53 protein-coding genes and 2 pseudogenes (1 of these 55 only partly in view) are annotated in these 56130 nt (G+C 72.9%); 31 read left to right on the forward strand and 24 right to left on the reverse strand.

Annotated elements, in window-relative coordinates:
- Positions 1 to 253: 253 nt before the first annotated feature.
- On the forward strand, positions 254 to 1132 hold the full coding sequence (locus tag CG747_RS11540) for a trypsin-like peptidase domain-containing protein (RefSeq protein WP_100601606.1): 879 nt from the start codon (positions 254 to 256) through the stop codon (positions 1130 to 1132).
- Positions 1133 to 1214: 82 nt separating this feature from the next.
- Here CG747_RS11540 and CG747_RS11545 read toward each other — a convergent pair whose 3' ends face one another.
- A complete protein-coding gene (locus CG747_RS11545; protein ID WP_374701767.1) occupies positions 1215 to 1841 on the reverse strand; it encodes a TetR/AcrR family transcriptional regulator in 627 nt (208 codons plus the stop codon).
- Positions 1789 to 2653 (reverse strand): annotated as a pseudogene (locus CG747_RS11550) (HipA family kinase); the annotation flags it as partial. The pseudogene CG747_RS11550 and the gene CG747_RS11545, both read right to left, overlap by 53 nt.
- Before the next feature lie 114 nt (positions 2654 to 2767).
- Between CG747_RS11550 and CG747_RS11555 the strand changes: the two are divergent.
- Entirely contained in the window at positions 2768 to 2992 is a 225-nt protein-coding gene (locus CG747_RS11555) for a hypothetical protein (protein WP_100601609.1), read from the forward strand.
- Between the two features lie 33 nt (positions 2993 to 3025).
- Here the strand turns inward: CG747_RS11555 and CG747_RS11560 are convergent, their stop codons facing one another.
- On the reverse strand, positions 3026 to 3748 hold the full coding sequence (locus CG747_RS11560; protein ID WP_100601610.1) for a hypothetical protein: 723 nt from the start codon (positions 3746 to 3748) through the stop codon (positions 3026 to 3028).
- A 227-nt stretch (positions 3749 to 3975) separates the two neighbouring features.
- Here CG747_RS11560 and CG747_RS11565 point away from each other — a divergent pair, with 227 nt between their 5' ends.
- The 5 genes from CG747_RS11565 to CG747_RS11580 all read left to right on the forward strand — a co-directional run bounded on the left by CG747_RS11565 (position 3976) and on the right by CG747_RS11580 (position 7299).
- On the forward strand, positions 3976 to 4536 hold the full coding sequence (locus CG747_RS11565; protein ID WP_100601881.1) for a DinB family protein: 561 nt from the start codon (positions 3976 to 3978) through the stop codon (positions 4534 to 4536).
- A gap of 96 nt (positions 4537 to 4632) precedes the next feature.
- The gene (locus CG747_RS47135) at positions 4633 to 4839 is read left to right on the forward strand and encodes a hypothetical protein (RefSeq protein ID WP_146022063.1); all 207 of its coding nucleotides are present in this window, start codon (positions 4633 to 4635) and stop codon (positions 4837 to 4839) included.
- A 193-nt stretch (positions 4840 to 5032) separates the two neighbouring features.
- The gene (locus CG747_RS11570; protein ID WP_100601611.1) at positions 5033 to 6031 is read left to right on the forward strand and encodes a PLP-dependent cysteine synthase family protein; all 999 of its coding nucleotides are present in this window, start codon (positions 5033 to 5035) and stop codon (positions 6029 to 6031) included.
- A 115-nt stretch (positions 6032 to 6146) separates the two neighbouring features.
- The gene (locus tag CG747_RS11575; RefSeq protein WP_100601612.1) at positions 6147 to 6686 is read left to right on the forward strand and encodes a 2'-5' RNA ligase family protein; all 540 of its coding nucleotides are present in this window, start codon (positions 6147 to 6149) and stop codon (positions 6684 to 6686) included.
- Positions 6687 to 6876: 190 nt separating this feature from the next.
- A complete protein-coding gene (locus tag CG747_RS11580; RefSeq protein WP_374701762.1) occupies positions 6877 to 7299 on the forward strand; it encodes a class I SAM-dependent methyltransferase in 423 nt (140 codons plus the stop codon).
- 175 nt (positions 7300 to 7474) lie between these two features.
- Here the strand turns inward: CG747_RS11580 and CG747_RS47905 are convergent, their stop codons facing one another.
- Entirely contained in the window at positions 7475 to 7651 is a 177-nt protein-coding gene (locus CG747_RS47905; RefSeq protein ID WP_180985491.1) for a hypothetical protein, read from the reverse strand.
- A 517-nt stretch (positions 7652 to 8168) separates the two neighbouring features.
- On the opposite strand from CG747_RS47905, the gene CG747_RS11585 reads away from it, so the two are divergent.
- The 3 genes from CG747_RS11585 (at position 8169) to CG747_RS11595 (ending at position 11678) form a co-directional block, all read left to right on the forward strand.
- A complete protein-coding gene (locus CG747_RS11585; protein WP_100601613.1) occupies positions 8169 to 10751 on the forward strand; it encodes an ATP-dependent Clp protease ATP-binding subunit in 2583 nt (860 codons plus the stop codon).
- 51 nt (positions 10752 to 10802) lie between these two features.
- Complete coding sequence (locus CG747_RS11590; protein WP_100601614.1) at positions 10803 to 11318, forward strand: DUF6328 family protein; 516 nt, start codon at positions 10803 to 10805, stop codon at positions 11316 to 11318.
- Between the two features lie 123 nt (positions 11319 to 11441).
- Positions 11442 to 11678 (forward strand): hypothetical protein, encoded by a 237-nt coding sequence (locus CG747_RS11595; protein ID WP_100601615.1) that lies wholly within the window; start codon positions 11442 to 11444, stop codon positions 11676 to 11678.
- Positions 11679 to 11728: 50 nt separating this feature from the next.
- Here the strand turns inward: CG747_RS11595 and CG747_RS11600 are convergent, their stop codons facing one another.
- The 4 genes from CG747_RS11600 to CG747_RS11615 form a co-directional block, all read right to left on the reverse strand.
- Positions 11729 to 12064 (reverse strand): hypothetical protein, encoded by a 336-nt coding sequence (locus CG747_RS11600; RefSeq protein WP_257980342.1) that lies wholly within the window; start codon positions 12062 to 12064, stop codon positions 11729 to 11731.
- Between the two features lie 103 nt (positions 12065 to 12167).
- Positions 12168 to 13271 carry a hypothetical protein gene (locus CG747_RS11605; protein WP_257980343.1) on the reverse strand — a complete coding sequence of 368 codons (1104 nt, stop codon included), beginning with the start codon at positions 13269 to 13271 and terminating at the stop codon, positions 12168 to 12170.
- 194 nt (positions 13272 to 13465) lie between these two features.
- Positions 13466 to 14272, reverse strand: a complete 807-nt coding sequence (locus CG747_RS11610) for a VOC family protein (protein WP_100601617.1) — start codon at positions 14270 to 14272, stop codon at positions 13466 to 13468.
- 10 nt (positions 14273 to 14282) lie between these two features.
- On the reverse strand, positions 14283 to 14453 hold the full coding sequence (locus CG747_RS11615; RefSeq protein ID WP_100601618.1) for a hydrophobic protein: 171 nt from the start codon (positions 14451 to 14453) through the stop codon (positions 14283 to 14285).
- Positions 14454 to 14718: 265 nt separating this feature from the next.
- On the opposite strand from CG747_RS11615, the gene CG747_RS11620 reads away from it, so the two are divergent.
- From CG747_RS11620 to CG747_RS11650, 7 genes are all read left to right on the forward strand, one after another.
- Positions 14719 to 14907: a DUF6381 family protein gene (locus CG747_RS11620; protein WP_100601619.1), complete on the forward strand. Its 189-nt coding sequence runs from the start codon at positions 14719 to 14721 to the stop codon at positions 14905 to 14907.
- A gap of 178 nt (positions 14908 to 15085) precedes the next feature.
- The gene (locus CG747_RS11625; RefSeq protein ID WP_146022064.1) at positions 15086 to 16063 is read left to right on the forward strand and encodes a hypothetical protein; all 978 of its coding nucleotides are present in this window, start codon (positions 15086 to 15088) and stop codon (positions 16061 to 16063) included.
- Between the two features lie 139 nt (positions 16064 to 16202).
- The gene (locus CG747_RS11630) at positions 16203 to 17315 is read left to right on the forward strand and encodes a hypothetical protein (protein WP_146022065.1); all 1113 of its coding nucleotides are present in this window, start codon (positions 16203 to 16205) and stop codon (positions 17313 to 17315) included.
- Entirely contained in the window at positions 17296 to 20502 is a 3207-nt protein-coding gene (locus CG747_RS11635) for an AAA family ATPase (protein WP_100601622.1), read from the forward strand. Before CG747_RS11630 ends, CG747_RS11635 begins: the two co-directional genes overlap by 20 nt.
- Positions 20499 to 21647, forward strand: a complete 1149-nt coding sequence (locus CG747_RS11640) for a trypsin-like peptidase domain-containing protein (RefSeq protein ID WP_100601623.1) — start codon at positions 20499 to 20501, stop codon at positions 21645 to 21647. Before CG747_RS11635 ends, CG747_RS11640 begins: the two co-directional genes overlap by 4 nt.
- 52 nt (positions 21648 to 21699) lie before the next feature.
- Positions 21700 to 22770, forward strand: coding sequence for a serine protease (locus CG747_RS11645; RefSeq protein ID WP_100601882.1), 1071 nt, complete (start codon positions 21700 to 21702; stop codon positions 22768 to 22770).
- Positions 22767 to 23774 carry a hypothetical protein gene (locus tag CG747_RS11650; RefSeq protein WP_100601624.1) on the forward strand — a complete coding sequence of 336 codons (1008 nt, stop codon included), beginning with the start codon at positions 22767 to 22769 and terminating at the stop codon, positions 23772 to 23774. Before CG747_RS11645 ends, CG747_RS11650 begins: the two co-directional genes overlap by 4 nt.
- A gap of 41 nt (positions 23775 to 23815) precedes the next feature.
- Here the strand turns inward: CG747_RS11650 and CG747_RS11655 are convergent, their stop codons facing one another.
- The 3 genes from CG747_RS11655 to CG747_RS11665 are packed head-to-tail and all read right to left on the reverse strand — an operon-like array spanning position 23816 to position 26586.
- The gene (locus CG747_RS11655; RefSeq protein WP_100601625.1) at positions 23816 to 24850 is read right to left on the reverse strand and encodes an ABC transporter substrate-binding protein; all 1035 of its coding nucleotides are present in this window, start codon (positions 24848 to 24850) and stop codon (positions 23816 to 23818) included.
- 55 nt (positions 24851 to 24905) lie between these two features.
- Positions 24906 to 25781: an ABC transporter permease gene (locus tag CG747_RS11660; protein WP_100601626.1), complete on the reverse strand. Its 876-nt coding sequence runs from the start codon at positions 25779 to 25781 to the stop codon at positions 24906 to 24908.
- Complete coding sequence (locus tag CG747_RS11665; protein ID WP_100601627.1) at positions 25771 to 26586, reverse strand: ABC transporter ATP-binding protein; 816 nt, start codon at positions 26584 to 26586, stop codon at positions 25771 to 25773. The genes CG747_RS11660 and CG747_RS11665 overlap by 11 nt, the downstream gene beginning before the upstream one ends.
- Positions 26587 to 26828: 242 nt before the next feature.
- Between CG747_RS11665 and CG747_RS11670 the strand changes: the two genes are divergently transcribed.
- Positions 26829 to 28526: a sensor histidine kinase gene (locus CG747_RS11670; RefSeq protein ID WP_257980344.1), complete on the forward strand. Its 1698-nt coding sequence runs from the start codon at positions 26829 to 26831 to the stop codon at positions 28524 to 28526.
- The gene (locus tag CG747_RS11675) at positions 28523 to 29215 is read left to right on the forward strand and encodes a response regulator (protein ID WP_100601628.1); all 693 of its coding nucleotides are present in this window, start codon (positions 28523 to 28525) and stop codon (positions 29213 to 29215) included. The genes CG747_RS11670 and CG747_RS11675 overlap by 4 nt, the downstream gene beginning before the upstream one ends.
- Positions 29216 to 29266: 51 nt before the next feature.
- Here the strand turns inward: CG747_RS11675 and CG747_RS11680 are convergent, their stop codons facing one another.
- Positions 29267 to 30178 (reverse strand): LysR family transcriptional regulator, encoded by a 912-nt coding sequence (locus tag CG747_RS11680; RefSeq protein ID WP_100601629.1) that lies wholly within the window; start codon positions 30176 to 30178, stop codon positions 29267 to 29269.
- Between the two features lie 159 nt (positions 30179 to 30337).
- Between CG747_RS11680 and CG747_RS11685 the strand changes: the two genes are divergently transcribed.
- From CG747_RS11685 to CG747_RS11700, 4 genes are all read left to right on the forward strand, one after another.
- Entirely contained in the window at positions 30338 to 31129 is a 792-nt protein-coding gene (locus CG747_RS11685; protein WP_100601630.1) for an alpha/beta fold hydrolase, read from the forward strand.
- Between the two features lie 34 nt (positions 31130 to 31163).
- Positions 31164 to 32033 (forward strand): alpha/beta fold hydrolase, encoded by an 870-nt coding sequence (locus CG747_RS11690; RefSeq protein WP_100601631.1) that lies wholly within the window; start codon positions 31164 to 31166, stop codon positions 32031 to 32033.
- Positions 32034 to 32183: 150 nt separating this feature from the next.
- Positions 32184 to 33575: a pyridoxal-dependent decarboxylase gene (locus CG747_RS11695; protein WP_100601632.1), complete on the forward strand. Its 1392-nt coding sequence runs from the start codon at positions 32184 to 32186 to the stop codon at positions 33573 to 33575.
- 86 nt (positions 33576 to 33661) lie between these two features.
- Positions 33662 to 34264 (forward strand): GNAT family N-acetyltransferase, encoded by a 603-nt coding sequence (locus CG747_RS11700; RefSeq protein WP_257980345.1) that lies wholly within the window; start codon positions 33662 to 33664, stop codon positions 34262 to 34264.
- Between the two features lie 73 nt (positions 34265 to 34337).
- Here CG747_RS11700 and CG747_RS11705 read toward each other — a convergent pair whose 3' ends face one another.
- The gene (locus tag CG747_RS11705; RefSeq protein ID WP_100601633.1) at positions 34338 to 35951 is read right to left on the reverse strand and encodes an adenosine deaminase; all 1614 of its coding nucleotides are present in this window, start codon (positions 35949 to 35951) and stop codon (positions 34338 to 34340) included.
- A gap of 121 nt (positions 35952 to 36072) precedes the next feature.
- Positions 36073 to 36684 (reverse strand): ABATE domain-containing protein, encoded by a 612-nt coding sequence (locus CG747_RS11710; RefSeq protein WP_100601634.1) that lies wholly within the window; start codon positions 36682 to 36684, stop codon positions 36073 to 36075.
- 126 nt (positions 36685 to 36810) lie between these two features.
- On the opposite strand from CG747_RS11710, the gene CG747_RS11715 reads away from it, so the two are divergent.
- Positions 36811 to 37734 (forward strand): alpha/beta fold hydrolase, encoded by a 924-nt coding sequence (locus tag CG747_RS11715; protein ID WP_100601635.1) that lies wholly within the window; start codon positions 36811 to 36813, stop codon positions 37732 to 37734.
- 93 nt (positions 37735 to 37827) lie between these two features.
- On the opposite strand, the gene CG747_RS11720 is transcribed toward CG747_RS11715, so the two are convergent.
- A complete protein-coding gene (locus CG747_RS11720; protein WP_100601636.1) occupies positions 37828 to 39282 on the reverse strand; it encodes a glyceraldehyde-3-phosphate dehydrogenase in 1455 nt (484 codons plus the stop codon).
- Positions 39283 to 39573: 291 nt separating this feature from the next.
- On the opposite strand from CG747_RS11720, the gene CG747_RS11725 reads away from it, so the two are divergent.
- From CG747_RS11725 to CG747_RS11745, 5 genes are all read left to right on the forward strand, one after another.
- The gene (locus CG747_RS11725; RefSeq protein WP_100601637.1) at positions 39574 to 40335 is read left to right on the forward strand and encodes a FadR/GntR family transcriptional regulator; all 762 of its coding nucleotides are present in this window, start codon (positions 39574 to 39576) and stop codon (positions 40333 to 40335) included.
- Positions 40332 to 41807 carry an amino acid permease gene (locus CG747_RS11730; protein WP_100601638.1) on the forward strand — a complete coding sequence of 492 codons (1476 nt, stop codon included), beginning with the start codon at positions 40332 to 40334 and terminating at the stop codon, positions 41805 to 41807. The genes CG747_RS11725 and CG747_RS11730 overlap by 4 nt, the downstream gene beginning before the upstream one ends.
- Positions 41804 to 42886, forward strand: coding sequence for an asparaginase (locus CG747_RS11735; RefSeq protein ID WP_100601639.1), 1083 nt, complete (start codon positions 41804 to 41806; stop codon positions 42884 to 42886). The genes CG747_RS11730 and CG747_RS11735 overlap by 4 nt, the downstream gene beginning before the upstream one ends.
- Positions 42887 to 42938: 52 nt before the next feature.
- Complete coding sequence (aspA, locus tag CG747_RS11740) at positions 42939 to 44348, forward strand: aspartate ammonia-lyase (protein WP_100601640.1); 1410 nt, start codon at positions 42939 to 42941, stop codon at positions 44346 to 44348.
- 197 nt (positions 44349 to 44545) lie between these two features.
- Positions 44546 to 45340, forward strand: a complete 795-nt coding sequence (locus tag CG747_RS11745) for a carbon-nitrogen hydrolase family protein (RefSeq protein WP_100601641.1) — start codon at positions 44546 to 44548, stop codon at positions 45338 to 45340.
- Positions 45341 to 45390: 50 nt separating this feature from the next.
- On the opposite strand, the gene CG747_RS11750 is transcribed toward CG747_RS11745, so the two are convergent.
- The gene (locus tag CG747_RS11750) at positions 45391 to 45774 is read right to left on the reverse strand and encodes a metalloregulator ArsR/SmtB family transcription factor (protein WP_100601642.1); all 384 of its coding nucleotides are present in this window, start codon (positions 45772 to 45774) and stop codon (positions 45391 to 45393) included.
- A gap of 106 nt (positions 45775 to 45880) precedes the next feature.
- Here CG747_RS11750 and CG747_RS11755 point away from each other — a divergent pair, with 106 nt between their 5' ends.
- Positions 45881 to 47860, forward strand: coding sequence for a heavy metal translocating P-type ATPase (locus tag CG747_RS11755; RefSeq protein WP_100601643.1), 1980 nt, complete (start codon positions 45881 to 45883; stop codon positions 47858 to 47860).
- Positions 47861 to 47917: 57 nt separating this feature from the next.
- Here the strand turns inward: CG747_RS11755 and CG747_RS46890 are convergent.
- Together CG747_RS46890 and CG747_RS11760 are read right to left on the reverse strand one after the other, a co-directional pair.
- A pseudogene (locus CG747_RS46890) lies at positions 47918 to 48076 on the reverse strand (choline oxidase); the annotation flags it as partial.
- A gap of 72 nt (positions 48077 to 48148) precedes the next feature.
- The gene (locus CG747_RS11760) at positions 48149 to 48310 is read right to left on the reverse strand and encodes a hypothetical protein (RefSeq protein WP_257980346.1); all 162 of its coding nucleotides are present in this window, start codon (positions 48308 to 48310) and stop codon (positions 48149 to 48151) included.
- Between the two features lie 70 nt (positions 48311 to 48380).
- Here CG747_RS11760 and CG747_RS11765 point away from each other — a divergent pair, with 70 nt between their 5' ends.
- Positions 48381 to 48770, forward strand: a complete 390-nt coding sequence (locus CG747_RS11765; protein WP_100601644.1) for a hypothetical protein — start codon at positions 48381 to 48383, stop codon at positions 48768 to 48770.
- 194 nt (positions 48771 to 48964) lie between these two features.
- On the opposite strand, the gene CG747_RS11770 is transcribed toward CG747_RS11765, so the two are convergent.
- The 6 genes from CG747_RS11770 to CG747_RS11795 all read right to left on the reverse strand — a co-directional run.
- Positions 48965 to 50800, reverse strand: a complete 1836-nt coding sequence (locus tag CG747_RS11770) for an FAD-dependent oxidoreductase (protein ID WP_100601645.1) — start codon at positions 50798 to 50800, stop codon at positions 48965 to 48967.
- A 66-nt stretch (positions 50801 to 50866) separates the two neighbouring features.
- Entirely contained in the window at positions 50867 to 51049 is a 183-nt protein-coding gene (locus CG747_RS11775; protein ID WP_100601646.1) for a hypothetical protein, read from the reverse strand.
- The gene (locus CG747_RS11780; RefSeq protein ID WP_100601647.1) at positions 51042 to 52202 is read right to left on the reverse strand and encodes an aromatic ring-hydroxylating dioxygenase subunit alpha; all 1161 of its coding nucleotides are present in this window, start codon (positions 52200 to 52202) and stop codon (positions 51042 to 51044) included. Before CG747_RS11780 ends, CG747_RS11775 begins: the two co-directional genes overlap by 8 nt.
- An 11-nt stretch (positions 52203 to 52213) precedes the next feature.
- Positions 52214 to 53401 (reverse strand): N-methyl-L-tryptophan oxidase, encoded by a 1188-nt coding sequence (gene solA / locus CG747_RS11785; protein ID WP_100601648.1) that lies wholly within the window; start codon positions 53399 to 53401, stop codon positions 52214 to 52216.
- A gap of 168 nt (positions 53402 to 53569) precedes the next feature.
- Entirely contained in the window at positions 53570 to 56032 is a 2463-nt protein-coding gene (locus CG747_RS11790; protein WP_100601649.1) for an FAD-dependent oxidoreductase, read from the reverse strand.
- Positions 56029 to 56130, reverse strand: partial view of an S-(hydroxymethyl)mycothiol dehydrogenase gene (locus CG747_RS11795; RefSeq protein ID WP_100601650.1) — the 3' end only. It continues 984 nt past the right edge of the window; 102 of the gene's 1086 nt are visible here — the last part of the coding sequence; its start codon lies off the right edge, out of view — the gene reads right to left on this strand; it ends in the stop codon at positions 56029 to 56031. The genes CG747_RS11790 and CG747_RS11795 overlap by 4 nt, the downstream gene beginning before the upstream one ends.

Consider the following 56130-nt stretch of genomic DNA (forward strand, 5'->3'; position numbering starts at 1 on the left):
AGCCATCAGAAACGGCCTAGTTGAGCGCACCGTCGCGCCATCGCTCTGGGCGGTCGCCGGGAAGCCGCCGGGGGCCTGCGGGCGGGGCGGCACGGTGCGGCCGTGTCGCGATCTTCGCATCGATTTCTCATCGTTCTCCGAAGTTCATTGCCGTGGGGCGCACTCCAGCACAGAATGCGCATGACAAATCCGGAGCGGCGGAAGGGAACTGACGCCGCGCGACTTCCGGACACAGAGCTGAGAGGACCCCCACATGTATCGACCTCTCGTCGGCACCCTGGCCACCGCCGCACTGGGAGCCGCCGCCCTAATGACCGCCACCCCGGCGGGCGCCGCCCCGGCCGGTGCCGCCGCGCACCACAAGCCCAAGCCCCCGCAGACCAAGGCCGTCGACTTCGCCGGCACGGTGGCGCTGGACAACTGCTCCGGTTCGATCGTCAAGATGCCCACCTCGCAGCCGAACGACCCGGCGCTGGTGATGACCAACGGGCACTGCCTGGAGACCGGGATGCCGTCCGCGGGCCAGGTGATAGTCGACCAGCCCTCCAGCCGCAGCTTCACCGTCCTGGACAAGTCCGCCGGCGACCTGGGCTCGATCCGGGCCACCAAGGTCGTCTACTCGACGATGACCGACACGGACGTGACGCTGTACGAGACCGGCTCGACGTACGCGCAGATCGAGCAGAAGTACGGCATCAAGCCGCTGGAGGTATCCACCGACCACCCCGCCAAGGGTGCCGCGATCACGGTCGTCTCCGGCTACTGGAAGAAGACCTACACCTGCGGCATCGACGGGTTTGCGCCCACTCTCAAGGAGGGTGACTGGACCTGGAAGGACTCGGTCCGCTACACCCCGGAGTGCAAGGTGATCGGCGGCACCTCCGGGTCGCCGGTGGTCGACAACGCCACCGGCAAGGTCACCGCCATCAACAACACCATCAACGAGAACGGTGAGCGCTGCACCGTCAACAACCCGTGCGAGGTGGACGGGAGCGGCAACGTCACCGTTCACGACGGGATCGGGTACGCGCAGGAGACCTACACCATCCCCAAGTGCTTCGGCACCGGCAACAAGCTCGACCTGAACGCCGCGGGTTGCACCCTGCCCAAGCCGTCCGGCATCCGCCACTGACGGCAACGCGAACCTTCGCGGCCGGGCCACCCAGGGAGGCTCGGCCGCGGCCGTCCGTGCCGTCGGTGACGTACCGGCGGCGTCAGCCTCCACGGGTGGCGTAGCCGAGCGTTCGTTCGCCCAGGGTGTCCTCGACGATGTCGAGGAGTTCCAGTAGGGCCTCGGCGATCGTGGCGGGCTTCTCGCCCGCCACGATGCGCCGGCCGATCTCGCTGTAGACCAACGAGTGGAACCAGCCGATCTGGCTGGCGACCACGCGCGGTGCCTGGTCGCCGGGCCCGGCGGCGGTCTCCTCGGCCAGGACCGCGGCGAGGGCGTCGGTCATCTGACGGCCGAGGTCCTCCAGGCGGGCGGTGAGCGTGGGGGCGGCCCGCATCATCTCGAAAACGGGGCCGAAGCCCGTGGTCAGGCCCACCTTCCGGTCGCGGCGCCGCAGTTCGTCCCGCAGCCGGCCGAGCACGGCCCGGGCGGCGGACTCGCCGGGCCGGCGGGCGCGCACGATGTCGGCGAGCCGCTGCGGGGACGCCTCGTCCGGCGGCAGGACGAGGTCCTCCTTGGCCTCGAAGTAGTTGTAGAGGGTGTTGATCGAGACGTCCGCCGCCGCCGCGACCTCGGCGATGGTGACGTTGTCGAAACCCCGCGCCACGAACAGCCCGAGGGCCGCCTCGGCGATGCGCTGCCGCGTCTGCCGCTTCTTCCGTTCCCGCAGACCTTCGCTCACGGCATGTCCTTGGGGAGCCACCGGGCGGACTCCCGTGCGCGGGAGGCGAGGTGGGTCACGTAGGCGTCGCGGACGTCGTCCGGGGTGCCGAACCCCGGCTCGTCGGCCAGCCATGCGTCCGGTACGGCGGCGACGACCCGGCGCAGCAGCTGCGGGGTCACCTGGTGCGCCAGCTCGGCGTCCGCCGCCGCCAGGTCGAGGCCGGGCGAGCCGAGCGCGTGCGACCGGAAGTCGTACGCCTTGCCGACCGCGTCCGGCGCGCTCTCCCACCGGTGGTGGAACACCAGCGACGCGCCGTGGTCGATGAGCCACAGACGGGGCTCCTGGTGGCCGGAGGTCGGCCACGTCATGAGATTCGAGCTGTGCACCGTGCGGTCCACGTTCGCCGTGAACGCGTCCAGCCAGAGGATTCTGGCGGACTCCACCGGGTCGACGTCCGACGCACCCGGTACACCCGGCGCGTAGTCGGCGGCTCCCGGCAGGTAGTCCATGCCGAGGTTGAGTCCCGCGCTGGCGTGCAGCAGGTCCTGCACCTCCTCGTGCGGTTCCCCGGCGGCGACCGACGGATCGAAGTGCACCAGCACCAACTCCGGTACCCGCAGCCCGAGATGACGTGCCAGCTCGCCCACGATGATCTCGGCGACGAGTGCCTTGCGCCCCTGTGCCGAGCCGGTGAACTTGACGACGTACGTCCCCAGGTCGTCGGCCTCGACGACGCCCGGCACGGAGCCGCCGCTCCGCAGCGGGGTCACGTACCGGACGGCCGTCACCGTGCGCAGCCCGTCCGAGGGTGTCTCCATACGTTCCTGCCCGCCTCTGCCCCGGTGGCTCGCGCCCCTCGCCAAAAAGTGAAATGCATTGCAAATATACAACGCGCTATATTTTTGCGGACCGAGCTTCCACGGGAGGGGACGATGACGGTGATGACGGACGGGCACGATGCCGCGGTGGGACGCGCCAACGCGGCGCTGGAGACGTACACGCTCTCGGGCGACGGCTGGCAGCGCAGTCCCGGCGAGACCCTGCGGCACGTGCTCGCCGACCTCCTGCACTGGTGTGACGACACCCAGCGCGACTTCGACGCCGCCCTGGAGCAGGCACGCGCCCGGTATGCCGGAGAGCGCCCGCCACGCGGGTAGGCCGCGGGGCGCGCGCCGCCAAGGCGCGAGGGCTTACGGGTGGTACTTCTCCTCGACCGTGTTGGCCGTACCGGACTTGCGGTCCATGGTGACGCGGACGGTCACGCTGCTGGTCTTGGCGGCCTTCTCCAGCTGGTCCAGGGTGCACTTCGAGGAGCCGTAGCCGTCCTTGCCGACCGTCACGGTCCCGTCGTCGACGGAGCAGATCGCGGCCGCGCCGAGGATCTTCGTGTCGTCGGCGATGAAGAATGCCTGCTCCATGCCGCCGCCCTGGGGCTTGACGGTCAGCTTGCCGGGCGCGAGGTACTGCAGCTTGCCGATGAGCGTGCGGTGGTTGCCCGCGTGGGCGACGCCGCCCCCGCCGGAGGCCGAGCCACTGCCGGTGCTACCGCCGGAGGCCGAGCCACTGCCGGTGCTACCGCCGGAGGCCGAGCCACTGCCGGTGCTACCGCCGGAGGCCGACCCGCCGCCGGTGCTGCCGCCGGTCCCGGAACCCGCGCCGTTGCCGGTGGAGGGTGCCGTGGCGGACTGGCCGCCGTTCTGGCCCTGCGCGCCGGAGTTGCCCGAGGAGGAGCCGTTCGTGGGCTGGACCGAGGGCGAGGAGCCGGCGGCGCCCGCGGCCCCGGAGTCCGGCCCGCAGGCGGTGACTCCCAGGCCCAGTGCCGCGGCGGCGACGAGCGCTGCGGCGACGCGGCGACCGGCGCGGCCGCGGAGGCGGTTGGTGGTGTCGGTGTTGGTGTTGGTGGTGTTGTTCATCGGGTCTCCCGTTGCTCTGTTCTCCCGTGTCGCTCCCGGGCAGCACCCAGCTTCGAAGACCGGGTTGGCGTTCCGCTAACGGACGGCTAATGCGGCGCGTCGGCGCACGGCGCACCGCCCGCACGGCGGCGCGCTCGCCGCCGACGACATCGGCGACACGCCCCGACAGCCGTGCCCCGCAGGAAAATCGCTTGCCTGTCGGACCGCCGCTCAGAATCATGCGCATGATGAGCGACATACCCGAGCGGTGGACCCAGGCCAGCGTCTACCCCGACATGTGGGCGGACCCCGACGACGACCCCCGCGACAGTGCCGAAGCCGTCGTGGAAGGCGAGTTGGCGACGCTGCAGGACTACCTGACCAACTATCGACTGACCCTGCGGATGAAGTGCGAGGGGTTGAACCCGGAGCAACTGGCGCGCCGGTCGGTGCCGCCGTCGACCATGTCCCTGCTGGGCCTGGTCCGCCATCTCGCGGAGGTGGAACGGGACTGGCGCAACTGGATCGCGCCGGGAGATCCGGAACCGAAGCTGTACGGTGCGGGCGACGGCGACTTCGAGGGCGCCGCCGCGGAGCAGGCGCTCGTGGACGGCGCGTTCGCCGACCTCGTCCGCGAACAGGCGGCAACCGATGCGGCGTTGGCCGAGCACCCGGATCTGGGCGCGCGGGTGGGTCGCGAGGACACCGTGATCCGGGAGCTCCTGGTGCACCGGGTCGAGGAGTACGCCCGCCACTGCGGACACGCCGATCTGCTGCGCGAATGCATCGACGGCCGGGTGGGGCAGTAGCACACCCGGCTCACCGACTGAGGCCACCACCCACGGCGCGCCGCGACATACCCTGATGGGTCGTCAGATTGATCTAGCTGACGACCCATCAGATATTTGCTCAAGCTGCACTGTTGTGATTTCTTTCGCCGATTCCCCTCGCTCATCCCGGTCGCCGACCAACCACTTCTCGCGGCGGCGAACCTCTCTGCCGATATCGCTGGACGGTTTTCGCCACAGGGGTTTTCATTGTGGCTCCTCGCCGCCGTCCCGGTCGCCGCCGCCGTGCTGTACGCCATGGCCCACCGGGAGCGGAACGGCTGAGGGCACGAAGACGCGTGCCGCCGACATGCCTTCCGCGGTGCCGGCGGAGCCGGACCCGGCCCCGCCGACAGGACCGCACCCCGTCGACGGCGGGCAGCCGTGCCCACGCCGCGAGTTGGCGGCGTGGGCACGGCTCGCGGCGCGCTGGCGGGAGCCCGCTCCCGGGCTACGGCCTTTCCGGCAGACTGCTGCGATGGACGTCTACGAATCCCTTGTCGACGTGGTCGGCAACACCCCGCTGGTACGCCTCAACCGGATCACCGCGGGCCTCTCCGCGCCGATCTACGCGAAGTTGGAGTACGTCAACCCGGGCGGCAGCGTCAAGGACCGCATCGCGCTGTCCATGGTGCGGGCCGCCGAGGACGCCGGGCTGCTGCGGCCGGGCGGCACCATCGTGGAGACCACCTCGGGCAACACCGGGGTGGGCCTGGCCATGGTGGCGGCGCAGCGCGGCTACCGCTGCGTGTTCACCCTGCCGGAGAAGAGCAGCGCCGAGAAGGTGGCGGTGCTGCGCGCCTACGGGGCCGAGGTCGTGGTCTGCCCCGGCGACGTGCCCCGCGAGCACCCCGACCACCCCAGGGCGACAGCGGCGCGGATCGCCCGGACCACTCCTGGCGCGTGGCTGGCCGACCAGTACAACAATCCCGCCAACCCCCGTGCGCACCACGGCAGTACCGGCCCGGAGCTGTGGCGGCAGACCGAGGGCCGGCTCACGCACCTGGTGGCGGGCGTCGGCACCGGCGGCACCATCAGCGGCACCGGCGGCTACCTCAAGGAGGTCAGCGGCGGCCGGGTCCGCGTGATCGGCGCCGACCCGGAGGCCTCCGTCTACTCGGGCGGGCCCGGCACCGCCTACGCGGTGGAGAGCATCGGCCTGTTCCGCCATCCCGAGACGGTGGACGACTCCTGGCCGGAGTCGTTCCACACCGATGTGGTGGACCGGTTCGAGCGGATCAGCGACCGCGACTCGCTGCTGACCGCCCGCCGACTGGCCCGCGAGGAAGGGCTGTTGGTGGGCGCGTCGGCCGGCACCGCGGTGGCCGCCGGACTCCGGGTCGCCGCCGGACTCGGTCCGGACGACCTGGTCGTCGTGGTGATCCCGGACTCCGGCCGCAACTACCTGAGCAAGGTCTTCGACGACGCCTGGCTGCGCGAGCAGATCGGCGAGGAGCGCCCGGCCGGCGGGGCGTGATCGGCCGGCACATCGAGAATCCGGTGCGAGGAGAGCACCGAGGGCGGCCGCCGACGCGGCGATCGAGACGTGACGGGTGCTGTCGTCGACCTCTGAACTGGCAGCATGCCGTGTCATGGCAGACGACAGCACGAGTCGGTTTCAGGCGGGTCGGACGGGGCTCATCGTCAGGATCCCGGAGGCGGAGCCGGCCGTCCGCGCATGGCGTGAGCGGTTCGATCCGTCAGCCCGAGCAGGGGTTCCGGCGCATGTCACGGTGCTCTTCCCGTTCCTCGACGCGAGCCGGATAGACGCGCGTGTCCGGGGCGCCCTCGCCGACCTGCTCGGCAGGCACCACGCCTTCGACCTTCGGTTTGAGGGCTGCGGGCGTTTCCCGGGAGTGCTGTATCTCGCTCCTGAGCCGGACACGCAGTTGCGGCGGCTTACCGAGGTGGTCGCCGACCGGTGGCCCGAAGCTCCGCCCTACGGCGGCAGGTTCACCGACGTCGTGCCCCACCTGACCGTCGCCGACGGTCAGGACGATGCGGTTCTGGCGGAGATCGAGGCCGGCCTGCCGAGCAGCCTCCCCTTCACCTCCCGAGTCACGTCGGTCGACCTCATGGTGCATGACGGCGCGACATGGCAGGAGAGGGCATCGTTCGCACTCCTTGAATGACCGGGGCGTGAGCCCGACCGGTGGTGTGCCCGCTCGTACACCAGGCCGGGGCGAGGTCCGCAACTTTGTGGCTTCTGCCAGTACGGCGGTCCGCGGGGGTCCGGAGAGACTGCCCGCCAGAGGCCGCGGCGTGCCCCGGGCGCGGGTGCCGGGGCCGGGGACGTCGTGAAACACAGGGGAGGTCAGCACGGTGAGCGTGCAGCAGTATGACGAGATCGGTGAGGCGTTCGAGGGCTTCAAGTCCCTTCCGCTGGCGCATTACGCCGAGGTGCCCGGGTTCCTGGCCATGGTCGGGGACGTGCGCGGGAAGTCGGTCCTCGACCTGGCCTCCGGCACCGGCTTCTACAGCAGGGAGTTCAGGCGGCGCGGCGCCACGGAGGTGCTCGGAGTCGACATCGCCGGTGAAATGGTCGCCGCCGCAAGGGAGTTCGAGGAGCGCGAACCGCTGGGCGTGCGCTACGAGGTGGGCGATGTCGCCGAACTCCGGCCCCTCGGGCGGCGCCTCGACGTGGCCACGGCGGTGCAGCTGCTCAACTATGCGGATGCTGCGCTGCCGCGCCTGACGATCGACCGGCCGGCCCGGTGCCGGGGGTGCGGCCGGGCGGTGCGGTGACCATTCCGGCGGTGTTGCGTTGGTCTTGGAAGCCGGTTGGTCCCGGAGACCACTGGGTGAGGTCGGGGGCGTGCGTCGCCGTGGTTGGGCCCGGCGTGCGTCCCCGACAGACGTCGGCGGGCGGCGCGCCCCTCGTGTCCGCGGATGCGCTCGGCCTCCGCGGACACCCGGCCCTTCAGATCTCGGTGACCGCCTGCGCCCGTAGGCCGCCCGCGATCCGCTGCCACTTCGTGAAGACTTCCAGCAGTTCGTCCGCCGGCGCCCGATCCAGCTCCGCGTCGAATCGCCGGGCGAGGGACGGGCTGGCGAGCGCCTCACGAATACGCTCGATGGTCCATGGCACGGTGCTCATACCTTCCTCCCGTTCCGGGATTGTGAAGCTGTCAAAGATAGCGGGCCGGTCGGGCCCTTGAATGCCTTTCCGTCCGCGGCAACCCGAAGAGGCGAACAGGCGGACGCGTGCCGCTCGCGGGGCAGGCGAGCGGGGCTCGGGCGTTGCGACGGTTACCCGCCGGTCGGCCGCCGTGGTGGACTCCGGCGGCGGGCCCCGGTGTGCGGCAGTGCGGCGCTCGGGTGACGCCGCGGGCGAGCCTTGCCGGTCGGGGCCGGGATCGCCGTTCGGGGGAGCCGTCGGAGGTCCGGCGCGGGGTGGCGTGGCGGGGTGGCTTGTGCGGGCGGGTGCCGTGGGCGGCCGTCGGGGGTGGGCGGGGACGCGCCGGAGGTGCGAACGGTCCCGGTGGCGTTGATCCTGAAGCAGAGGAGTCGCACGTCGCGGCGACGACGCACCGGGCGACGGCACAGGGAATGAGTACTGCGTACCTGACGAGGCAGCGTGTCGCGGCACCGTCGTGACAGCGGAACGGACGCACATGAGCAACGGATTCACGGGCCCGGAGAGTGACGGCCCGGACTCGTTCGGCGACTTTCTCGCGCGGTTCTTCGGGCGTTCGGCACAGTCGCCCGGCGAGGAGGGCGGCACCTCGATGCCGCGGCAGGCCGACATCGCGCGGCTGATGAGCGGACCGGCCCGGGACCTGGTGACCTCCGCCGCCGCGTACGCCGCCGAACACGGCAGCCCCGAGCTGGGCACCGAGCACCTGCTGCGGGCGGCGCTCAGCTCCGAGCCGACCCGGAGCCTGATGCGGCAGTCGGGGGCCGATCCGGATGCGCTGGCGGCCGAGATCGACCGCAATGCCGGGACGGGGCCGCTGCAGAAGAGCGTCGCGGTGACCCCGGCGGTCAAGCGGGCACTGCTGGGGGCGCACGAGCTGGCGCGGGGCACGGGGGCGTCGTACATCGGGCCGGAGCATGTGCTCGAAGCGCTGGCCTCGAATCCGGATTCGGCGGCGGGGCGGATCCTGCACCTGGCGCATTTCGATCCGCAGGCGGCCGCGGGCGGGCACGGCGGGGCGGGCGCGCACCAGCCGTCGGGGGCGAGCGCCGAGCACGGTGCCGTACCGCACCACGAGACGCCCACGCTGGACAAGTACAGCCGGGATCTGACGGACCTGGCCCGGGCCGGCCGGATCGATCCGGTCATCGGGCGGGAGGAGCAGATCGAGCAGACCATCGAGGTGCTGTCGCGGCGCGGGAAGAACAATCCGGTGCTGGTCGGCGACGCGGGCGTGGGGAAGACCGCGATCGTGGAGGGGCTGGCGCAGCGGCTGGCGGACGGGGAGGTCCCCGAGACGCTGGCCGGGCGGCGGATCGTGGCGCTGGACCTGACCGCGGTGGTGGCCGGGACCCGCTACCGCGGTGACTTCGAGGAGCGGATGAACAACATCATCGAGGAGGTCCGGGCGCACTCCGACGCGCTGATCGTCTTCATCGACGAGCTGCACACCGTGGTGGGGGCCGGCGGCGGCACCGGGGACGGCGGCGCGCTGGAGGCCAGCAACATGCTCAAACCGGCGCTGGCGCGCGGGGAGTTGCACGTCATCGGGGCCAGCACGCTGGAGGAGTACCGGCGGTACATCGAGAAGGACGCCGCGCTGGCCCGGCGCTTCCAGCCGATCCTGGTGCCCGAGCCGACCGTGCCCGACACGGTGCAGATCCTGCGCGGGCTCCAGGACCGTTACGAGGCGCACCATCAGGTGCGGTATGCGCACGAGGCCGTGCGGGCGGCGGTGGAGCTGTCGGACCGGTACATCACCGACCGGTTCCTGCCGGACAAGGCGATCGATCTGCTCGACCAGGCGGGTGCCCGGGTCCGGTTGCGGTCGGCGACCAAGACGCCCAATGTGCGCGATCTGGAGCGCGAGGTGGAGCAGTTGGTCCGGGACAAGGACCAGGCGGTCGCCTCGGAGCAGTACGAGCGGGCGACCGAGCTGCGGGACCGGATCACCGCGCTCACCGAGCAGATCAGGACCGTCCAGGATTCGCAGGGCGAGCGGCCGGTGGGCGGCGACGGGCGGATCGTGGAGGTCACCGCCGAGGACGTCGCGGAGATCGTGTCGCGGCAGACCGGGGTGCCGGTGAGCAGTCTGACGGAGGAGGAGAAGGACCGGCTGCTGGGGCTGGAGGAACGGCTGCAGACGCGGGTGATCGGGCAGCGGGACGCGGTGACGGCGGTGTCGGAGGCGGTGCTGCGGTCGCGGGCCGGTCTGGCCGATCCGAACCGGCCGATCGGCAGCTTCCTCTTCCTCGGCCCGACCGGGGTGGGCAAGACCGAGCTCGCGCGGGCGCTGGCCCAGGCGCTGTTCGGCAGCGAGGACCGGATGGTGCGGCTGGACATGAGCGAGTACCAGGAGCGGCACACGGTGAGCCGGCTGATCGGCGCCCCGCCCGGATACGTCGGCCATGAGGACGCGGGCCAGCTCACCGAGGCGGTCCGCCACCACCCGTACTCCCTGCTGCTGCTGGACGAGGTGGAGAAGGCGCACCCGGACGTCTTCAACATGCTGCTGCAGGTGCTCGACGACGGTCATCTGACGGACTCTCAGGGGCGCACGGTGGACTTCAAGAACACCGTGATCGTGATGACCAGCAACCTCGGGTCGGAGGCGCTGAGCGGCGGCCGCGGGGTGCTCGGCTTCGGGCCGACGGAGGCGGGTGTGGACGACGGCGCCCGGGAGCGGGCGCTGGCGGCCCTGCGCGGGCACTTCCGGCCCGAGTTCCTCAACCGGCTCGACGAGATCATCGTCTTCCGCCAGCTGACCGACGAGCAGCTGCACCGGATCACCGGCCTGCTCCTGGAGGGCACCCGCCACCGGTTGCACGCCCAGGACATCTCCGTCGACTTCTCCCCCGCCGCCGTGGACTGGATCACCCGCCGCGGGCACCAGCCCGAGTACGGGGCCCGGCCGCTGCGCCGGACCATCCAGCGGGAGATCGACAACCGGTTGTCGCGGATGCTGCTCGACGGGGCGCTGTCGTCCGGGGACCGGGTGCAGGTGGACGTCGCGGACGACGAGCTGGCGTTCCGGGCGAGCCCGGCGGCACGGATGCAGTGAGCGGCACGGACGGACTGAGCGGCGCGGACGCGGGGACCCGGAGGAGTTGAACTGAACGGTCAGCGGGATGACGGCAGCGAGTCGGAGCTGATCTGGCCGCGCGGCCGCAACGAGACCGAGGAGCAGCGCGCCGACCGCCGGTGGAGCGAACTCCTCCAGGAGGTGCGGGTCATTCAGACCGGCGTGCAGATCCTGTTCGGCTTCCTGCTCACCGTCGTCTTCACCCAGCGGTTCACCACGCTGACCACGGCGGACCGCACCATCTACGTGATCACCCTGCTGTTGGGGGCGTCGACGACCGGTGCGCTGGTGGGGACGGTGACCTTCCACCGGCTGGTGGCCGGGCACCGGCTCAAACCGCAGACCGTGCTGTGGGCGTCGCGGTTGGCGCTGGTCGGGGTGGTGCTGCTGCTGGGCACGGTGGCGTCGGCACTGCTGCTCATCCTGCGGCTGGCGCTGAACGGGACCGCCGCGCCATGGGTGGTGACGGGCCTGGTGCTGTGGTTCGTGGTGTGTTGGTTCGTGCTGCCCGCGTGGGTGCTGCGCCGCTACTCGTCGTCGGAGTGAGTGCCCTGCGAGCCGGCGGGGCCGGTGCGACGATGGAGGAGGGGTGTGGGGCGCGCCGGTGGGCCGGCGGGCGGCTCCGCGGGCCCGGCGCCTCCCACGGAGCCGCGGAATGGAGGCATCACCATGACGGTCTGCGAGGTCTGCGGGAACGACTACGCGCGGGGATTCGAAGTGCACATCGACAGCGAGGTACATGCCTTCGACTGTGTGGAGTGCGCCGCGCACCTGCTCGCGCCGACCTGCGAGAACTGCCAGTGCCGGATCCTCGGGCACGGGTTGGAGGCGGGCGGCCGCTCCTTCTGCTGTGCGCACTGCGCGCGGATCCGGGGTGTCAGCGAGCTGGCCGACAGCGTGGCATGAGGGTGCGAGGGGCCGGGCGACTGCCGCCCGGCCCCGTCCTTCCCGGCCGGTTACCCGGACTTGACCGGGGTGTCCGAGACCGGGACGAGTTTCCGGTGGAGCGGTTCGAAGGTGCCCGCATTCCAGCGGGGCGGTTCGAAGGTGTCCGCCGGACCGTCGGCGCCTTCGTACGCCGGCCGGAGCGCGCCTTCGCCTTCGGGGCGGTCGGTGACGGTCATGAGGAGTCCTTCGCAGCGGTAGCCGCCGGTGAACGGCCGTGGGTCTACGGCCGGTTGCTCCCGCGGCGGCGCGAACTCCGGCATGGTGACCCGGGCGAGTTCGGCGGTGCTCGGCGAGGTGGGCAGGGCCCGCCACGCTCGCCCGCAGCGGGCAGCGCGAGCGGACACGGTCGGGAACCGGGCCGGACAGCCGGGCGCCCCCGGTGGGCCACCGGGGGCGGGTACGCGATGCGGCGGCCGCCCCCGAGGGACGGCCGCCGCATCCGCGCGCTCACGCACCGGCCGTCGCGGGGCTCACCCGGCGCGGCCGCAGCAGCAGCGCGGCACCGGCCAGGCCGGCGCTCATGATCGCGAGCCCGACCGCCAGCAGCTCCGGCCACATCGAGGCGGTGCCGAGGCTGCTGCGCAGCTGGACCAGGACACCGGCCCGGGACAGCGCGTGCAGGACGATCACGGTGACCGCGGCCGCGGCGCTCGCCGTCCAGACGGCGGCCGTGTCGCGCATCGCCAGGCAGCCGGCCAGCACCAGGTAGACCACGGCGATGGCCATCGACAGGACGTCCGACGCGCCACCGGGGGTCTCCGCGGCCCCCACCGGCAGGTGGCTCAGCCCGCACAGGGCGAGCGTCGCCGCGGCGGGCCAGCGCAGTACGGACCGCAGGACACCGCCGACCGCGTACGCCGGCTGTGCGGGCGACCCGGCCGTGTGCCAGCCGCCCTCCTGCGGCGCGTTGGCGCCCGGCCAGGGGGCGCGCTGGGGCCGCGGCGGGGCGTCCCAGTGGGTGGCGTCCCGCATCGCCGGGTCGCCGGCAGCGGCGGCCGGCCCGTGGGTGGCGTAGCCGTGGTCGGGCCCCGGGTAGCCGTAGGGGTCGGGGTAGGGGTCGGCGTAGGGGTCGCTGAGCGAGGGCAGGGCCGTGGTGGCCAGGTTCGCGGTGTCGGCGTGGCCGTCGGGGAAGTCGCCGCCGTCCGACGGTTCCACGGTCGGGACGCGGCCTTCGTGGGCCCGGTCGAACAGCTTGATCAGCTGGGCGACCTCGTCGACGGATCTGCCGACGGCCGCGGCACGCAGCGCCTCGTAGCTCGCCTCCGCGGTGTGCGGGGCCTGGCCTAGCAGGGCGAGCAGCGGCCCGACCTCGCTCACCGGGCGGGTCATCGCCGCCACCCGCAGCGCTTCGTCCCCGGGGTTGGGGTCGTCGCCACTGCGCTTGAGCAGTTCCACGAGAGCGGCGACTTCCTCTACGGGGCGCGTGGTGGCCGCCGTCCACACGAGGGTGCGGAACGAGACGTTCTCCTGGCTGGTGGGCGGAGTGTGTTCGCCGTGTTCCGTCAGGGACGGATCGGCTTGGCCCCCACGAGGAGCTGGTTCAGGTGACATGTAGCTACTCCACTGAACTAGGTGGGAGCGTCCGCACCGGAGGTGCCGGCGCTCATCGGGCGTTGTACGTGCTGGTTGTGCCTGCTGTGGTTCAGCCAACGTCCCTCTTGGCCGCGGGCGCCAACGCAGGCGGGCCATCCGGTGGAGACACGCCGCGGGGCCGGGGAACGACCGGGCGTGTCGGCGGGGCGGAATCAGCCCTGGAGGGGGCCCCGCGCGGTGGCGACGGTGAAGAGACCGCCCTGGGGATCGCGGATCACGGCCTCGCAGCCGCCGCCGTCCACCAGCGGGGTCACCGGTAGCGTGAATCCGCCCGCGGCCACGGCGGCCGCGGTGACCTGCTCGATGTCGCGCACGGGGAAGTACACGTGCCAGCGGGGGCGGACGTGCGGGTCCGGGGCGGCCTCGACGGCGCCGCCGCGCAGCGCGGCCACGGTGTGCCCGCGGTCGTCGCGCACCACCACCTCGTCGTGCTCGTAGGTGATGTCGCAGCCGGGCCGGTCGGGGGCCCAGCCGAAGACCTCGCCGTAGAAGATCGCCGACTCGAAGGCGTCCCGGGTGCGCAGCTCCAGGCACATGGGTGCGCCGCCCTGTCCGACGGCCCAGGAGAGCGTCTGCCCCTCCCAGAGGCCGAACACCGCACCGTCCCGGTCGGCGGCCAGCGCCGCGCGCCCCTTGCCCACTTCGAGCGGGCCGACGGCGACCGTGGCGCCGCGCTCGCGGATCCGGGCGGCGGTCTCGTTCACACTCTCCACGGCGAAGTACGGGGTCCAGGCAATGGGGACGTGCCACTGGGGGGTCAGCGCGCCGATCCCGGCGACCGGCCGGCCCTCGGCCAGTGCGATGGAGAACCCGGCCCCCACGGTGCCGGGGCGGAACTGCCAGCCGAGGACCCTCCCGTAGAAGTCCTGCGCGACCTTCGGATCGTGCGTCATCAGGCTCACCCAGCACGGGGCGCCGCCGATGGCCGCGGTGATGTTGCGGGCTTTGGTGGCAGGCATCGGACTGCGCCTACCGGGGGTGGCGGCGGCTCCGGGTGCCGCGCGGGCCAGACGGGTGGCGGAGGAAGCCGATCAGCGCGACGGCGACCAGGGCGAGGACGACGAGCCAGAGCAGTTTCATGGCGACAGCGGCACCCGCGAAAAGCAGCACGAGGAGCAGGACGAGGAGCAGAGGGGCCATCGGGATCCACCTCCGGGCGGGCCGGTTCCCTATCTGGCCACCATTATGCGCTTCCGTCGTCGGCCCCTCTCAGGGGCGGATCCGGCCCGCTCCGGCCTCCGTGACCGGGGTGACGGCACAGCGTGACGCTTCGAGGTGCCGACGGCCCCGGGCCCTGTTTGGCTGGTAGCAGCGGCTTCCCGGACGGGCGCCGGCCACGGCGCGGCACCGGGAACACCGGGATACGGCACGCCGGGCACCGGCACGGGACGAGTAAGGAACGGTCATGGGATCCGAAGAGACACGCGAACGCCTTCAGCACATGCGGGAGAAGGCCCGGGAGCTGGCCGAGGCCGCGGAGCACACCAGCGATCCCAAGGAACGGCAGCGGCTCCAGGAGAAGTCCCGCCGGCTGCAGAGCCGGAGCGAGCAGGAGAGCGCCATGCGGAGCGGGGACATCTACCCCTCGGAGTGATCCCCCGCCCGGTGCGGGCCTTCAGTCGGCCGGGCACCGGCCGGGCCCGGCCGGTGCCCGGACGGCTGATCGCGCAGCCGGGCGCCCGGCTGTTCGAGTGGCTTACGGACGGGTGCCGGTGCGCCGCCCGCACCACCGGGAAGGTGGTGCGGCGGAGGAACGGCGGCAGGAGGCGGAGATGCACCGCAGGCGGCCCACCGTGGTCTATGTGCACGGCAACGGGAACAAGGTCCGTTCGGGACTGCTCAAGTCGCAATGGGACCAGGCGCTTTTCGGCAGGGATATGGCGGACGTGTCCAGGATGGCGTACTGGGCCGCCGTGCAGTACGAGCACCCGCTGCCGGACTTCCACCTGGACGCGCTGGACGGCGGGCCGGTGATCGAGGCGGAGTCGGTGGGCTCGGGGGCGTCCGGGATGTTCGACGCACCGGAGGACTTCGTGGCGCGGACCGTCGGGGAAGCCTGGCGGGAATCCGGTGACGCGGGGCTGGAGGGCCGAACCCCCGAGGGCCCGGGCGAAGTGGCGGTCGAGGGCGCGCTGGTCGGCTGGCTGCGGGAGATGACGTATCTCGCGGAGACGCTGGGCGAGGCGGAGACCGGCGGTGCCGACCCGGGGGCCGGGGACGGCGGGGCGCTGCCGCTGGAGGTGCTGCCGCTGCCCCGGCCGCTGCGGACGGCGGCGTTCCGGGAGCTGGTCCGGCGTACTTTCAAGGATGTCCACGCGTACTTCTTCGGTGGCCGGGGACCGGCGATCCGGCAGGTGGTCGAGGAGGCGCTGCCGCCGACGGCGGACGGGCCGCTGGTGGTCGTCGGGCACAGTCTGGGGTCGGTGGCCGCCTACGAGGTGCTGCGGGAGCAGGAGCGGGACGTGGAGCTGCTGGTCACGGTGGGGTCGCCGTTGGCGATCACCGAGGTGCAGGACCAGCTGGCGCGGCCGCCCGCGGTGCCGGACGGGGTGCGGGCCTGGCGCAACGTGTCGGACCTGCGGGACCTGGTGGCGCTCGGGCACACCCTGCGGCCGGAGTACGCCCCGTCGGAGTTGATCACCGATGCGCTGGTCACCAACAGCAGCGAGAACCACCACGGGATCAGCCAGTACCTGGCGCAGCCGGCGGTCCGGGAGCCGGTGGACCGCACCTTCGGCCAGCTTGCCTGAGTGGGGACTTCCGGCTCCGTGCCACGCCTTGCACCGGGGTAGACCGGGTGTAAGCATGACAAACAGGAGGCAGGACAGGGAGCCAGGGAGCGGCCCTGCGTACTCTCCCGCGGGCCGGCCGGATAGGTGCGGCATGCCGTTGAGCGAGACGGAATGGGAACTCGTCACGATGTGGCTGGAGAGGTATCTCCTCGACACCGTCGACCCGCACACCCGACTCGTCCAGTACGGGTTCTCCGAGGAGTTCATCGGCGCGCTCCCCCTCACCCACGTCAGCGGGGACAACGCCCGGTCGCTGGTGTACGCCTCGCGCCGGACCATCCAGCGGCAGGTGGAGCTCGTCGAGGTGGTCACCGCGATCGACGAGTTGGTGGTCCGCCCGGAGATCCGGCGGGCCAGGGAGTTCCTGGGCCGCCTGCGCGAGGACGCCCGGGTCCACACCACTCAGGACACCTTCCGCACCTGCGTCCTGAAGGGCGGTACGGAGGCGTTCATCGACCGCGAGGACCTGCGGGAGACGCTGCGCCGCTTCCTCGCCGACCCGGAGAAGTCGGTGCTGCTGGTGGACGGCGAACCGGACAGCGGACGGTCGTACACGTACCACTTCCTGCGCCACGTCGGGCAGCACCACGGGTTCCGCCCGGCCCGGGTCACGCTGTCGCGCACCTCCACCGCCCGGCAGGTGCTCGCGCGGTTGGCCGAGTTCGTCACCGATGCGCGCACCGGGGCGCAGCCGTTCGACCCCACCGCGCTCAACGATCCGTTACCGTCGCTCGGCGACGCGGTGCACTGGGTGGTCGGCCGGGCCACCGCCGCCGACGAGCGCTACTGGCTGGTCCTCGACGAGTGCGACAAGCTCGATCCGCACTCCGATGTCTGGGACTTCATCGGCCAGTTGGCCCTGGCGATCTACGAACACGCCGCCATCCGCGGCGACCAGGCACCCCGCCTGGTGCTCCTCGGCTACGGCCGGGCGATGCGCCAACTCCCCTACGACCTGCGGGGCAGCCTGTGCTGGGACACCGCACGGATCGTCGAACCCCGAGACCTGCGCAGCTTCTTCGACCAGCTCTTCCGCGAGGCGCCGCCCGCCCGCCTCGACGACGCCGACCCCGCGGAGATCTCCGGACTCGTCGAGGAGGCGGTGACGGAGGTGCTGCACGCCGCGCGGGCCCGGGACGACGACGAGAGCTATATGCGCAGGGTCTGCACGGCGACGGAGAAGGCGATCCATGTCTTCCGCTCCCTCTGACCCCGGCCGCCTCGCCCACTCCCGCCTGCGGGAGGAGTTCGGCGCCCGGCTGCGGCGGGAACTGCGGACGGCGGAGCCGGCCCCTGAGGCCGTCCCGGACGCCCGCCGGGCCTACCGGGAGGCGGCCTGCCTGCTCGCGTCGTTCGATCCGCGGCGGCTGCGGCTGCCCGGTGAGGACCGCCCGACCGGCGGCGCGGTGCTGGCGCTGCTCGACGACTGCACCACGCTGGGCGTCCGGGACCACGCCAGGTGGGCGCTGAAACCCGAGGTCAGGGAGGCCGCGTTGCGCGGCATGGCCGGGCCGGAGGCGGCCCGGCGCGCCCTGGAGGCCAACCGCGAGCAGTTCCCCGCCGAACCCGGCGGCCCGGAGGCCCTCTGCCTGGCCTACCTCCAGGGCAACCTGCCGCCGACGGCCGACCGCCCGGCCCGCTGGTCCGCCGACGAACTGGCCGACACCCTCCAGGCGGTGCTCTGGCTCTCCCGGCTCCCCGGCGTCAGCGGCCTGCCCGACCCCGCCGAGCTCCAGGCGGCACTGGAGCGGGCCAGGCTGCTGGCACCGCTCCGGCGGCTGGTGGCGTCGCCGTTCCAGGGGCGTTCCGAGGAGCTCCGCCGGCTGCGCGCCTATGTCGACGTGTCCGGGACCGACGCGGGGACGGCACCGGCCGACCGGCCGCGCGGCGCGGACTCCGGTGCGGCCTTCGTGCCGCCGCTGGTCGTCCACGGACCGGGCGGCATGGGCAAGAGCACGCTGCTGGCCAAGTTCCTGCTGGAGCACGTGGCCGGGCCGGCCGGCGGGCCCCCGGGCGGCGGGCCGGGCGCGTTCCCGTTCCCGTTCGCGTACATCGACTTCGAGCGGCCCACCCTCTCCATCCAGGAGCCGGTCACCATGATCGCCGAGGCGGCGCGCCAACTCGGCGTGCAGTACCCGGCGTTCCGTGCCGAACTGGACGCGCTGGCGGACGAGTGCCAGCAGGCGGCCGCCACCCAGCGCGAGGAGCAGGAGCGGTGCGCCCAGCTGCACCGGCTGGCCACCACCCGGGTGCTGGGCCGCAGTTCGTCGCAGGAGTTCCAGCTGCTGGCCACCGAGCGGGAGACCGGGCTGGTGCGGCGGGTGGCCGACGTCCTGCTCCGCGCGGTGGCCGCGTCCGGTCAGCACGATCCGCCGTTCGTCCTGGCCGTCGACTCCTTCGAGGCGGCGCAGTACCGCGGCTCCCCGGTGCTGGGCCGGATGTGGGCGATCTGCACCTCGCTCCAGGGCGGCTATCCGCGGTTCCGGATGCTCGTCTCCGGGCGGGCGCCGGTCGACCACCCGGCCCGTAGCGTGGCGTTGGGCGAGATCGAGCTGCGGGAGCTGGAACGGCCGGCCGCCATCGCCCTGCTGCGCTCCCTGGGGGTCGACGACCCCGATGTGGCGACGGCGTTGGCCGAGCGGGTCGGCGGGCATCCGCTCAGCCTGCGGCTGGCCGCTCGGGCCGCCACGCTCGCCGGCGGCGAGTCCGAGCGGACCGGCGACCTGATCCGCAGCCTGCCCGAGCGCCACCAGGAGGTCTTCCACCGGGTCGACCAGATGCTGGTCCAGGGCATCCTCTACGACCGGATCCTGAGCCATATCGCCAACGAGGACGTGCGGCGGCTGGCGTATCCGGGGCTGGCGCTGCGGGTGATCACCCCCGAGATCATCCGGGAGGTGCTGGCCGGGCCGTGCGGACTGCCGGTGGCGACCGAGGAGGCGGCGCACCGGCTGTTCGCCGAGCTGAGCCGGCTGGACATGGTCGAGCCGGCCGGGCCGGCGGCGGTGCGCTACCGCGGCGATGTGCGCGCGATCATGCTGCGGCTGCCCGGCGGGGACCGCACCGAGGTGATGCGCGAGGTCGAGCGGCGGGCGGTGGCGCACTATGCGGCGCGGGACGGGGTGGAGGCGCGCGCCGAGGAGATCTACCACCGGCTGCGGTTGGACGAGGATCCGCGGTCGGTGGAGGAGCGCTGGCTGCCCGGCGTGGAACGGTTCCTGGCGGGCGCGCAGCAGGACATGTCGGCGCGGGCCGCGGGGCTGCTGACCGCCCGGCTCGGCGGTGGGGCGCCCGAGCGGGTGGCGGCGGGCGCCGACCAGGAGGACTGGGAGCGGATCGCGGCCCGCGAGGCGGAGGACCTGTTGGCGCAGGGGTTCGCGGACGCGGCGCTGGCCCGGCTGGGGCAGCGGCGGCCGTGGACGCCGTGCAGCCCGCTGCACTCCCTGATGGCGGACGCCCTCAACCGGCTCGGGCGGCGCGACGAGGCCCGGCGGGCGGTGGCGGACGCCGTCGGGCAGGCGGAGCGGGCGGGGTGCGCCGAGCGGCGGCTGGAGCTGCTGCTGCTCGCCGCGCGGCTGGCCGAGGAGGCCGGCGATCTGGCGGACGCGGACCGTCGGTTGCGGGTGGCGGAGGACGTCGCGGTCGGCCTCGGGCAGGACCTCGAAGCGATGGGCGCCCGGCTGGCGCGGGCCCGGCTGCCGGCCGGCACCGGCGACACCGCCCGCTCCGGTGTCCAAGCCGGCCATCAACTCGCCACCCAGTTGCGGGAGTTGCCCGACCGGGTGCTGGCCGATCAGCCGGCGCTGGTCCGTGCGGTCGCCTCGCAGATCTACGGCCAGGACCCCGGGGCGCTCACCCACGCCCTGGACGTCGTGGGACTGCCGACGGACGACGGGACGCTGGACACGCTGGGCGCCGCGATGTGCCGGGCGACCCGCCGGCAGCCGGCGCTGCTGGGGTCGGTGATGGAGATCCTGGACGATGCCGCGGGGCCGTCGGGGCCACCCCCGTGGGCCGGACCGGCGGCGCACCCCGCGCCGGCCCCGACGCCTCCGTGCCCGCCCCCGCCCCGGCCGGACCCCGGGACGGCGGCAGGGGCCGGCGCAGGCACGGAGGCAGGCGCCGCGGCCCCCGCCCGCCCCGCCCCGGAACCGGCCTCCCACCCCACCGGCATCGCGGGCATCCTGCGCCTGGCACGCGACCGCGGCACCCTCGACGCGCTCGCCCGCCGGCTGCTGTCCGTCCCCGACCGCAGCGGCGAGCTGGTGTCCGGGGTGGCCGCGGCGATGGGCGTGGGCACCCGCGGCCGGACGACGCCGCAGGAGGTCGCGGCACCACGGGCCGGGCGCCACCGGCCGGACGAAGGGAGCGGCCCGGCCGGGCCTGACCACCGATGACCTGCTACCTCTCCCAGGACGAGATCCTCCGCCTGCGGGACGCCGCACTGGAGAGCGGGCTGACCGACCCCACCGTGCGCCCGCTGCTGCTCGACGGCATCATGCCCAAGTACCGCGGCACCCTGCCGATGCTGGCCGCGCCGATGCGCCAACTCCACTCCGACCTGGCCCAGATGAACCAGGTGGAACGCCTGGTGGACGGTTCGGTCCCGCTGGAGATCTGGCTGCGCAACGCGGTGGCGCAGACCACCGAGGCCGAGCCGCTGAAGGTCTTCCAGCGCGCCCTGGACGAGGTGGCCCGGCACGCCGGCGGCGAACCCGACGTCCTGGCCGACCGCCCGGCCCCCGAGCTCAAGGAGCAGATCGTCCACCGCGACGACACCGTGCCCATCGGCTTCCTGCGCGGCGGCGACCTGGCCGGCACCGCGGTCGCCCGGCTCAAGGTGCCGCCGTACGAGGACGGCGCCCCGCTCCAGCCGAACGGCTTCCCGCACGCCGGCACCGGCTGGCTGATCGCCCCCACCCTCCTGATGACCAACCACCACGTGGTCAACGCCCGCACCGGGACCGGCGCCGAACGGCCCCTGGCGGCCCCCGAGGACCTGCGACTGCAGGCCCGGCACACCCGCGCCCGGTTCGGTTACGACAACGACTCCGGCGACCCCGACGACACCGGCGTGGAGGAGGCCGAGGTCACCGAACTCGCCGCTGCCGACGAGGAGTTGGACTACGCGGTGCTGCGGCTGTCCGCGCCGCCCGACCGTCCGGTGCTGAAGCTGGCCCGGCGGCCGCTGAGGGTCGCCGACGGCGACTACGTGGCGGTCAACATCATCCAGCACCCCGGCGGCCAGCCCAAGCGGGTGGCGTTGCGCAACAACCTGGTCTACGAGGCGGACGAGAACGACGTCCGCTATTTCACCGACACCCGCGGCGGCTCCTCCGGCTCCCCGGTCCTCACCGACGACTGGCGGGTGGTGGCCCTGCACCGGGGGACCCGGCGGGTGGAGGACGTGATGTTCCAGGGGCGGACGACCGCGTTCGTCAACGTCGGCACCCAGATGACCAGCGTGCTGCATCACCTGGAGACCCATGCCCCGGACGTCCACGCCGAGATCACCGCGGCGCAAGGCGGCGGAGGGGGCTGAGCCGGCCGACGGGCCGCCGCACGGCCCCGCCGACCCGACCGAGGAGGACGAGATGGACAAGCGGAGCCGATCACCGGTGGCGACCGGGCCCGAGCGGGTCTTCTCCGATCTGCGCGCGGTGGCGGCGCGGGTGCGGGACCAACTGTCCTGGGAGGAGCCGGAGTCCGCCGTGGCACTGCCCGCGGCGGAGCTGCCGGCCGGGCAGATCTCGCAGTACGCCCGGCAGGAGCGCACCCGGGTGCTGTCGGCCGGCGCCGGCGGCCTGGAGAAGCTCGCCGAGGGACGGGCCGACGAGATCAGCGACGACGAGTCGTTCGGGATGGAGGCGATCGTCCTGCTGGAAGGGCGCCCGGCCATCCTCGTCCGGCACCAGGACTTCGCGCCGCAGCAGGGCGACTGGGCGGTGCTGGACGCCCACCGTGAGGCGATCCGGGAGTCCCTGGCCCGGGTCGGCCGGGTGGAGGTCTCCGGTCACCTCAGCCTGGACTGGCTGGGGACGGGGTTCCTGGTCGGGCCGGAGACGGTGATGACCAATCGCCATGTGGCGGTGGAGTTCGCCCGGAGCGCGGGCGAGGACTGGGCCTTCCAGCAGGGGCTGGGCGCCGCCCTCGACCTGGGCGAGGAGTACGGATCCGGTCCGGAGCCCGCCGACGGCGGACCGTCGTACGAGGTCACCGAGGTCCTGGGGATCCACCAGGACGTCGATCTGGCGCTGCTGCGGATCGCCCCGTACCTCGGCGGCAGTGCGCTGCCCGCTCCCCTGGCGATCGCGGCGGACGCGCCCCCGGACGTGCCGGGGCACCCGGTGTACTGCGTCGGCTATCCGGCCTGGGACGGGCGCCGCAACGAACCGGAGTCCATGCGCCGGATCTTCATGGACGTCTACAACGTCAAGCGGCTCCAGCCGGGGACGACCACCGGCCTGGAGCCGGAGGGGAACGTACTGCGCCACGACTGCTCCACCCTGGGCGGCAACAGCGGCTCACCGGTCATCGACCTCACCGACCACCGCGTCCTCGGCCTGCACTTCGGCGGCCGGTACGGCCTGGGCAACTACGCCGTCCCGCTGTGGCAGTTGGTGGCGGACCCGCTGCTGGTCCGCGGGGAGGTCAACTTCGTATGAGCGTTCTCGGGGAAGGTGCGGACGGGGTGCGGGGCGGGGCGCGGCCCGGCCGGCGGGCCCTGCTCAAGGCGGCGCCGGCCGTCCTGTTGGGGGTCGCGGGGTGTGCGGGCGGGGGCTCCGCGGGGGCGCCGCCGACGGCCCGGCCGGGGTCGACGGCGACGGGGCCGGTGTCCCGGTTGCCGGATGTCGGGGTGTGGCGGCCGAGCCCCGGGGACGTGCGGCCGGAGGTGAAGGAGCGGGCCGTGGAGCTGGTCCGGGCGATCGGGGCGTGGCCGGCCGGGGAGCGGGGCGCGGCGCGGGCGCGGGTCGGGGCGCTGAGGCTGGCACCGTCGCTGGTCGACCAGGCGGGGCCGCTGCGGCCCGCGGGCGCGGAGGCGGTCCTGGAGGTGGTGGTCGCCCAGTACGGGGGGATCCTGGCGGACACGGCGAGTGTGCTGGTGGTGTGCCGGCAGTGGGTGCGGCGGGACGACGGGGCGGTGGTGGCGGGCGGGACGACGGTCGACGTCCGGCTGCGCCGGGCGCGGCCGCGGTGGGAGGTGACGGCGCTGCATCCGGCGGCACTCGGGGCGCCGTCGGCGGCGCCGGGCGAGGCGGCGCGGCGGGTGCTGGCGGCGGGGCCGGCGATCGAGCTGCCGCCGGCGGCCGCGGCGGACGTGCGCAGCGGTGCGGTGCACACCAGCGTGCTGGAAGCGCTGCTGGAGCTGGCGCGGAAGCACCGGTTGGGGGTGAGCGTGGTGCGGTCCGGGCATCCGCTGAAGGTGTTCGGGACCGACCGGCCCAGCGACCATCCGCGGGGGCGGGCGGTCGACGTGTGGCGGATCGACGGGCGGGCGGTGGTCGATCCGGCGACGCCGCGGCGGCTGGTCGAGTCGTTGATGCGCGCGGCGGCGGCAGCCGGGTCGTACAACGTCGGCGGGCCGTACCTGCTGTCGGGCGGGACGGCCGGCCAGTTCTTCTCGGACGACACCCACCGGGACCACGTGCACATGGGTTTCGGCACCTGATCCCGGCGGAGTTCACGTCTGCGACATCTGCTGACGTGCCGTCACTTCTTGACGAACTCGGTGGTGTAGGTCTTCTTCAGGTCGATGGTGGCGTTCTTGAGGGTGGGGTTGAACGCCTTGAGGACGCGTTCGACGGTGGCGGGGCCGTCGGCCGGCATCACCCCGTCCTTGGTGAACATCGGCAGGGTGTCCTTGATGGCCTGGACGTAGAGCTCCTTGCCGCCCTGCGCGTAGTCCGCGGGCATCTTCGCCGCGATCTGCTCGGGGGTGTGGGTGGACATCCACTTCAGGGTCTTGACGAAGGCGTTGGCGAGCTTCTGGACGGTGTCCTTGTGGCTGTTCACCCAGTCGGTGTTCATGTAGAGGCTGGAGGACGGGTAGAGGCCGCCCAGCGCCTCCTTGGAGCCCTCGGGGGTGCGCATGTCGACGAGCACCTTGCCGATCTTCTTGTTGACGACCTGGGCGACGGTCGGGTCGGTCGTCATTCCGCCCTGGATGGAGCCCTGCTGCAGCGCGGAGAGGAAGGTCTGGCCGGCGCCGACCGCGACCGGGGTGAACTCGTTGACCTGGACGCCGTTCTTGACCGCCAGGTACTTGGTGAGGAAGTCGGTGGACGAGCCCAGCCCGGTGACGCCCAGCTTCTTGCCCTTGAAGTCCTTCGCCGAGGTCAGCTCGGACGCGGCCTGGTTGGAGACCACCTCCACCTCGCCGGGCGCGTGGGCGAACTGCACCACCGATTCGACCTGCTTGTTCTTGGCCTGGAGGTCGAGGGTGTGGTCGTAGAAGCCGACGACGCCCTGGACGTCGCCGGAGACCAGGGAGGTGGTGGCCTGGACTCCGGCGGGTTCGGTGAGCAGGGTGACGTCCAGGCCCTCGGCCTTGAAGTAGCCGAGCTGCTGGGTGAGTCGGGCCGGCAGGTAGATGACCTTGTCCAGGCCGCCCACCATGATCTGGATCTTGCCGTCCTTGGCGTCCGCGGACGAGCCGCCGGTGGAACCGCCGCCGCAGGCGGTGAGGCCGGTCAGGGCGAGCGCGGTGGCGGCGACCGCGGCCGAGATCTTGAGTGGGGTGCGCATGGTCACGTCCTTGTGAGGTGAGGCGGTGCGGGTGTGGTGGGGGGCGGCGGCAAGGTCAGCGGTCGGCGCCGCTGTCGGCCGGCTTCCAGCGGAAGAGCCGCCGTTCGAGGAAGGCCAGCAGTCCTTCGGCGAGCAGGGCGACGACGGCGAGGATCACCATGGCGGCGTAGACACCGGCGGCGTTGAAGGTGCCCTGGGAGGCCGAGACCAGCAGGCCCAGGCCCTTGGTCGCGCCGATGTACTCGCCGACGATGGCGCCGATCAGGGCGAAGCCGAAGCTGACGTGCAGGCTGGTGAAGATCCAGGACGTGGCGGAGGGGATGACGACCTGGAGGGTGACCTGGCGGTTGCTGGCGCCCAGGATCCGGGAGTTGGCCACCAGGTTGCGGTCGACCTCGCGGGCGCCCTGGAAGGCGTTGAAGAACACCGGGAAGAAGACCAGGACGACGGCGGAGGCGACCTTGGAGGCCGGTCCGAGGCCGAACCAGATGAGGAAGATCGGGGCCAGCACGATCCGCGGCAGCGCGTTGAGGACCTTGATGTACGGGCCGAGCACATCGGCCAGGAAGCGGATCCGGCCGAGCGCGATGCCCAGCACGACACCGCCGATGACGCCGATGACCCAGCCGAGCAGCGCCTCGTAGAGCGTGTACCAGACCTGCTCCCACAGGGTGCCCTGCGGGGTGCCGTCGACCGCCCACTGGGAGATCTGGTCCCAGATCTTCGAGGGCATGGAGAAGTTGAAGGGGTCGATGACGGCGGCGCGGGCCAGCCACTCCCACAGGGCGAGCAGGCCGACCAGGAGCGCGGCCCGGGTCCCGTAGACGAGGAGCTTGTGGTTGCGGGCGGCGCGGGCACGGGCCTGGCTGCGCTCCCCCGCGGGGCCGGCCTTCGCGGTGGCGGCCGGTGCGGTGACGGTCTCAGGCGACATGGGCGGCACCCCTTTCGCGGGTGATCCGGACCTCTTCGCCGAGCGAGGACCAGATCTCCCGGTAGATCTCGATGAACTGCGGCTCCAGCCGCACCGACTCGACCCGGCGGGGCCGCGGCAGGTCGATGGTGAAGACCTCCTTGACGGTGGCGGGGCCGGCGGTCATCACCACGACCTTGTCGGCCAGCGCGATGGACTCCTCCAGGTCGTGGGTGACGAAGACGACGGAAGCGCCGGTGCCGGACCACAGGTCGAGGAGCTCGTCGGACATCAGGGCCCGGGTCTGCACGTCGAGCGCGGAGAACGGCTCGTCCATCAGCAGGATCTCGGGGTCGTTGACGAAGGTCGCGGCGAGCGCGACGCGCTTGCGCTGACCGCCGGAGAGCTGGTGCGGGTAGCGGTCCTCGAAGGCGGCGAGGCCGACCCGGGCGAGCCATTCGCGGGCCCGCTCCCTGGCCTCGGACTTGGCGACGCCGCGGAAGCGCGGGCCGGCCATGACGTTGGAGAGCACGGTGCGCCAGGGGAAGACGGCGTCCTGCTGGAAGACGAAGCCGACCTTGTCGCCGATGCCGCGGACCGGCTCGCCGGCCACCAGCACCTCGCCCTCGGTGGGCTCTTCCAGGCCGCTGACCAGGGTCAGGGTGGTGGACTTACCGCATCCGGTGGGCCCGACCACGGCGACGAACTCGCCGCGGCCGACGGTCAGGTCCAGGTCCCGGACGGCGGTGTGCAGTCCGCCCGAGGGGGTGCGGAAGGTTTTGCTCGCCCCCCGTAGCTCGATGGCGGGGCTCGTGTGGCTGTTCATGGATCGGGAGGCTAGGAGCGAGCCGGGCCACCGCGGCAGCCTTGTGGGCGCAAGCCGTCTTTCTGCGCGCAAACCCTGTTGTGCCCATTTTGCTCACGCTGGAACAACAAAAGTTCGACGGGGTCTGGGCAGCCGGGCCTCGGGGACTTACGTTGCGTAAACACGAGATCAACAGGCAGCATCACTAACAGGAAGTGTCGGTTCCGCATCGCGCGCAGGGCCGCCGAGACAAGGGGGACCGTATGCGGATCCACTGGCCCCGTCGCGTCTTCGCGCAGGTCCTCACCGCACAGCTGGCCATCACCACCGGTGTGATGGTGCTGGCCACCGGCCTGTTCCTGGCCCCGCTCAGCCACGCCCTGGACGACCAGGCGATGCGCCGGGCCCTGGCCATCGCCGAGACCACCGCCGCCGACCCGGACCTGGCCCGCAACGTGGAGGCCACCGCGCCGGCCCCGCGCGGCCCGGTGCAGACCACCGCGGAGCGCATCCGGCGGGCGACGGGGGCGCTGTACATCGTCGTGATGGACACCCGCGGGGTCCGCTGGTCGCACACCAACGTCGCCGAGATCGGCCACCACGTCTCCACCGACCCCAGCCGGACCCTGGCCGGCCAGGAGGTCCGCCAGATCGACACCGGCACCCTGGGCCGGTCGGCCCGCGCGAAGGTGCCGCTGCGCGACGACGGCGGCGACATCGTCGGCGCCGTCTCGGTCGGCATCGCCTACGACAGCGTGCACGGGCTGCTGCTGAGCGCCATCCCGGGGCTGCTGCGGTACGCGGGCGCGGCGCTGGCGGCCGGGGTGCTGGCCGCGGTGGTGGTCGCCCGGAGCCTGCGCCGCCGTACGCACGGCGTCGCCACCGCGGACATCTCGGCGCTGCTGGACGAGCGGGAGGCGATGCTGCACGGCATCCGGGAGGGGGTGGTGGCCTTCGACCGGCGGGGCCGGATCCGGCTGGTCAACGACGAGGCAGGGCGGCTGCTGGGCCTCGACGCCGGTGCCGCGGGCCGGGACCTCGACGAGGTGCTGCCGCCGGGCCGCACCACCGACGTGCTGGCCGGCCGGGTGGCCGGCGGCGACCTGCTGGCGATCAGCGGCGGCCGGGTGCTGGTGGCCAATCGCGTCCCGACCCGGGACGGCGGCGCGGTCGTCACCCTGCGGGACCGCACCGAACTGGAGCTGCTGGGCCGGGAGCTGGACAGCACCCAGGGCCTGCTGGACGCGCTGCGCGCCCAGGACCACGAGCACGCCAACCAGCTGCACACGGTGCGCGGGCTGCTCGAACTGGGCCGGTACGACATGGCGGTGGAGTTCGTCGCCGAAGTGGCCAGCGCCCACCGGGCGTCCGCGGAGCAGATCGCCGAGCGGGTGCACGACCCGCTGCTGTCCGCGCTGCTGGTCGGCAAGGCGGCGATCGCCGCCGAGCGCGGCGTCTCCCTGCGGGTGTCGCCCGCCACGCTGCTGCCGGACGCGGTGGTGGACCCGCGCGACCTGGTCACCGTCCTGGGCAACCTCATCGACAACGCGCTGGACGCCACCGCCGAGCGCCGCGGCGTCGAACCGTTCGTCGAGGTGGAGCTGCGCGCCGAGGGCACCACCGCGGTCGTCCGGGTCAGCGACACCGGGCCCGGTGTGGCGCCCGAGATGCGCGAGCGGATCTTCGCCGAGGGCTGGTCCACCAAGCGCGCCACCGTCGCGTCCCGGGGCCGGGGCATCGGCCTGGCACTGGTGCGCCGGCTGTCCGAGCGGTACGGCGGGATGGCCCGGGTCACCGCCCGTGCGGGCGGCGGCGCGGTCTTCACCGTCGTCCTGCCCGAAGCACTGGCACCCGAGGGGCTGGCGCACGCCCTCCCCCTGTCCGCCCTCCACCCCCGGCAGACGGCGCTCCGCGCCGGCCCTCCCCCTCGTCAGCTCACGGCCACAGGAGAGTCACCGTGATCGATGTCCTTGTCGTGGACGACGACTTCCGCGTCGCGGAGATCAACGCCGCGTACGTCTCCCAGGTGCCCGGCTTCCGGGTCGTCGGCCGTGCCCACACCGCGGCCCACGCGCTGGCCACGTTGGAGCGCCACCACGTCGATCTGGTGCTGCTCGACCACTACCTGCCGGACGAGACGGGCCTGACCCTGGTGCGGCGGCTGCGCCAGATGGGCCACCACTCCGACGTGATCATGGTGACCGCGGCCCGGGACGTGACGACGGTGCAGGCGGCGATGCGGTACGGCGCCCTGCAGTACCTGGTCAAGCCGTTCGGCTTCTCCGGGCTGCGGGCGAAGCTGGAGGGCTACGCCGCGCTCCGCCGCACCGTCGAGGGCGTCGGCGGTCGGGGCGAGGCCGGTCAGGAGCAGGTGGACCGGATCTTCGCGGCGCTCCGCACCCCGGACACCCCGCACTCCGAACTCCCCAAGGGCCACTCGGCGGCGACCGTCGACCTGATCCGCCGCATCCTGGACGAGGCCGGGCTGCCGCTCTCCGCCCACGAGGTCGCCGAGCGCGCCGGGGTCAGCCGCTCCACCGCCCAGCGCTACCTCAAGCACCTGGAACGCACCGGCCACATCAGCCTCACCCTGAAGTACGGCGACACCGGGCGTCCGGAACACCGGTACGCCTGGGCGCGGGCGAGTTAGGCCCCTGTCGGTGGCGCACGGCCCGGGCGGGCCCGCGGCCGCCGGACGCCGTCACCGGCCCTCCCCGGCCGCACCGTCGCCGTCGGCGGCCGCATAGGCGGCTTCGATCAGGGCGCGCAGACCGGCCCGCGGCGGGCCGGACCGCACCGCGAGGTAGGCCCGCATGGTGGGCGTCGGCTCGCACAGCGGGCGGAACACCACACCGGGGACCGGGAGCTGGTCGGCGTGCGGGGCGTAGAAGACCGTCCAGGACGGTCTGCCGTGGCCGATGGCGGCGAGGGTGTCCTGGGCGTTGGTGAACTCCGGTCCCGGGAGCGGCTCGTAGCCGGCCTCCCGGCAGGAGCGCATGACCAGGTCGTGGAGTGCGGCGTTGCGGGAGGGCGGGGAGATTCGCAGCGGCAGCTCGGCGAGCCGGGCCAGCTCGACGGTCTCCCGCGCGGCGAGTTCGTGGCGCGCGGGCAGCGCCGCCATCAGCGTGTCCTGCCACAGCGGGAGGAACTCCAGGTCGGGGTCGGTCCGTTCGCCGCGCAGCAGGGTGGCGTCCAGATCGCCGGTGCGCACCTTCGCGAGGCGTTCCTCGGTGCTGCCGGTGACGAGTTCCAGTTGGGCCTGGTCGTCGAGCCGGGCGAACGCGGCGAGCAGGGCGTCCAGCCGGGCGCCCAGTCCGGAGCTGGTGCCGAGCCGCACCGTCGCGGCCTGCTCGGCGCGCAGTTCGTCGATGGCCTCCCGGGCGCGTGCCTGGAGGGCGAGCATCTCCCTGGCGTAGGGCAGGAGCCGGTCGCCGGCCTCGGTGAGGCGGACGACGCGGGTCGAGCGGGCGAAGAGCTCCGTGCCCAGTTCGCGTTCGAGCCGGCGCAGCTGCTGGCTGACCGCGGACTGCACGATGTGCAGGCGCTCGGCGGCCCGGCCGAAGTGCAATTCCTCCGCCACGGTGAGGAAGTAGCGCAGCTGTCGGATCTCCATGGCCCGTGGTCCCCCCTGTTCGCCGTGACCGGCAATTGATCACCGTTCGCGATCAGTGTAGGCGCGGATCGCTCATTGGTCGGCGGGCGTGATCGCGCTTGGCTTGGCACATCACGAACCGCGGGCCCGCCGGGACCCACGAGGCGAGGGGAGACCGCCATGCCCAACCTGGACGTCAACGACACCACCCTCTACTACGAGGACGAGGGCAGCGGCCCCGCGCTGCTGTTCCTGCACGGCTGGGGCACCAGCGCCCGGACCTGGGGTGCGCAGCTGCCCGACTTCACCCGGGACCACCGGGTGGTCACGGTCGACTGGCGGGGCTGCGGGCGGTCGGCCCGCCCCGTCCGCGGCAACACCACCGCCGGCGTCGTCAACGACCTGGTGGCCCTGATCGGCGCGCTGCGACTGGACCGCCCGGTGGTCGTCGGCTCGTCGGTCGGCGCGACCTTCGCCACCGAACTGGGCGTCCGCCGACCCGAGTTGATCAGCGGCGTGATCGCCGTGGACGGACCGGCGTACTGGCCGTCCACCGGAATGCCGATGGCGGAGCTGAGGGAGGGTCTCCGCCTGGACCGGGCCGGCACGCTCGCCGGCTGGGTGCCCGGCTGGTACGCACCCGGCACCTCGCCCGCCCTCGTCGACTGGACGATCCGGCAGATCCTCGACTCCGGCGTCCACATCGACCAGCACTTCACCGCCGCCACCACCTACGACCCGCGGCCGATCCTGCCCGCGCTCCAGGTGCCGATCCACTACATCCACGGCGAACTCGACACCTCCATCCCCCTTCACGTGGCCGGGACCTGCGCCGCCCTCACCCCCGGCGCCGAACTCGACGTCGTCCCCGGCGCCGGCCACATGCCGCACCAGGAACGCCCCGACCGGTTCAACACCCTCCTGCGCGCCGCACTCGCCCGGACGGCGGCCGCCGCCCGCGCCACCGCCTGAACATCCGCACCACCCACCCATGAAGGAGACCGCCATGCCCCTCACACGCGTACCCCTCGGCAGCGGCGCGGCCGACGTCGCGTACGACCGCACCGGGACCGGCCCGGGACTGGTGCTGGTACACGGCACCGGCGCCACCCGCGAGCAGTGGCTCCCGCTGACCGAAGCCGTCGCCGACCGCTTCACGGTGGTCGCGCCGGACTACTCGGGCTCCGGCGGTACCACCGACCACGGCGGCCCGCTCACCCTGGCGGACCTCGCCGACGAGGTACTGGCCGCCGCCGACCACGCCGGGCTGGACCGCTTCCACCTGGTCGGCCACTCGCTCGGCGCCGCGATCGCCACCCACCTCGCCGCGCATCACCCCGAACGGGTCCGCTCGCTGGTCCTGCACGCCGGATGGGCGCACACGGACAGCCGGCTGCGAGCCCAATTCACCTACTGGCTCGACCTGTTGCACGCCGACGCCGCACACGGCACCGCGCACTTCGCCCGGATGCTGCCGCTGGCGGCGTTCGGCCCCCGCTACTGGGAGCGCACCAGCACCGCGGCCAACGAGGAACTGGTGCGGGGGCTGGCCGCGGCCCTGGCGCCCGGCATCGCCCGGCAGGTCGAGGTGGACCTGTCGGTGGACCTGCGTCCGCTGCTCGGCCGGGTCACGGCACCGACGCTGGTACTGGCCGGCGCCCACGACCAGATCATCGGCGCCGATCAGCAGCGGGCGCTGCTGGCCGGGATCCCCGACAGCCGCTATCAGGAGATCGACGCCGGGCACGGGGCGCCGGGCGAGGATCCGGCCGGATTCGCGGCCCTGATCGCCGGGTTCCTGGACGAGCGCCGCGCCGCGGAGGAGGTCCCTGCGGCGGGCGCCCCGGCCGAGCCGGCGGTCGCGGCGCGGGCGTAGGACCCCGTGCCGCGGTGCGGGGCGCCCGCGCCCGGTCCGCTCCCCGCCCCCGATTCCAGTCCACTTTCCCCGCATTGGCCCAGGAGGCGGGGCCCGCCCCCGGCTAGCGTCGTCCGCGAACCGGTCCCGAACCGACGAACGGAGAGCACCGTGCACCCCCCTCTCGCCGCCGACCTCGCCACTCTGCCCGACCTGTTGGAGACCACCCGGCAGCAGGCCGCGGCCCTCCTCGACGGGCTCGCCGAGGCGCCGGTCGTACCCGCCCGGCCGACCCCGGAGCCGCAGCCGCTGCCCGAGCGCGGCACCGGACTGCGGGACGCCCTGGCGGACTTCGGGGAGCGCTGGCAACCCGGGCTTTCGGCGAGCGCCGGCCCGCGCTACCTCGGCTTCGTCACCGGCGGTGTGACCCCGGCGGCCCTCACGGGCGACTGGCTGACCGCCATCGCGGACCAGAACTCCATGTCGTCCCTGGACGCCACCGGAGCGCATCTGGAACGGGAGACGGTGGGCTGGCTGCGCACGCTCTTCGGACTGTCCGGCGCCCACGAGGGCACGCTGGTCAGCGGCGCCACCATGTCCAACACGGTCGGCCTGGCGATCGCCCGCGAATGGCTCGGGGAGCGGCGCGGCGTCTCCCCTGCCGAGGACGGGGTGGCCGCCCTCGGCCCGGTGCGGGTGCTCTCCGGCGCCCCGCACTCCAGTGTGGCCAAGGGGTTGTCGATGCTCGGCCTCGGTCGGTCCGCGCTGGTCACCGTCCCCACCCTCCCGGGCCGGGAGGCGGTGGACCCGGCAGCGCTGGAACGCGCTCTCCAGGAGGCCGACGGCCCCTGCGTCCTCGTCGCCAACGCCGGCACCGTCAACACCGCCGACTTCGACGACCTGCCCGCCCTCGCCGCGCTCCGCGACCGCTACGGCTGCTGGCTGCACATCGACGCCGCGTTCGGCGCCTTCGCCGCGCTCTCCCCGCACCACGCCCACCTGGCCGACGGCCTCGACCTGGCCGACTCGCTCTGCATCGATCTGCACAAGTGGCTGAACGTCCCGTACGACAGCGCGGTCCAGTTCACCCGGCGCCGCGACCTCCAGGCCCGGGTCTTCCAGAACGCCGCCGCCTACCTGGGTCCGCTGGGCGACACCCCCGACCTGGTGCACCTCACCCCGGAGAACTCCCGCCGGCTGCGCGCCCTCCCCGCCTGGTTCACGCTGCGCGCCTACGGGCGGGAGGGCCACCGCGACATCGTGGAACGCTGCGCGGACGGCGCCCGCACCCTGGGCGAGGCGGTCGCCTCCCTGGACGGCCTGCGGCTGCTCGCCCCGGTCCGCCTGAACGTCGTCTGCTTCACCCTCGCCGACTCCCCCACCGCCGCACGCCTCGCCACGCTGGCCGACGCCGTGGCCCACGAGGTCTTCCTGACCCCCACCGTGTACGCCGGACTGCCCGCCCTCCGCGCCGCGTTCAGCAACTGGCGGACCACCGCCGAGGACGTCCGGCGGATCGTCGCGGCCCTGGAGACCGCGGTCCGCAAGCTGCCCGCGCCGTGACGGAAACCCAGGGCGGGCGGCGGGCGCCGCTCGGTGCGGTCCGCCACCTCGGCACCATCCAGCGGGCACGCCTTAGGCTGCCGCCCATGCGACCCCTCATGATCAGCGACCCCGACAACGCCCCCGAGCCCGTCGTCCTGGACGCCCGCGCGGTGCTGGCCGACCCCGAACTCGCCGCCGGGCTCGCCGAGTCGGCGCACCGGATACTCGCCGATCTGGTCGCCGCGGGCGCGCCGCTCGGCTGGGTGGACCCGCCCGGTCGGGAAGAGGTGGCCGAGCTGGTCGAGCGCGTACTGGCCGCGGCCACGTCCGGCGAAGGGGCACTGCGGGCCGCCTACGCCGGGCGGACCCTGATCGGCCTGGGCTACTGGCTGCGCTACAGCCGCCCGACCCACCGCCCGCACGCCGATCTGGAGAAGCTCGCGGTGGCCGGTACCGCCCACGGCCGCGGCACCGGCCGGGCGTTGACCGCCGCGCTGGTCGACGACGCCCGGCAGGCCGGCGTCGAGGTGCTCACCCTGGACGCCCGTGCCGACAACGCGCACGCCCTGCGCCTGTACCGGTCGTTGGGGTTCCGGGAGTACGGACGGCTGCCCTCCTTCGTCGCGGTCGGCGAGCGCCGCTGGGACAAGGTCTTCTACCTGCTCGACTTCCGCGCGGAGCCGACCGGCCCGGAGGCGTCCCGCTGAGCGGACGGCACGGAGCCCCGGCGCCCCGTCGTACACGGTGCGCCGGGCCCCGGGGCCCGGGGCCGGAAGGCGGTCAGCGGCGGGCGGTGACGTTCCGCTCGAAGGAGGCGAAGGCCGCCTCCTGCCGCCACTCGACGGCCGCCTTGGGGCTGGACGCGAGCAGGTGCCGGCAGGCGAGGCCGGGGGTTCCGCTGCCCGGGAGCTGTCCGCGGCAGGCGGCGACCGGATGGTAGCCGGACGCTGTCGGATTGCCCTGCCACAGGCTGCGGCCGGAGAGGAAGGAGTACTGGAGGGAGGCGCGGGCCAGGTCCTTCAGCTCGCCGTAGCCGAGGTGGTACGTGGTGGCGGCGTACTGGTACTCGTGGCTGATGTCGATGCGGGAGATGCCCGGGTCGTCGGTGGCCAGCACGATCGGCACCCCGTACGCACGGTAGGTCGAGAAGGGGTGCTCGGCACCCTTCACGCCGAGGATCTGGGCGTTGCTGGTGAACGGGACCTCGACGGCCACCTGGCGGGCGGCCATGGTCCGCGCCAACGACCGCCAGTCGTCCTCGTGGACGAGGTCCACGCCGTGCCCGATGCGTTCGGCGTGGCCGACGTCGACGGCCTCGTTGATGTGGAACTTCAGGTCCGCCGGCTTGGCCAGGCCCGGCCACAGCTCACCGGCGTGCAGGGTGATGTGGGCGCGCGGGTAGGTGCGGTGCAGGTAGTCGAGCATCCGCATCTGGAGGCTGTAGTCGCGCAGGGCGGTGGCGCCGTCCTCGGGCTGGACCAGGTTGACGGCGGTGAACCGCGGGTCCCGCTCGGCCAGCCGCAGTCCGACCTCCATCTGCGTGAAGACCCGCTCGGGGGTGCTGCCGCGGGAGACCTGGGAGTTCCACCGCACCGTCAGCCGGCAGCCGGGCGCGGCGTGGGACGTGCCGCAGCGGGAGGTCTTGCGGAACTCGGTGTCCGCGTCGTCCGCTTCCTTGCGGGCGGTGGCGACCAGGCGGTCCAGCTTGCCGTCGGCGACCAGCGCGCGGTGCATGCGGTCGAAGTCGCCGTTCCAACCGAGCGCGTCGGCAACCTTCTTGGCTTCCTCGGAGGCGGGGGTGACCAGCGTCTCCAGGTAGAACTGGTTCTGCCCGACGATGTCGTCGGCGACCCGTGACAGCAGCTTGCCGCGGTGGCGCCAGGTCACCTCGCCGAACTTGCCGAAGGTGTCGAAGAAGTGGTCGTGCCCCGACTCGCCCGCCGGGAAGTCCTCCATGGACCAGGCGCGCACCAGGGCGTCGTGGAAGGCCCGGTCGGTCCGGGCGTCCGCCGCCGGTCGCTTGCCCGGTCCGCACGGCGGCGGAACCGCCGTCATCGTCTTCTCCTCGATGCACAGCCCGTCCTCGGCGGCGAGGGTGATCAGGTACTCGGTCGGTACCGCGCCGGAGAGGTGGTTGTGGAGGTCGCCGCCCTTCGGCAGCTTCCGGAAGAAGCCTTGCAGTCGCGCCGGATCCTGGCGGACGGAGTCCAGGTAGGCGGCGGTGCGCGCCTCGGCCGAGGTCAGCGGCCGGTCGGCGGGCGACGGAGGAAGAGGGGCGTTGGGCGACTGGGCGGCCGCGGGCAGTGCGGATATCAACGGCAGGATACTGAGGGCGGCCAGACCGGTCCGGAGAACCCGGCGACGGCGGGTGGCACGACGATGATCACGATTCACGTTCGCATCGTCACTGTCTGACAAGGTTCTGGCCAGGCACTTTTCGGCAATTCCGGCGGACGGCTGCGCCCGGCGCCGCACGAGGGTGCCGCCGAGGTCCGCCGCCGGACCGCGGCGACGCTCAGCCGGTGCCGGTCCGGGCCGCCTTGAGATTGGCCTTCTTCACCTTGTTCCCGCAGGTCGCCATGGAGCACCAGCGGCGCCGCCGACCGCGGCTGGTGTCCACGAACAGCCCGTCGCAGGTGGACTGTTCACAGCGTTTGACGACGCCGTCGCCGCTGCCGAGGGTGGCGACGGCGTCCACGGCGACGACCGCGAGCGCGGCGCGCGCCGGGTCGGTCTCCGGCAGCCGCCACCGCGCCCGCCCGCCGGTGAGCACGAGCCGGGCCCGGTGCCGTGCGGTCCAACGATTGAGCAGGGCCTCGTCCGCCGGGTCGGGCGCCTCGTCGGCGGCGACCGCCGTACCGGCCCGGTGGACGGCCTCGCGCAGCACCCGGGCGTCGCGCAGCAGGGCCTCGGACACCGGCAGGTCGGGGCCGCCGAGTCCGTTGAGGGTGAGCCAGGCGCGGAGGTGTTCCGGGGTGGGGATCCGTTCCACCGGGTTGCCGCGCCGCTCGCTGAGGGTGGCGACGAAGCGGAACGCGAGGATCTCGTTGCCGAGCCGGAAGTCCTCCGGGCCGGGCGGCGCGTCGGCCCGGGACGAGGGGCCTCGGAGAGCAGGTGAACCGGTCATGGTGGTTCATGCTACGCGCCCGGACGGCCCGGCGGCCAGCGCTTGACACTTTCCACAGGAACCGTTTTAAGTGGTTCATGCGAACCGATTTAAACGGTTCGCACGGAGAGCGTGGGAAGGACAGGCATGAGCGCGACGACCCTCCGGCCACTGGCCGGTTTCGGCACCGTCACCGGCGTCCCCTGGCTGCCGGACGGCTTCACGGACGTCTTCGAGAGCAGCCTCGTCCAGGTCGGCAGGGTCGGACTGCACACCGTGCAGGGCGGCACCGGAGCACCCCTCCTGCTCGTCGGCGGCTGGCCGCAGAACTGGTACGTGTGGCGCTTCGTGATGCCGCGCCTGGCGGAACGCTTCCGCGTGATCGCGGTCGACCCGCGCGGCGTGGGACGCTCCGACAAACCCCACGGCGGCTACGACAGCGGCACCGTGGCCGCCGAACTCCGTTTGCTGATGCGGCAGTTGGGCCACGAACGGTTCGCCATGGCCGGCCACGACGTCGGCATGTGGCTCGGTTACGCCCTCGCCGCGGACCACGGCGACGCCGTCACCCGCCTCGCCCTGCTCGACGCCACCCTCCCCGGCCTCGCGCCCGACCTCCCCCTCTTCGGCTCCGAGGCGCAGAACGACCTGCTGTGGCACTTCGCCTTCAACCGCAAGCGGTCGATCAACGAACTGCTCGTCCGCGGCCGCGAACACCTCTACTACGGCGACCAGTTCCGCCTCAAGGCCGCGCGTCCACTGCCGGAGTCCGCCGTCGACTTCTACGTCGAAACGCTCGCCCGCGACCCCGAGGCGCTGCGCGCCAGCTTCGACTACTACCGGGCCACCGACGAGAACATCGCCCAGAACGGCCGGCGCGGGCGGCGTCCGCTCCCCATGCCGGTCCTCGGCGTCGCCGGCGCCCGCGGGCAGGGCGACCGCCTCGCCGCCCTCCTCGGCCCCGTCGCCGAACGGTTCACCGGCGCCGTGCTGCCCGACTGCGGGCACTACGTTCCCGAGGAGTGCCCCGACGCCCTCCTCGACCACCTCCTGCCGTTCCTCGGCCACTGAACGGCGAAGGGGCGGCAACCGGTCCGGATCGGATCGGTTGCCGCCCCTCGGGCGCTCGGTCTGCCGGGCCGCGGCCCGGGCAGACTGCCGGGATCAGGCCACCGGCGCCGGGTAGGTCGGGTACTCCACCCCGGAGACGTACTGGACGACCCGGATGACCTGGCAGGAGTAGCCGAACTCGTTGTCGTACCAGAGGTAGAGGATCGCGTTGTCGCCCTCGACCTTGGTGGCGCCGGCGTCGACGATCGACGCGTGGCGGGAGCCGATGAAGTCGTTGGAGACCGCGTCGGGGGCGCTGGTGAAGTCGATCTGGCGCTTGAGCGGCGAGGTCAGCGACACGTCGCGGAGGTAGTCGAGGACCTCCTCGCGGGTGGTCTCGCGCGCCAGCTGGAGGTTGAGGATGGCGATCGAGACGTCCGGCACCGGGACGCGGATCGAGCTGCCGGTGATCTTCGCCTTGAGGTCGGGCAGCGCCTTGGCGACGGCGGACGCGGCACCGGTCTCGGTGATGACCATGTTGAGCGGCGCCGAGCGGCCACGGCGGTCCGACTTGTGGTAGTTGTCCAGCAGGTTCTGGTCGTTGGTGAACGAGTGGACGGTCTCCACGTGGCCGCGCAGGACGCCGTACTCGTCCTCCATCGCCTTCAGCGGCGGGACGATCGCGTTGGTGGTGCAGGAGGCGCAGGACAGGATCTGCTCGTCGGGCTTGATCATGTCGTGGTTGACGCCGTGCACGATGTTGGGCACGTCGCCCTTGCCCGGGGCGGTCAGGACGACCTTGTCGACGCCGGGGCGCAGGTGCTTCGAGAGGCCCTCGCGGTCGCGCCACTTGCCGGTGTTGTCGACCAGGATGGCGTTCTTGATGCCGTACGCCGTGTAGTCGACCTCGCTCGGGTCGTTGGCGTAGATCACCTTGATCGCGTTGCCGTTGGCGATGATCGTGCTGTTCGCCTCGTCGACGGTGATTGTGCCCTGGAACTGGCCGTGGATGGAGTCCCGGCGCAGCAGCGAGGCCCGCTTGACGAGGTCCTCGTCGGCCCGACCGCCACCGCCACGGACGACGATGGCACGCAGGCGCAGGCCGTTCCCGGAGCCGGCCTTCTCGATCAGGAGGCGGGCCACGAGGCGGCCGATGCGGCCGAAGCCGTAGAGGACGACGTCGCGCCCCTCGCGGCACTCGATCTTGTTGGCGCCGGTGGCGCCGGCGACGGCCTCGGCGGTGAAGTCCGCCACCGACAGGCCGCGGTCGTCGGACCGGTAGGTCGCGGCCAGCATGCCGAGGTCGATCTGGGAGGGGCCGAGGTCGAGGGCGGTGAGCGCCTGGAGGAACGGCAGCGTCTCGGTGACCGAGAGCTCCTCACCTGCGATCTGCCGGGCGAATCGGTGCGTCTTGAGGATGCTGACCACCGACTTGTTCACCAAGGAGCGGCTGTGGAGGAGGACGGTGACGTCCCGCTCCCGGTGCAGCTTCCCGATGATCGGGATCATCGACTCCGCGATCTCCTCGCGGTTCTTCCAGTTGGTGAACGAGTCGTCGTTGACAGTCACAGGCTTATCTCTCGATCGAGCTAGGCGGTGCTCATATGCTAACCCGACCCCGCTTTTACGGTTCGGGGGGTGCCCTCCGAGGGACCCGGGCCACACCCGCCCACACCCCAACTGGCCAGGCGATACACGGGAGTTCACGCCCCTTCGGGCCGTCCGTCCGGCCGTCGGCCGGGCAGCGGGGACCGGTACGGGGTCGCTGAGCGCCACCGCTCGAACGCGCCGCGCACTCGGGGCGAACCCGTCGCGTCCGCTCCCTTGACAGCTCCCCCGCCCGCGGCCGACGATCCCCGGGTGAACCTGTCAGACAGCCAGACAGCTGGCGACATACCCACCACCCCCGTCCCCCGCCGCGTGACCGCGATGGAGGCCGTGCTGAGCCATCTGCGCGGGGCCATCGAGCGGGGCGACTACGCCGTGGGCGACAAGCTCCCCTCCGAAGCCGAGCTCTGCCGCCGCCTCGAAGTCAGCCGGCCGGTGCTCCGCGAGGCGCTCCGCGCGCTCCAGACGATGGGGCTCACCGTCTCCCGCACCGGCAAGGGCACCTTCGTCGTCTCGGACGGCGCGGTGGCCGATCCGACCTTCGGCGACTACGCGGCCAGCGACCTGCTGGAGGTCCGCCGCCACGTCGAGATCCCGGTCGCCGGGTACGCGGCGGTGCGCCGGACGCCGGAGGACCTCGACCACCTGACCCACCTGCTGGAGCGGATGGAGCGGGAGACCGACACCACCGCCTGGGTCGCCATGGACACGCTCTTCCACCTGGCGGTCGCCCAGGCCGCCCGGAACCCGGTCTTCCGGCGGGTGATCGAGGAGATCCGGGACGCCCTGGCCCGCCAGTCGGCGTTCCTCAACGACGTCGGCGGGCGGCGCGAGCAGGCGAACCGGGAGCACCGGGCCATCGTCGAGGCCCTCGCCGACAGCTCCGAGCACGACGCGGTCGAGGCGATGAAGCACCACCTCGCACGGGTCGAGTCGACGCTGTCCACCATCGTCGGGCCGGCGCACCGGACGGCCCCCGCCACGGACGGCGCCGAGGGCGGGGAGCGCGGATGAACGAGCCCTCGGTACGCGAGACGGACCCACCGGGCTCGGAGCGGCGGGCGCATACGGGCGGCGGGCACGTGGACGCCGGCGACGCCGGCTACCGCAAGTCGCTGACCTCCCGGCACATCAACATGATCGCCATCGGCGGCGCCATCGGGACCGGCCTGTTCCTGGGGGCCGGCGGCCGGCTCGCCACCGCGGGACCGTCGCTGGCCCTGGCGTACGCGCTGTGCGGCGTCGTCGCCTTCCTCGTCGTCCGGGCCCTGGGCGAACTGGTGCTGCACCGGCCGTCGTCCGGCGCGTTCGTCTCCTACGCCCGGGAGTTCCTCGGCGAGAAGGGGGCGTTCGTCGCGGGCTGGATGTACTTCCTGAACTGGGCGACCACCGGGATCGCCGACATCACCGCGGTCGCCACCTACACGCACTACTGGGGCATGTTCGCCGACGTCCCGCAGTGGGTGATCGCGCTGGTCGCACTGGCGGTGGTGCTCACGGTGAACCTGATCTCGGTGAGGATCTTCGGTGAGCTGGAGTTCTGGTTCGCGATCGTCAAGGTCGGTGCGCTCACCCTGTTCATGCTGATCGGCATCTATCTGCTCGCCACCCACCACCCGGTGGGCGGCCACTCCCCCGGGCCCGCGCTGATCACCGACAACGGCGGCGTCTTCCCGACCGGTTCGCTGGCGATGCTGCTGGTCATCCAGGGGGTGGTCTTCGCCTACGCCTCGGTGGAACTGGTCGGGGTCACGGCCGGCGAGACCGCCGAGCCGGCGAAGGTGGTGCCCCGGGCGATCAACTCGATCATGTGGCGGGTGGCGCTGTTCTACGTGGGCACGGTGGTGCTGCTGACCATGCTGCTGCCCTGGAACGCGTACTCGTCGGGCGAGAGCCCCTTCGTCACCGTGCTCTCCCGGCTCGGGGTCCCGGCCGCGGGCGGGGTGATGAACCTCGTCGTGCTCACCGCCGCGCTGTCCAGCCTCAACTCCGGCCTCTACTCCACCGGGCGCATCCTGCGCTCGATGGCGCTGTCCGGGTCCGCGCCGCGGTTCACCGGCGTGATGAGCCGCAGCCAGGTGCCGTACGGCGGGATCCTGCTCACCTCGGGCTTCTGCGTGCTGGGCGTGGGGCTCAACTACCTCGTGCCGAGCGAGGCGTTCGAGATCGTGCTGAACTTCGCGGCGATCGGCATCCTCAGCACCTGGGCCATGATCATGCTCTGCCACCTGCTGTTCTGGCGGAAGGCGCGGGCCGGGCAGCTGAACCGCCCTGACTACCGGCTGCCCGGCTCCCCGTGGACCGAGCTGGTGACGCTGGCCTTCCTCGCCCTGGTGCTGGTGCTGATGTGGGCCGACGGCGGCGCCGGCCGCACCACGGTGCTGTCGTTGCCGGTGATCGCGGCCGCGCTGGTCGGCAGCTGGTTCCTGGTCCGCCGCCGGGTCGCCGCGCTCCAGGACGGAGCCGGGCCCGGGAGCGGCGGATGAGCACCCGCCACGGCACGGGCGGCACGCTTCCCGGCGCCGCCGCGGGGCGGGTCGCGGGCGATCCACCGCCGGTCCGCACCCCGCTCCACGTCCCGGTCGCCCATGTCGTCCGCGACGGTCTCGTCGAGGGCGTCCACCACGGTTCGGTGGTGGTGCTGGCGGCGGACGGCACCGTGGCGTACCGGCGGGGCGACCCCGAGGCCGCGTTCTACCCCCGTTCGGCGCTCAAACCGCTCCAGGCGGTCGGCCTGCTGCGGGCCGGGCTGCCACCGCTGGACGACGCGGCGCTGGCCCTGGTCGCGGCCAGTCACTCCGGCGAGGAGCGTCACCTGGCGACCGCCCGGCGCATCCTGCACGACGCCGGTCTGACCGAGGACGACCTGGGCAACGTGCCCGACCTGCCCTACGGGACCGCCGAACGGAACGCCTGGCTGGCCCGCGGTCTGGGCCCCGGCCGGCTCGCGCAGAACTGCTCCGGGAAGCACGCCGCCATGCTGGCCACGGCGCACAGCCGCGGCTGGCGGCTGGACACCTACCTCGATCCCGGGCACCCGCTCCAGTGGGAGCTGGCCGCGACCGTGGAGGAGCTCACCGGGCAGGGCATCGCGCGGGTCACCGTCGACGGCTGCGGCGCACCGCTGTTCGCGGTGTCGCTGCTCGGTCTGACCCGGGCCGCGGCCAAGCTGGCGACGGCCGCCCCGGACACCGACGAGGGCCGGGTCGCGCACGCCGTGCGCAGCCACCCGGAGATGGTCTCCGGCCGCGACCGCGATGTCGCCCGGCTGGTCCGGGCGCTGCCCGGGCTGCTGGCCAAGGACGGTTTCGAGGGCGTGCAGATCGCGGCGCTGCCGGACGGCCGGGCGGTCGGCGTGAAGATCGCCGACGGCGCGGACCGCGCCCGGATGCCGGTGACGGCCGCGGCGCTGGCCCGCTGCGGCGTGCCCGCCACCGTGCTCGCCCCGTTCGCCACCGCCCCCGTTCTGGGCGGCGGTCGGGAGGTCGGCCTCCTCCGGGCGCTCGATCCGCCGCCCGTCGGCCCGTCCGACGCCCCTCCCCGTCCACGGCAACCGGCCGCGTGACCCGCCCCTCCCCTCACACCCCTCATCCCACCGCACGAAGGAACCTCCCGTCATGACGTCCGGCCACCGCCTCGAACACGACCTGCTCGGCGACCGCGAGATACCCGCCGACGCCTACTGGGGCGTGCACACCCTGCGCGCCTCGGAGAACTTCCCCATCACCGGCACCTCGATCTCCGGCTACCCGCACCTGATCGACGCGCTCGCCGCCGTCAAGGAGGCCGCCGCCCGCGCCAACGCCGACCTCGGACTGCTCGCCCCGGAGCTGGCCGACGCGATCGCCGCCGCCTGCCGGGAGATCCGCGCCGGGCGGCTGCACGACCAGTTCATCGTCGACGTGATCCAGGGCGGCGCCGGAACGTCGACCAACATGAACGCCAACGAGGTGATCGCCAACCGGGCGCTGGAGCTGCTGGGCCACGCCAAGGGCGACTACGCCCACCTGCACCCCAACGAGCACGTCAACCTCGGCCAGTCCACCAACGACGTCTATCCGACGGCCGTCAAGGTCGCCACGGTGAGCGCGGTGCGGGAGCTGCTGGCCGCGATGACCGTGCTGCGCGAGGCGTTCGCCGCCAAGGCCGAGGAGTTCCGGGACGTCCTCAAGATGGGCCGCACCCAGCTCCAGGACGCGGTGCCGATGACGCTGGGCCAGGAGTTCTCGGCGTACGCGGTGATGCTGGAGGAGGACCAGAGCCGGCTGGCCGAGGCGGTCGCCCTGGTCCACGAGATCAACCTCGGGGCCACCGCCATCGGGACCGGCCTCAACGCGCCCAAGGGCTACGCCGAGGCGGCCCGCCGGCATCTCGCGGAGATCACCGGGCTGCCGCTGGTGACCGCGGCCAACCTCGTGGAGGCCACCCAGGACTGCGGGGCGTTCGTCCACCTGTCCGGCGTCCTCAAGCGGATCGCGGTCAAGCTCTCCAAGGGCTGCAACGACCTTCGACTGCTCTCCTCCGGCCCGCGGGCCGGGCTCGCGGAGATCAACCTGCCGCCGGTGCAGGCCGGTTCGAGCATCATGCCGGGGAAGGTCAACCCGGTGATCCCGGAGGTGGTCAACCAGGTCGCCTTCGAGGTGATCGGCAACGACGTCACCATCACCATGGCCGCGGAGGCCGGGCAGCTCCAGCTCAACGCCTTCGAACCGATCATCCTGCACTCCCTGTCGGAGAGCATCACCCACCTGGGAGCGGCCTGCCGCACCCTCGCGGAACGCTGTGTCACCGGCATCACCGCCAACACCGAGGCCCTGCGGGCGAGCGTGCAGAACTCCATCGGCCTGGTCACCGCCCTCAATCCGCACATCGGCTACACCGCGGCGACCGCGATCGCCCAGGAAGCCCTCGCCACCGGGCGCGGGGTCGCCGAACTGGTGCTGGAGCGGGGGCTGTTGCCCGAGGAGCGGCTCACCGCGCTGCTCCGCCCGGAGGAGCTCGCCGGGGCGGGCGGCAGCCCGTCCTGATCCAGCCCGGCCGGGGCGGCCGCCGGTCGCCCCGGCGCTCCACCGGAAGCCCGGCCCGCGTCCGTCGCGGGCCGGGCTTCCGCGTCCTGGCGGGGGGTGCTGTGGCGCGGCGGCCGCACGGCGTACCGTCCTGGTCAGGGCGGCCCGCACGATCACCGCGCGGGCCGCGGGACCGGACACGACGGGAGAAGGCTCCGATGCGTATCGCGCTGTGCCAGATGACCTCTTCGACCGAACCGAAGGAGAACCTCGCGCAGGTCGCGGACCTGGTGCGGCAGGCCGCCGCCGAGGGCGCGCGGCTGGCGGTGCTGCCGGAGGCGGCGATGGCGCGCTTCGGGGGGCCGCTCGGCGCGGTCGCCGAGCCGTTGGACGGGCCGTGGGCCGAGGGGGTGCGGGCGGTGGCCCGGGAGACCGGGGTGACCGTGGTGGCGGGGATGTTCACCCCCGCGCCGGACGGCCGGGTGGCCAACACCCTGCTGGCCACCGGCCCCGGAGTGGAGGAGTCCTACGACAAGATCCACCTCTATGACGCCTTCGGCTTCCGCGAGTCGGACACCGTCGCGTCCGGCGAGCGGGTGGTGACGATCGACGTGGACGGCGTCCGGGTGGGCCTGGCGACCTGCTACGACCTGCGGTTCCCGGAGTTGTTCCGGGCACATGCGGACGCCGGGGCGACGGTGTCGGTGCTGCCCGCTTCGTGGGGTGCCGGACCGGGCAAGCGGGAGCAGTGGGACCTGCTGGTGCGGGCCCGGGCGCTGGACGCGACGGTGTGGATGGCGGCGGTGGACCAGGCGGCGCCGGACCGGGACGCCGATCCGGAGGCGCCCACCAAGGCGCCGACCGGGGTGGGGCGCAGTGCGCTGGTCGGCCCCGACGGGACGGTGCGGGCCCGGCTGGGCGATGTGCCGGGGCTGCTGCTGGGCGAGGTGGACCCGGCGGAGGCCGAGCGGGTCAGGCAGGCGGTGGCCGTGCTGGACAACCGGCGACTCTAGACGGGCCGCGCGGGCCCCGGTCGGAAGGTTCCGGCCGGGGCCCGCGGCGTTCAGCCGGCCAGTGGCTCCGCGGTGGTCGACGGGGCGTCGCGCAGGCCGAGGCGGAGGTGCTCGACGTGGTAGAGGGCCTGGTCGAGGAGTTCCGCGACGTGGTGGTCGTAGAGGGCGTAGACGATCGAGCGGCCGTTGCGTTCGCCGGTGACCAGGCCGAGGTTGCGCAGCAGGCGGAGTTGGTGGGAGCAGGCGGACTGCTCCATGCCGACGGCGGCGGCGAGGTCCCCCACCGAGCAGGGTCCCTCCTGGAGGCGGGCGAGGATGCGCAGCCGGGAAGGGGTGGAGAGGGCCTGGAGGGTGGCGGCGACGTCGGCGGCCCCTACGGCGTCCAGGCGTTCGCGGGTGGTGGCGCTGCTCTTGTCATCAATTCCGTGGCCCATGGGAGCCATCCTAGGGATCCCAGTCACCAGAATGAATGAAGAGTTGTTCATCTGTTCCTGTACGGTGGTGGCGTCGCCTTCCCTGCCCGCGAAGGGTTGTTCCGTCATGCCTGCAGCCACCGCCCTGCAACCACCGCCACCGGTCACCACCGCACCCCGGACCGCCCCACGGCGCACCCGCGTATGGGCACTGGCCGAGGCCCGCTGGGCGGCCCTGGCCACCCTCGCGTTCCTGCTCGCGCTGCCGCTCCAGCTCACCGGCGCCCCCGCCTGGACCTGGGGCCCGCTGTACGCCGTCGCCTACGCCGCGGGCGGCTGGGAGCCGGCCTGGGCCGGGCTCCGGGCGCTCCAGGAGCGGACCCTCGACGTCGACCTGCTGATGATCGTCGCGGCGCTCGGGGCGGCGGCGATCGGCCAGGTGATGGACGGCGCGCTGCTGATCGTCATCTTCGCCACCTCCGGCGCCCTGGAGGCGCTGGCCACCGCCCGGACCCAGGACTCGGTGCGCGGGCTGCTCGACCTCGCGCCCGCCACCGCGACCCGGCTGACCGCCGACGACGGCGAGGAGACGGTGGCCACCGCGGAGCTGGTGGTGGGCGACACGATCCTGGTGCGGCCCGGTGAGCGGGTCGGCGCGGACGGCCGGGTGCTGACGGGGGCCGGCGAGGTCGATCAGGCCACCATCACCGGTGAGCCGCTGCCGGTGGTCAAGGAGCCCGGCGACGAGGTGTTCGCGGGCACCCTCAACGGCCTGGGCGCGCTGCGCGTCCGGGTCGAGCGGGACGCCGGGGACTCGGTCCTCGCGCGGATCGTGGCGATGGTCGCGGAGGCGTCGGAGACCAAGGCGCCGACCCAGCTGTTCATCGAGAAGGTCGAGCAGCGGTACTCGGTGGGCATGGTGGCCGTGACGTTGACGGTGTTCGCCGTTCCGCTGCTGCTGGGGGCGGAGTTGACCGGTGCGCTGCTGCGGGCGATGACGTTCATGATCGTCGCCTCGCCGTGCGCGGTGGTGCTGGCGACCATGCCGCCGCTGCTGTCGGCCATCGCCAACGCCGGACGGCACGGGGTCCTGGTCAAGTCGGCCGTGGTGATGGAGCGGCTCGGGCAGGTGGACGCGGTCGCGCTGGACAAGACCGGAACGCTGACCGAGGGCACACCCCGGGTGACCGCGATCCGGCCGCTGCCCGGCGCCGGACTGTCGCCGGACGCGCTGCTGACCTGCGCGGCGGCCGCCGAGCATCCGAGCGAGCACCCGCTGGCGCGGGCGATCGTGCGGGCCGCCCGCGACCGCGACGGCGCGCTGCCCGGCGCCGAGGACTTCACCGCCGCGCCGGGCACCGGCGTCCGGGCCCGGGTCGGCGGCGTCCTGGTCGAGGTCGGCGCACCGGCCCGGCTGCTGGCGGGCGACGGACCGCTGGACGGCGAAGTCCGGTCGCTGGTGGGCGAGTTGGAGGAGTCCGGGTACACCACGGCGCTGGTGGTGCGGGACGGCGTCCCGGCCGGGGTGCTGGGGATCGAGGACCGGCTGCGGCCGGACGCGGTGGCGACCGTGGGCGCGCTGCGGACCTTGACCGGGCGGGCGCCGATGCTGGTCACCGGCGACAATCCGCGGGCCGCCGCCCGGCTCGCCGAGGAGGCCGGGATCGACGACGTCCGGGCCGGACTGCTGCCGCAGGACAAGGTCGCCGCCGTCCGGGAGCAGGAACGGGCCGGGCGGAAGGTGCTGGTGGTGGGCGACGGCGTGAACGACGCCCCTGCGCTGGCCGCCGCGCACACCGGCGTCGCGATGGGGCGGGCCGGGTCGGATCTGGCGCTGGAGACCGCGGACGCGGTGATCGTGCGGGACGAGCTGGCCACCGTGCCGGCGGTGGTGACGCTCTCCCGGACGGCGCGGAAGCTGGTCGTACAGAACCTGGTGATCGCCTCGGTGTTCATCTCGGGGCTGGTGGTCTGGGACCTGGTCGGTGAACTGCCGCTGCCGCTGGGCGTGTTGGGGCATGAGGGGTCGACGGTCATCGTGGGTCTCAACGGGCTGCGGCTGCTGCGCGAGGCGGCGTGGCGGCGGGCCGCCGGCCGGGCCGGGTGACGGACGGCGGCCCGGCCGGGGCGCTCAGCGGACCGCGTCCTCCTTGATCATGTCGGCGCAGCCGTTCTCCGCCCAGGAGTCGAGGTCCTCGGCGGGGGCCCAGAAGGCGATGCAGGAGTTGTGCGAGGAGCAGCCGCCGAGGACCCTGGCGCGGGCGTGCCGCATCATGCTGTTGCCGTTCTCCTGGGGTTCGACGGGGTAGTCCCAGTCGTCACCGTGTGGAGTCCACGACCCATACGTCGTCGCTCCACACCGAGGTGGTGGCCAGGATCCGGTTGACGCTTCGCATCAGACCGGCGGCCTTGCGCAGCCGTTGTTGTAGCCGGGCTGCTGGGGCAGGTAGGGGAAGAGGCGGCACAGGTGGGCACGGGCATGGCGGAGCCATTCGGCCTCGGAGGCGTAGCCGAGTACGGCCTGCATCGTGGCGAGGGTGTCCACGTCGTTCGTCACAAAACGGTCTTGGGCACCCTCGTTCTCGTCTCCGCAGGCACCCCTTGGACCACACCAACAGGAGGAACCAGTGTCATACCCGCAACCGCTCACCCCCGAGGAGAAACTCGCCGACGCGAAGAAGCAGCTGAGCCTCCCGCGTATCGTCGTGATCTGCGGCTCCACCCGCTTCATCACCGAGATGACCGAGGCCGATCTGCGGGAGACCGAAGCCGGAAAGATTGTCGTCAAGCCGGGATGCGACATGAAGTCGCCGCACGAACTTTGGTCCGATCCTGTCGAGGCCGAGGCGCTGAAGGTTCGACTCGACGATCTGCACCGGGCGAAGATCCGGCTCGCTGATGAGGTGCTCGTAGTCGGCGACTACATCGGAGACAGCACCCGAGCCGAAGTCGCCTACGCCCGGTCGCTGGGCAAGCCCGTGCGGTTCACGCACCCCGAAGTCGACCCTGACGCCTGACCGCCCGCTGCCACCTCGACAACCAGGGCCGGCAGCCCGCCGCCTGGCCGTCTCGCGGTGGCTTCGGCCGCCGCCCACCCACACCCTCCGCAGGCATCCCTTGGAATTGATCATCCAGCAGCATCAACCCGTTTCGGTTGAAGGCGCGCAGCCGCTCGGGGCAGCGCCCCTCCGGCATAACTCGGTGCGGGGTGCTACCCCAGGTCGAAGGTGTTGGGCAGCCCCAGCCGATAGCGCACCTGGTCGACCCGCTTCAGGGGCTCCATCTCCGGCGGCCGGAACAACTCCCAGATGCGACACCGCTCGGCGCCCGAATTGTCCGCATCCAGGAGTGCGTTCACGGCGCGGCGCGCGGACTCGTTCGCGCCCTCCATGGTCGCCAGGTCCACATCCGTACGAACGTAGTCACCCGCGAGGAAGAAGTTCGGCACCGCGGTCCTCGCCGACGGGCGGTGGTAGAGGGTGCCGGTGGGGTGGATGAGGAGCTGTTCGCGGTTCTGCGGGTTGGGGCCGCCAAGGCCCGTCGCCGCCGGGTCCATGAACCAGCCGAGCCGGTCCTCGTCCCTGAGCGTCGCCTTGCCGGAGTCGTTCAGCCCGTCCTTCAGCTGGGCCCACAGTTCGGCGACGATCTCGTCCTTGGCGCACTCACGGGCCGTCTTGCCGTACAGGATGCCCGGCTTGTCCCACTCGGAGATGATCGTGGACAGGCACTCGTGAGCCTGCCCGTCTCCGTAGTCGCGCGAAAAGTCTCGTACGTCCCAGAACTGCGTCTGGCCGATTCCGGTGACCGCCCATGGTGAGTCGAGGCAGTTGATGTGGCCGTGCACGACGGGGGTGGGAGTGCGCAGGTAGAACATCACGCCGGTCATCCAGTCCGTCTTCAGCGCGTCGCACCGCCCCAGCTGCGGGTCGGCGGCGCGCAGGGCCGGGCCCCAGGTCACACGCGCGTGCTCGACGGGGAGGGCGGAGACGTAGTGGTCGGCGGTGATGGTGCGCTGCCGACTACCGTCGCGCGCCGCCACCCGTACGCCGGTCACCCGGCCGCCGCCGTACACCACCTCCCGGACCTCGGTGCCGAGCACGAACTCGACACCCAGGGAGCGCAGATGCGTCTCCCAGGGGTCGATCCACGCCTCGCTGGTCGGGGCGTTCAGTACCCGGTCGATGTCCGCGTCGCCATCCATGCCGCGGCCGAGCAGGCCCCACAGGAGGAGGGCCTCGATGATGACGCGGCCGACGGTGCGGGTGGAGGCGATCTCGGCGCGGGTGGCGACGAGGTTGCGGGTCTGGCCGATGCCGAGGAGCACCTGGTACTCGCGGCTCATCTCGCCGGCCCGGATGAAGTCCCACCATGCGACTTTCTCCCACTGGTCCTCGCGGCGGGCGTCGCAACTGGTGAGGTGGACCAGGAGGCGGTCCGCGAAGTAGGCGGCCTCGTGGGCGGGCAGGTGAGTGGCGAGATCCAGCACCGACAGGATCTGGTCACGGATCCAGGACGGGGTGAGGTCGCCGGGGGCGGGCGGAGTGGTGACCCGGCGCAGTGGGAAGTGCAGGTCGGGGCGGCCCGAGCCGCGCGCGAACAACTCCTCCGTACCGTTACGGAGGTTGCCGTGGACGCCGTTCTCGTTGCCGGGGAAGGGGATGCGGCGCATGGTGTCCGGCAGATTCCGGTAGAAGCCGGGGAAGAAGCGGAAGCCGTGCTCGCCGGGAAGCGGCTTGCGGCCGCCGGTTCCGGTCCCGGGGACGTCCATTGAGCGAGCCTTGCCGCCGAGGGCGTCGTAGTACTCGTAGACCGTGACCTCGTAGCCACGTTCGGCGAGTTCGTGGGCGGCGCTGAGGCCGGAGACTCCGCCGCCGAGGACGGCGACGCGCTTGCCGGAGGAGGCCGCGGCCGCGCTGCCGGCAGCCCCTAAGGTGCCGACCGCTCCACCGCCGACGACTCCGGCGACCGCTCCCCCGGTCGCCGTCAGGAAGCGTCTGCGGCTGTGTCCGTTGTGCCCCCGGGACTGCTGCGCGTGTTCTGTTGTCATGAGTACCCGAGGGTAGGGAGGGGCTCCGGAAGCCGGAAGCCCTATTTCCTGTCACCCACAGCATCCTCACAAACACAAGGAGACGGCGTCGGCGCCATCGCACTGGGGCCGCGTGGCCGCACCCGGTACACCGAGCGGGGCGCCGGCTTCGACGACGGCGACCAGGCTGCCGTCGGCGGGGCAGCGGATCTCCCGGGTGCGTCCGTGCCGTGCGGACCGCCAGTGCCCGCCGATGAACAGGTCAGCCACGCCCGCCCGCCAACCGCGCGGTGACCCACGCGTGGAACGCACCGATGTGGTGCTCGCTGGGCACCAGGACGCCGCCGTCGCGGTAGGCGCGGGAGTCCATGGCCGGCTGGGTGCGCTCGCAGGCGTCGAAGTCCTGGGTGTTGACGCGGTGGAAGAGTTCGACGGACCTGGCGGTGTCGGCGCCGGAGTCGACGACCTCGGGCAGGTACAGCCAGTCGCACTCGACCAGGGTGCGGTCGGCGGCGAGCGGGAACATCCGGTGCAGGATGACGTGGTCGGGGACGAGGTTGACGAAGACCTGCGGGCGGACGGTCACCGCGTAGTACCGCCGGTCCTGGCTGTCGTCGATGCCGGGCAGCCGGCCGAAGCCGGCGCTGCCGTCCACGGTGAAGCCGGCGGCCTCCTCGGCGAACTCCGCGCCGTGTCCCACGTAGTACTGGGCGGCGAAGCCGTCCGCGAACTCCGGGAGGACGTCGGTGAGTTCGGGGTGGATGGTGGCGCAGTGGTAGCACTCCATGAAGTTCTCGACGATCAGCTTCCAGTTGGCCCGCACGTCGTAGCGGATGCGGCGGCCCAGGGCGAGGGTCTCGGTGCGGTAGCGGTCGAGGGCCGCGGCGTCGCCCAGCCGCTCGACGGCCGCGCCGATCACGCTGTCCTCGAAGGACGGCGGGTCGTCGGCCAGGCACACCCAGGCGTAGCCGAGCCATTCCCGCAGCGGGACGGTGACCAGGCCGCGTTCGGTGCGGTCGATGTCCGGCATCTTCTGCAGGTTGGGGGCGGCGACCAGGCGGCCGTCGAGGTCGTAGGTCCAGGCGTGGTAGGGACACTGGAGGTTGCGGCGGACCTCGCCGGACTCCTCGGTGCACAGCTGGGCGCCGCGGTGCCGGCAGATGTTGAGGAAGGCGCGGAGTGCGCCGGTGCGGTCGCGGGTGATCAGGACGCTCTCCCGCCCGACCCGGACGGTGCGGAAGGCACCGGGCCGGGCGAGGTCGGCGCCGCGGACGGCGCAGAACCACAGCCGTTCGAAGATCGCCTCCTGTTCGTGCCGGAAGACGTCCGGGTCGGTGTAGGCGCGGCCGGGGAGGGTGGGGATCAGGCTGGGCGCGGCGGGGGCGGGGGCCGTCGGTTGCGTCTCGGCGGGTGTGGTCGTCATGGCTGCTCTCCTCAGGCGACCGGGGTTGCGGGCCGGCCGGGGGTCTCCCCGGCGAAGCCGCGGGACGGGGCGAACAGGTCGATGGGGTGCGCGGTGGTGCCGGTGAGCGCGAGGTCGGCGACGATCTCGCCGACGACGGGGACGAACTTGAAGCCGTGGCCGGAGAAGCCGCAGGCGACGGTGACGGTCTCCGGGTGCGCCGGATGCCGGGTGATCACGAAGTGTTCGTCGGGGGTGTTGGAGTACATGCAGGTGGCGGCCTTCAGGAAGCGGCCGGGGAGGGTGGGGATGCGGGGGCCGAGCTGGTCGGCCATGGCGCGCACCTCGTGGTCGTACACGGTGCGGTCGATGGTCTCGGGAGTGCAGGGGGTGCCCTTGCGGAAGAAGGCGACCTTGGCGCCGCCGTCGGGGCCGTCGATGGCGGGGAAGCCGTAGATCTGGACGCCCCGGGGGTCCTCCCAGATGTAGATGGGGTGGCGTTCGGGGACGAAGGGGGCGGTGCCGCCGTCGGGGGCGAACCAGTACATGATCTGCCGCTCGACGGTGACCGGTACGCCGAGGTCGGCGAGGAGTCGGGGCGCCCAGGCGCCGGGGCAGATCACCAACTGGCCGGCGGTGTAGGTGTTCTCGTGGGTGTGCACGCGGACCCCGGCGCCGCCGGGCAGTTCCTCCCAGCGGGTCACTGGCTCCTCGAAGTGCAGGTCGGCGCCGTCCTGGGTGGCCAGTTGGACGTGGGCGGCGACGGTGTTCTCCGGGCGGACGAGTCCGGCGCGCGCCTCGTAGAGGGCGACCTCGTCGGGGGCGGGGGTCAGGGTGGGGAAGCGGCGGCGGACCTCGTGGGCGTCGAGCATCTCGTGCGGGAGGTTCCACTGCCTGGCCGAGGCCAGGCTGCCGCGGACGGTGCGGCTGTCGGGGCGGCCGACCATCACGCCGCCGCAGAGGGTGGCGATCTGCCGGCCGCTGTCGCGCTCCACCTTGTCGTAGAGCTCGTAGGAGCGCAGCAGCAGCGGGACGTAGGCGGGGTCCTCGAAGTAGGACTGGCGGGTGATCCGGGAACCGCCGTGGCTGGAGCCGCGGTGGTGGACCGGGCCGAACTTCTCCAGGCCCAGGACCCGGGCGCCGCGGGCGGCGAGGTGGTGGGCAGCTGCGCTGCCCATCCCGCCGAGGCCGAGGACGATGACGTCGTAGGTGGGAGCCATGCGGTCGCTCCTTCGTCGTGCGGACGGGTGCGGAGGGGGCGCGCCGGCCGGCGGAGGTACGCGGGGCGGTCGGCCGGCGCGGGAGTCGGACGACAGGGGCTGGACGACGGGGGCTGGACGACGGGGGCTGGACGACGGGGACGGCAGTCGGGACTTTGCGGGCACGGCCTAGCGGCGGATACGGGTCATCTGCGGGTCGAAGAGGGGTTCCTGGGCGACGGTCGCGGCGATCTTCTCTCCGAAGTACGCGATGTGGACGGCGGTGCCGGGGACCGCGGCGGCGGCCGGCAACCAGGCGTAGGCGACGGTCCGGCCCAGGGTGTAGCCGTAGGCGGCGGAGGTGACGTAGCCGGCCGGGGCGCCGTCGACGAGGACCGGTTCCTTGCCGAGGACGTTGGCGGCGGGGTCGTCGAGGGTGAGGCAGGTGAGTTTGCGGGCGGCGGTCTCCTCGCTGCGGCCCGCCAGCGCGGCCCGGCCGAGGAAGTCGCCCTTGGCGGGGCGGACGGCGAAGCCGAGTCCGGCCTCGTAGGGGTGGTGTTCGGTGGTCATGTCGTGGCCCCAGGAACGGTAGCCCTTCTCCAGGCGGAGACTGTTGAAGGCGCTGCGGCCGGCGGCGATCACGCCGTGTTCCCGGCCTGCTTCCCAGAGCGTGTCCCAGAGCCGGAGCCCCAGGTCGGCGGTGGTGTAGAGCTCCCAGCCGAGTTCACCGACATAGCTCAGGCGCAGCGCGGTGACCGGGACGTGGCCCAGGTAGGTCTGCTTGGCCTTGAAGTAGCCGAAGGCGCCGTGGGAGAAGTCGTCGCGGGTCAGCGGCTGGACGAGGTCCCGGGCGAGCGGACCCCAGACGCCGATGCAGCAGGTCCCGGAGGTGATGTCCCGGACGCCGACGTCGTCCGGCGCGTGCCGCAGCAGCCAGTCCAGGTCGGCTCCGCTGTTGGCGCCGACCTGGAAGCGGTCGGGGGCGAGCCGGGCCACGGTGAGGTCGGAGCGGATGCCGCCGGCCTCGTCGAGCAGGAGGGTGTAGGTCACCGAGCCGGGCTTCTTGGCCAGCTGATTGGTCGTCATGCGCTGGAGGAAGGCCAGCGCGCCGGGCCCGGTGACCTCCAGGCGGCGCAGCGGGGTCATGTCGTAGAGGGCGACCCGCTCGCGGGTGGCGGCGGCCTCGGCGGCGGCGATCGGCGACCAGTGGCGGGCGGACCAGGCGTCCCGTTCGGGGAGCCGGAGTCCTTCGGCGAGCGGGGCGTTGGCCTCGTACCAGTGGGGGCGTTCCCAGCCGCCGGCCTCCAGGAAGTACGCGCCGAGTTCCTGCTGGCGCGGGTAGAAGGGGCTGGTGCGCAGCGGGCGGGGTTGCGCCATGGGTTGGAGGGGGTGGATGACGTCGTAGACCTCGATGAAGTTCTGGGCGCCGCGCTCCTGCGTGTAGGCGGGTGAGCGCTGGGCGTCCTCGAAGCGGGTGAGGTCGCATTCGTGGACGTCGGTGGCGGGCCGGCCGTCGGTCATCCATTCGGCGACCGCCTTGGCGACGCCGGCGGAGTGGGTGACCCAGACCGCCTCGGCGAGCCAGAAGCCGCGCAGGGCGCGGGTTTCGCCGAGGAGCGGCATCCCGTCGGGGGTGAAGGAGAAGACCCCGTTGAAGCCGTCGGCCACCCGGGACGCGCCCAGTGCCGGCAGCAGTTCGACGCTGTCCTGCCAGCTGGGGGCGAAGTCCTCCTCGGTGAAGGGCAGCGAGGACGGCATGACGGGGGCGTCGTCGAAGGCGGGGACGGTGAAGGGGTCGACGGGCATCGGCCGGTGGGCGTAGGAGCCGATCCCGATGCGGTCGGTGTGCTCGCGGAAGTAGAGGTCGCGGTCCTGGAAGCGGAGGATCGGCCTACCGGCTTCCGTGCGCGGGTCGTTGGCGCCGTCGAGTTCGGGGAGCGGTGCGGTGGTGGCGTACTGGTGGGCCAGCGGGAGCAGCGGGACGTCCACTCCGGCCAGGGCGCCGATCACCGGTCCCCAGAAGCCGGCGGCGGAGACGACGTGGTCGGCGGGGAAGGCGCCGCGGTCGGTGACGACGCCGGTGACCCGGCCGGCCGCGCGCTCGATGCCGGTGACGGTGTGCCGGGCCAGGAAGCGGGCGCCGCGGCGCTCGGCGCGGGCCCGCTGCGCGCGGCAGGCGAGCAGCGCGCGGGCCAGGCCGTCGTCGGGGGTGTGGAAGCCGCCGTGCAGCATGCGCTCGTCGAGCATCGGCCAGAGCTTCTTGCACTGCTGGGGGTCGACGAGTTCGCCGCGGACGCCCCAGGACGCGGCGAGGCCGGCCTTGCGGTGGAGGTCGGCCCAGCGGGCCTCGGTGGTGGCGACCTCCAGGCCGCCGACGGGGTTGAAGCAGGGCAGGCCGTCCACGTCGAGGGAGCCGAACTTGCGGACGGTGTAGGCGGCGAACTCGGTCATGGTCTTGGACGGTCCGGTCTGGAAGACCAGGCCGGGGGCGTGTGAGGTGGAGCCGCCGGGGGCGGGCAGCGGGCCCTGGTCGAGGACGGTGACCCGGCGCCAGCCGCGGGCGGTGAGCTCGTCGGCGAGCGAGCAGCCGACGATGCCGGCTCCGATGACGACGACGCGGGCGTCGGCGGGGTTGGGCAGCGGGCCGGTCACAGGACCACCACCGAGCGCAGCACCCGGCCGTCCCGCATCTTGTCGAAGGCGGCCTCCACGCCGTCCAGGGCGATGGTCTCGGTGACGAATCCGCCGAG

This window comes from Streptomyces sp. CB02959, assembly GCF_002803155.1.
Classification (GTDB): Bacteria; Actinomycetota; Actinomycetes; order Streptomycetales; family Streptomycetaceae; genus Streptomyces.

What these genes read in the sequence shown, in the direction of transcription:
- CG747_RS11665 (WP_100601627.1), bottom strand. Translation starts at nt 26,586, where the DNA reads ATGAACAGCCACACGAGCCCCGCCATCGAGCTACGGGGGGCGAGCAAA.
- CG747_RS11780 (WP_100601647.1), bottom strand. Translation starts at nt 52,202, where the DNA reads ATGACGACCACACCCGCCGAGACGCAACCGACGGCCCCCGCCCCCGCC.
- CG747_RS11670 (WP_257980344.1), top strand. Translation starts at nt 26,829, where the DNA reads ATGCGGATCCACTGGCCCCGTCGCGTCTTCGCGCAGGTCCTCACCGCA.
- aspA (WP_100601640.1), top strand. Translation starts at nt 42,939, where the DNA reads ATGACGTCCGGCCACCGCCTCGAACACGACCTGCTCGGCGACCGCGAG.
- CG747_RS11710 (WP_100601634.1), bottom strand. Translation starts at nt 36,684, where the DNA reads ATGACCGGTTCACCTGCTCTCCGAGGCCCCTCGTCCCGGGCCGACGCG.
- solA (WP_100601648.1), bottom strand. Translation starts at nt 53,401, where the DNA reads ATGGCTCCCACCTACGACGTCATCGTCCTCGGCCTCGGCGGGATGGGC.
- CG747_RS11615 (WP_100601618.1), bottom strand. Translation starts at nt 14,453, where the DNA reads ATGGCCCCTCTGCTCCTCGTCCTGCTCCTCGTGCTGCTTTTCGCGGGT.
- CG747_RS11645 (WP_100601882.1), top strand. Translation starts at nt 21,700, where the DNA reads ATGGACAAGCGGAGCCGATCACCGGTGGCGACCGGGCCCGAGCGGGTC.
- CG747_RS11745 (WP_100601641.1), top strand. Translation starts at nt 44,546, where the DNA reads ATGCGTATCGCGCTGTGCCAGATGACCTCTTCGACCGAACCGAAGGAG.
- CG747_RS11680 (WP_100601629.1), bottom strand. Translation starts at nt 30,178, where the DNA reads ATGGAGATCCGACAGCTGCGCTACTTCCTCACCGTGGCGGAGGAATTG.
- CG747_RS11770 (WP_100601645.1), bottom strand. Translation starts at nt 50,800, where the DNA reads ATGACAACAGAACACGCGCAGCAGTCCCGGGGGCACAACGGACACAGC.
- CG747_RS11560 (WP_100601610.1), bottom strand. Translation starts at nt 3,748, where the DNA reads ATGAACAACACCACCAACACCAACACCGACACCACCAACCGCCTCCGC.
- CG747_RS11700 (WP_257980345.1), top strand. Translation starts at nt 33,662, where the DNA reads ATGCGACCCCTCATGATCAGCGACCCCGACAACGCCCCCGAGCCCGTC.
- CG747_RS11610 (WP_100601617.1), bottom strand. Translation starts at nt 14,272, where the DNA reads ATGCCTGCCACCAAAGCCCGCAACATCACCGCGGCCATCGGCGGCGCC.
- CG747_RS11635 (WP_100601622.1), top strand. Translation starts at nt 17,296, where the DNA reads ATGTCTTCCGCTCCCTCTGACCCCGGCCGCCTCGCCCACTCCCGCCTG.
- CG747_RS11570 (WP_100601611.1), top strand. Translation starts at nt 5,033, where the DNA reads ATGGACGTCTACGAATCCCTTGTCGACGTGGTCGGCAACACCCCGCTG.
- CG747_RS11650 (WP_100601624.1), top strand. Translation starts at nt 22,767, where the DNA reads ATGAGCGTTCTCGGGGAAGGTGCGGACGGGGTGCGGGGCGGGGCGCGG.
- CG747_RS11575 (WP_100601612.1), top strand. Translation starts at nt 6,147, where the DNA reads ATGGCAGACGACAGCACGAGTCGGTTTCAGGCGGGTCGGACGGGGCTC.
- CG747_RS11655 (WP_100601625.1), bottom strand. Translation starts at nt 24,850, where the DNA reads ATGCGCACCCCACTCAAGATCTCGGCCGCGGTCGCCGCCACCGCGCTC.
- CG747_RS11660 (WP_100601626.1), bottom strand. Translation starts at nt 25,781, where the DNA reads ATGTCGCCTGAGACCGTCACCGCACCGGCCGCCACCGCGAAGGCCGGC.
- CG747_RS11640 (WP_100601623.1), top strand. Translation starts at nt 20,499, where the DNA reads ATGACCTGCTACCTCTCCCAGGACGAGATCCTCCGCCTGCGGGACGCC.
- CG747_RS11685 (WP_100601630.1), top strand. Translation starts at nt 30,338, where the DNA reads ATGCCCAACCTGGACGTCAACGACACCACCCTCTACTACGAGGACGAG.
- CG747_RS11595 (WP_100601615.1), top strand. Translation starts at nt 11,442, where the DNA reads ATGACGGTCTGCGAGGTCTGCGGGAACGACTACGCGCGGGGATTCGAA.
- CG747_RS11690 (WP_100601631.1), top strand. Translation starts at nt 31,164, where the DNA reads ATGCCCCTCACACGCGTACCCCTCGGCAGCGGCGCGGCCGACGTCGCG.
- CG747_RS11540 (WP_100601606.1), top strand. Translation starts at nt 254, where the DNA reads ATGTATCGACCTCTCGTCGGCACCCTGGCCACCGCCGCACTGGGAGCC.
- CG747_RS11715 (WP_100601635.1), top strand. Translation starts at nt 36,811, where the DNA reads ATGAGCGCGACGACCCTCCGGCCACTGGCCGGTTTCGGCACCGTCACC.
- CG747_RS11750 (WP_100601642.1), bottom strand. Translation starts at nt 45,774, where the DNA reads ATGGGCCACGGAATTGATGACAAGAGCAGCGCCACCACCCGCGAACGC.
- CG747_RS11730 (WP_100601638.1), top strand. Translation starts at nt 40,332, where the DNA reads ATGAACGAGCCCTCGGTACGCGAGACGGACCCACCGGGCTCGGAGCGG.
- CG747_RS11565 (WP_100601881.1), top strand. Translation starts at nt 3,976, where the DNA reads ATGAGCGACATACCCGAGCGGTGGACCCAGGCCAGCGTCTACCCCGAC.
- CG747_RS11735 (WP_100601639.1), top strand. Translation starts at nt 41,804, where the DNA reads ATGAGCACCCGCCACGGCACGGGCGGCACGCTTCCCGGCGCCGCCGCG.
- CG747_RS11755 (WP_100601643.1), top strand. Translation starts at nt 45,881, where the DNA reads ATGCCTGCAGCCACCGCCCTGCAACCACCGCCACCGGTCACCACCGCA.
- CG747_RS11555 (WP_100601609.1), top strand. Translation starts at nt 2,768, where the DNA reads ATGACGGTGATGACGGACGGGCACGATGCCGCGGTGGGACGCGCCAAC.
- CG747_RS47905 (WP_180985491.1), bottom strand. Translation starts at nt 7,651, where the DNA reads ATGAGCACCGTGCCATGGACCATCGAGCGTATTCGTGAGGCGCTCGCC.
- CG747_RS11620 (WP_100601619.1), top strand. Translation starts at nt 14,719, where the DNA reads ATGGGATCCGAAGAGACACGCGAACGCCTTCAGCACATGCGGGAGAAG.
- CG747_RS11625 (WP_146022064.1), top strand. Translation starts at nt 15,086, where the DNA reads ATGCACCGCAGGCGGCCCACCGTGGTCTATGTGCACGGCAACGGGAAC.
- CG747_RS11605 (WP_257980343.1), bottom strand. Translation starts at nt 13,271, where the DNA reads ATGTCACCTGAACCAGCTCCTCGTGGGGGCCAAGCCGATCCGTCCCTG.
- CG747_RS11585 (WP_100601613.1), top strand. Translation starts at nt 8,169, where the DNA reads ATGAGCAACGGATTCACGGGCCCGGAGAGTGACGGCCCGGACTCGTTC.